Origin of the sequence: Microbacterium sp. cf332 (genome assembly GCF_900102175.1) — a bacterium.
In the GTDB taxonomy this organism is placed as follows: Bacteria; Actinomycetota; Actinomycetes; order Actinomycetales; family Microbacteriaceae; genus Microbacterium.
Window position 1 is genome coordinate 740,063 of the sequence record NZ_FNKN01000001.1, and the last position, 56,600, is coordinate 796,662.

The 56,600-nt window shown below is 69.6% G+C and carries 57 protein-coding genes (2 of these 57 running past the window's edge); 26 read left to right on the top strand and 31 right to left on the bottom strand.

What is annotated here, in order from left to right; genetic code table 11:
• Nucleotides 1–611, bottom strand: partial view of an ABC transporter ATP-binding protein gene (locus BLT21_RS03510; RefSeq protein ID WP_091499337.1) — the 5' portion only. The gene continues 175 nt to the left of window position 1, outside the view; 611 of the gene's 786 nt are visible here — the first part of the coding sequence; it begins with the start codon at nt 609–611; its stop codon lies off the left edge, out of view.
• Nucleotides 612–620: 9 nt separating this feature from the next.
• Complete coding sequence (gene glgA / locus BLT21_RS03515) at nt 621–1,814, bottom strand: glycogen synthase (protein ID WP_091499340.1); 1,194 nt, start codon at nt 1,812–1,814, stop codon at nt 621–623.
• A gap of 47 nt (nt 1,815–1,861) precedes the next feature.
• Here glgA and glgC point away from each other — a divergent pair, with 47 nt between their 5' ends.
• The 3 genes from glgC to BLT21_RS03530 all read left to right on the top strand — a co-directional run bounded on the left by glgC (nt 1,862) and on the right by BLT21_RS03530 (nt 4,537).
• On the top strand, nt 1,862–3,106 hold the full coding sequence (gene glgC / locus BLT21_RS03520) for a glucose-1-phosphate adenylyltransferase (RefSeq protein WP_091499345.1): 1,245 nt from the start codon (nt 1,862–1,864) through the stop codon (nt 3,104–3,106).
• Between the two features lie 26 nt (nt 3,107–3,132).
• Nucleotides 3,133–3,768 (top strand): phosphoserine phosphatase SerB, encoded by a 636-nt coding sequence (gene serB / locus BLT21_RS03525; protein ID WP_091499348.1) that lies wholly within the window; start codon nt 3,133–3,135, stop codon nt 3,766–3,768.
• A gap of 64 nt (nt 3,769–3,832) precedes the next feature.
• On the top strand, nt 3,833–4,537 hold the full coding sequence (locus BLT21_RS03530) for an alpha/beta fold hydrolase (protein WP_091499353.1): 705 nt from the start codon (nt 3,833–3,835) through the stop codon (nt 4,535–4,537).
• Here BLT21_RS03530 and BLT21_RS03535 read toward each other — a convergent pair.
• A complete protein-coding gene (locus BLT21_RS03535; protein WP_091499357.1) occupies nt 4,531–5,241 on the bottom strand; it encodes a beta-ketoacyl-ACP reductase in 711 nt (236 codons plus the stop codon). The two genes, BLT21_RS03530 and BLT21_RS03535, sit on opposite strands and share 7 nt — an antisense overlap.
• 103 nt (nt 5,242–5,344) lie before the next feature.
• Here BLT21_RS03535 and BLT21_RS03540 point away from each other — a divergent pair, with 103 nt between their 5' ends.
• From BLT21_RS03540 to BLT21_RS03555, 4 genes are read left to right on the top strand one after another with little or no spacing between them, the layout of a single operon-like run.
• The gene (locus tag BLT21_RS03540) at nt 5,345–5,794 is read left to right on the top strand and encodes a DUF4190 domain-containing protein (protein WP_256335897.1); all 450 of its coding nucleotides are present in this window, start codon (nt 5,345–5,347) and stop codon (nt 5,792–5,794) included.
• Between the two features lie 42 nt (nt 5,795–5,836).
• On the top strand, nt 5,837–6,187 hold the full coding sequence (locus BLT21_RS03545; protein WP_256335898.1) for a DUF3099 domain-containing protein: 351 nt from the start codon (nt 5,837–5,839) through the stop codon (nt 6,185–6,187).
• A complete protein-coding gene (locus BLT21_RS03550) occupies nt 6,184–6,399 on the top strand; it encodes a hypothetical protein (RefSeq protein WP_091499365.1) in 216 nt (71 codons plus the stop codon). The genes BLT21_RS03545 and BLT21_RS03550 overlap by 4 nt, the downstream gene beginning before the upstream one ends.
• Entirely contained in the window at nt 6,396–7,352 is a 957-nt protein-coding gene (locus tag BLT21_RS03555) for an SURF1 family cytochrome oxidase biogenesis protein (protein ID WP_091499368.1), read from the top strand. The genes BLT21_RS03550 and BLT21_RS03555 overlap by 4 nt, the downstream gene beginning before the upstream one ends.
• A 33-nt stretch (nt 7,353–7,385) precedes the next feature.
• Here BLT21_RS03555 and BLT21_RS03560 read toward each other — a convergent pair whose 3' ends face one another.
• On the bottom strand, nt 7,386–8,984 hold the full coding sequence (locus tag BLT21_RS03560) for an ABC-F family ATP-binding cassette domain-containing protein (RefSeq protein ID WP_091499372.1): 1,599 nt from the start codon (nt 8,982–8,984) through the stop codon (nt 7,386–7,388).
• Nucleotides 8,985–9,200: 216 nt separating this feature from the next.
• On the opposite strand from BLT21_RS03560, the gene BLT21_RS03565 reads away from it, so the two are divergent.
• From BLT21_RS03565 to BLT21_RS03585, 5 genes are read left to right on the top strand one after another with little or no spacing between them, the layout of a single operon-like run.
• Entirely contained in the window at nt 9,201–10,241 is a 1,041-nt protein-coding gene (locus BLT21_RS03565) for an iron-siderophore ABC transporter substrate-binding protein (protein ID WP_091499376.1), read from the top strand.
• 25 nt (nt 10,242–10,266) lie between these two features.
• On the top strand, nt 10,267–11,319 hold the full coding sequence (locus BLT21_RS03570; RefSeq protein ID WP_091499380.1) for a FecCD family ABC transporter permease: 1,053 nt from the start codon (nt 10,267–10,269) through the stop codon (nt 11,317–11,319).
• Complete coding sequence (locus tag BLT21_RS03575; protein WP_091499383.1) at nt 11,316–12,365, top strand: FecCD family ABC transporter permease; 1,050 nt, start codon at nt 11,316–11,318, stop codon at nt 12,363–12,365. Before BLT21_RS03570 ends, BLT21_RS03575 begins: the two co-directional genes overlap by 4 nt.
• Nucleotides 12,362–13,204: an ABC transporter ATP-binding protein gene (locus tag BLT21_RS03580; protein WP_091499387.1), complete on the top strand. Its 843-nt coding sequence runs from the start codon at nt 12,362–12,364 to the stop codon at nt 13,202–13,204. Before BLT21_RS03575 ends, BLT21_RS03580 begins: the two co-directional genes overlap by 4 nt.
• Nucleotides 13,205–13,214: 10 nt before the next feature.
• Nucleotides 13,215–14,120 carry a siderophore-interacting protein gene (locus BLT21_RS03585; RefSeq protein WP_091499391.1) on the top strand — a complete coding sequence of 302 codons (906 nt, stop codon included), beginning with the start codon at nt 13,215–13,217 and terminating at the stop codon, nt 14,118–14,120.
• 10 nt (nt 14,121–14,130) lie between these two features.
• On the opposite strand, the gene BLT21_RS03590 is transcribed toward BLT21_RS03585, so the two are convergent.
• The 6 genes from BLT21_RS03590 to sufB form a co-directional block, all read right to left on the bottom strand.
• Nucleotides 14,131–15,309: a MalY/PatB family protein gene (locus tag BLT21_RS03590; protein WP_091499396.1), complete on the bottom strand. Its 1,179-nt coding sequence runs from the start codon at nt 15,307–15,309 to the stop codon at nt 14,131–14,133.
• A gap of 96 nt (nt 15,310–15,405) precedes the next feature.
• Nucleotides 15,406–15,735 (bottom strand): metal-sulfur cluster assembly factor, encoded by a 330-nt coding sequence (locus BLT21_RS03595; protein ID WP_091499400.1) that lies wholly within the window; start codon nt 15,733–15,735, stop codon nt 15,406–15,408.
• 9 nt (nt 15,736–15,744) lie between these two features.
• Complete coding sequence (sufC, locus tag BLT21_RS03600; RefSeq protein WP_091499404.1) at nt 15,745–16,515, bottom strand: Fe-S cluster assembly ATPase SufC; 771 nt, start codon at nt 16,513–16,515, stop codon at nt 15,745–15,747.
• Nucleotides 16,516–16,530: 15 nt separating this feature from the next.
• The gene (locus BLT21_RS03605) at nt 16,531–16,860 is read right to left on the bottom strand and encodes a non-heme iron oxygenase ferredoxin subunit (RefSeq protein ID WP_091499407.1); all 330 of its coding nucleotides are present in this window, start codon (nt 16,858–16,860) and stop codon (nt 16,531–16,533) included.
• Nucleotides 16,857–18,041 carry a Fe-S cluster assembly protein SufD gene (gene sufD / locus BLT21_RS03610; RefSeq protein WP_091499411.1) on the bottom strand — a complete coding sequence of 395 codons (1,185 nt, stop codon included), beginning with the start codon at nt 18,039–18,041 and terminating at the stop codon, nt 16,857–16,859. The genes BLT21_RS03605 and sufD overlap by 4 nt, the downstream gene beginning before the upstream one ends.
• Nucleotides 18,041–19,459, bottom strand: a complete 1,419-nt coding sequence (gene sufB / locus BLT21_RS03615) for a Fe-S cluster assembly protein SufB (protein WP_091499415.1) — start codon at nt 19,457–19,459, stop codon at nt 18,041–18,043. The genes sufD and sufB overlap by 1 nt, the downstream gene beginning before the upstream one ends.
• Before the next feature lie 244 nt (nt 19,460–19,703).
• Here sufB and BLT21_RS03620 point away from each other — a divergent pair, with 244 nt between their 5' ends.
• Nucleotides 19,704–20,672, top strand: a complete 969-nt coding sequence (locus tag BLT21_RS03620; protein ID WP_091499418.1) for a COX15/CtaA family protein — start codon at nt 19,704–19,706, stop codon at nt 20,670–20,672.
• A gap of 79 nt (nt 20,673–20,751) precedes the next feature.
• Entirely contained in the window at nt 20,752–21,207 is a 456-nt protein-coding gene (locus BLT21_RS03625) for a hypothetical protein (RefSeq protein ID WP_091499421.1), read from the top strand.
• Between the two features lie 129 nt (nt 21,208–21,336).
• On the opposite strand, the gene BLT21_RS03630 is transcribed toward BLT21_RS03625, so the two are convergent.
• Nucleotides 21,337–22,269, bottom strand: a complete 933-nt coding sequence (locus tag BLT21_RS03630) for a heme o synthase (RefSeq protein ID WP_091499424.1) — start codon at nt 22,267–22,269, stop codon at nt 21,337–21,339.
• Between the two features lie 227 nt (nt 22,270–22,496).
• On the opposite strand from BLT21_RS03630, the gene tkt reads away from it, so the two are divergent.
• The 6 genes from tkt to pgl are packed head-to-tail and all read left to right on the top strand — an operon-like array spanning nt 22,497 to nt 30,593.
• Complete coding sequence (tkt, locus tag BLT21_RS03635; RefSeq protein ID WP_091499428.1) at nt 22,497–24,605, top strand: transketolase; 2,109 nt, start codon at nt 22,497–22,499, stop codon at nt 24,603–24,605.
• Entirely contained in the window at nt 24,602–25,708 is a 1,107-nt protein-coding gene (tal, locus tag BLT21_RS03640; protein ID WP_091499431.1) for a transaldolase, read from the top strand. Before tkt ends, tal begins: the two co-directional genes overlap by 4 nt.
• Nucleotides 25,705–27,321, top strand: a complete 1,617-nt coding sequence (locus tag BLT21_RS03645) for a glucose-6-phosphate isomerase (protein ID WP_091499434.1) — start codon at nt 25,705–25,707, stop codon at nt 27,319–27,321. The genes tal and BLT21_RS03645 overlap by 4 nt, the downstream gene beginning before the upstream one ends.
• 11 nt (nt 27,322–27,332) lie before the next feature.
• Nucleotides 27,333–28,880, top strand: a complete 1,548-nt coding sequence (zwf, locus tag BLT21_RS03650) for a glucose-6-phosphate dehydrogenase (RefSeq protein WP_091499437.1) — start codon at nt 27,333–27,335, stop codon at nt 28,878–28,880.
• Nucleotides 28,877–29,818, top strand: a complete 942-nt coding sequence (locus BLT21_RS03655; protein WP_091499440.1) for a glucose-6-phosphate dehydrogenase assembly protein OpcA — start codon at nt 28,877–28,879, stop codon at nt 29,816–29,818. The genes zwf and BLT21_RS03655 overlap by 4 nt, the downstream gene beginning before the upstream one ends.
• Nucleotide 29,819: 1 nt before the next feature.
• A complete protein-coding gene (gene pgl / locus BLT21_RS03660; protein ID WP_091499442.1) occupies nt 29,820–30,593 on the top strand; it encodes a 6-phosphogluconolactonase in 774 nt (257 codons plus the stop codon).
• A gap of 75 nt (nt 30,594–30,668) precedes the next feature.
• On the opposite strand, the gene BLT21_RS03665 is transcribed toward pgl, so the two are convergent.
• The 11 genes from BLT21_RS03665 to BLT21_RS03715 form a co-directional block, all read right to left on the bottom strand.
• Entirely contained in the window at nt 30,669–31,025 is a 357-nt protein-coding gene (locus tag BLT21_RS03665; RefSeq protein ID WP_091499445.1) for an RNA polymerase-binding protein RbpA, read from the bottom strand.
• On the bottom strand, nt 31,025–31,273 hold the full coding sequence (gene secG, locus BLT21_RS03670; RefSeq protein WP_091500670.1) for a preprotein translocase subunit SecG: 249 nt from the start codon (nt 31,271–31,273) through the stop codon (nt 31,025–31,027). Before secG ends, BLT21_RS03665 begins: the two co-directional genes overlap by 1 nt.
• A gap of 114 nt (nt 31,274–31,387) precedes the next feature.
• Nucleotides 31,388–32,176: a triose-phosphate isomerase gene (gene tpiA / locus BLT21_RS03675; RefSeq protein WP_091499447.1), complete on the bottom strand. Its 789-nt coding sequence runs from the start codon at nt 32,174–32,176 to the stop codon at nt 31,388–31,390.
• Nucleotides 32,167–33,381, bottom strand: coding sequence for a phosphoglycerate kinase (gene pgk / locus BLT21_RS03680; RefSeq protein ID WP_091499450.1), 1,215 nt, complete (start codon nt 33,379–33,381; stop codon nt 32,167–32,169). The genes tpiA and pgk overlap by 10 nt, the downstream gene beginning before the upstream one ends.
• 5 nt (nt 33,382–33,386) lie before the next feature.
• The gene (gap, locus tag BLT21_RS03685; protein ID WP_091499453.1) at nt 33,387–34,391 is read right to left on the bottom strand and encodes a type I glyceraldehyde-3-phosphate dehydrogenase; all 1,005 of its coding nucleotides are present in this window, start codon (nt 34,389–34,391) and stop codon (nt 33,387–33,389) included.
• Between the two features lie 137 nt (nt 34,392–34,528).
• Complete coding sequence (locus BLT21_RS03690) at nt 34,529–35,149, bottom strand: superoxide dismutase (RefSeq protein WP_091499456.1); 621 nt, start codon at nt 35,147–35,149, stop codon at nt 34,529–34,531.
• 147 nt (nt 35,150–35,296) lie between these two features.
• The gene (gene whiA / locus BLT21_RS03695; protein WP_091499459.1) at nt 35,297–36,274 is read right to left on the bottom strand and encodes a DNA-binding protein WhiA; all 978 of its coding nucleotides are present in this window, start codon (nt 36,272–36,274) and stop codon (nt 35,297–35,299) included.
• Nucleotides 36,275–36,315: 41 nt separating this feature from the next.
• The gene (gene rapZ, locus BLT21_RS03700; protein ID WP_371113417.1) at nt 36,316–37,191 is read right to left on the bottom strand and encodes an RNase adapter RapZ; all 876 of its coding nucleotides are present in this window, start codon (nt 37,189–37,191) and stop codon (nt 36,316–36,318) included.
• Between the two features lie 33 nt (nt 37,192–37,224).
• Complete coding sequence (uvrC, locus tag BLT21_RS03705; protein ID WP_091499465.1) at nt 37,225–39,123, bottom strand: excinuclease ABC subunit UvrC; 1,899 nt, start codon at nt 39,121–39,123, stop codon at nt 37,225–37,227.
• A 1-nt stretch (nt 39,124) separates the two neighbouring features.
• Nucleotides 39,125–42,010, bottom strand: coding sequence for an excinuclease ABC subunit UvrA (uvrA, locus tag BLT21_RS03710; protein WP_091499468.1), 2,886 nt, complete (start codon nt 42,008–42,010; stop codon nt 39,125–39,127).
• Nucleotides 42,011–42,091: 81 nt separating this feature from the next.
• Nucleotides 42,092–42,529 (bottom strand): MarR family winged helix-turn-helix transcriptional regulator, encoded by a 438-nt coding sequence (locus BLT21_RS03715; RefSeq protein WP_091499471.1) that lies wholly within the window; start codon nt 42,527–42,529, stop codon nt 42,092–42,094.
• Between the two features lie 42 nt (nt 42,530–42,571).
• Here BLT21_RS03715 and BLT21_RS03720 point away from each other — a divergent pair, with 42 nt between their 5' ends.
• Complete coding sequence (locus BLT21_RS03720; protein WP_176786801.1) at nt 42,572–42,808, top strand: hypothetical protein; 237 nt, start codon at nt 42,572–42,574, stop codon at nt 42,806–42,808.
• Between the two features lie 30 nt (nt 42,809–42,838).
• Here BLT21_RS03720 and uvrB read toward each other — a convergent pair whose 3' ends face one another.
• Nucleotides 42,839–44,920 carry an excinuclease ABC subunit UvrB gene (uvrB, locus tag BLT21_RS03725; protein WP_091499476.1) on the bottom strand — a complete coding sequence of 694 codons (2,082 nt, stop codon included), beginning with the start codon at nt 44,918–44,920 and terminating at the stop codon, nt 42,839–42,841.
• Between the two features lie 63 nt (nt 44,921–44,983).
• A complete protein-coding gene (gene coaE / locus BLT21_RS03730) occupies nt 44,984–45,589 on the bottom strand; it encodes a dephospho-CoA kinase (protein WP_091499478.1) in 606 nt (201 codons plus the stop codon).
• A gap of 92 nt (nt 45,590–45,681) precedes the next feature.
• Between coaE and BLT21_RS03735 the strand changes: the two genes are divergently transcribed.
• A complete protein-coding gene (locus tag BLT21_RS03735; RefSeq protein ID WP_143024935.1) occupies nt 45,682–46,407 on the top strand; it encodes a response regulator transcription factor in 726 nt (241 codons plus the stop codon).
• A gap of 20 nt (nt 46,408–46,427) precedes the next feature.
• Here BLT21_RS03735 and BLT21_RS03740 read toward each other — a convergent pair whose 3' ends face one another.
• The 4 genes from BLT21_RS03740 to BLT21_RS03755 form a co-directional block, all read right to left on the bottom strand.
• Nucleotides 46,428–47,591, bottom strand: a complete 1,164-nt coding sequence (locus BLT21_RS03740) for a nucleotidyl cyclase domain-containing protein (protein WP_091499483.1) — start codon at nt 47,589–47,591, stop codon at nt 46,428–46,430.
• Nucleotides 47,588–49,264, bottom strand: a complete 1,677-nt coding sequence (locus tag BLT21_RS03745; protein WP_091499486.1) for a sensor histidine kinase — start codon at nt 49,262–49,264, stop codon at nt 47,588–47,590. The genes BLT21_RS03740 and BLT21_RS03745 overlap by 4 nt, the downstream gene beginning before the upstream one ends.
• Nucleotides 49,265–49,388: 124 nt before the next feature.
• Complete coding sequence (gene rpsA / locus BLT21_RS03750; protein WP_091499489.1) at nt 49,389–50,846, bottom strand: 30S ribosomal protein S1; 1,458 nt, start codon at nt 50,844–50,846, stop codon at nt 49,389–49,391.
• Nucleotides 50,847–51,077: 231 nt separating this feature from the next.
• On the bottom strand, nt 51,078–51,497 hold the full coding sequence (locus BLT21_RS03755; RefSeq protein WP_091499491.1) for a YchJ family protein: 420 nt from the start codon (nt 51,495–51,497) through the stop codon (nt 51,078–51,080).
• Between the two features lie 89 nt (nt 51,498–51,586).
• Here BLT21_RS03755 and BLT21_RS03760 point away from each other — a divergent pair, with 89 nt between their 5' ends.
• From BLT21_RS03760 to BLT21_RS03770, 3 genes are all read left to right on the top strand, one after another.
• On the top strand, nt 51,587–52,129 hold the full coding sequence (locus tag BLT21_RS03760) for a hypothetical protein (RefSeq protein WP_091499494.1): 543 nt from the start codon (nt 51,587–51,589) through the stop codon (nt 52,127–52,129).
• 233 nt (nt 52,130–52,362) lie between these two features.
• A complete protein-coding gene (locus tag BLT21_RS03765) occupies nt 52,363–52,809 on the top strand; it encodes a hypothetical protein (protein WP_091499496.1) in 447 nt (148 codons plus the stop codon).
• 43 nt (nt 52,810–52,852) lie between these two features.
• The gene (locus BLT21_RS03770) at nt 52,853–53,770 is read left to right on the top strand and encodes a 5'-3' exonuclease (RefSeq protein WP_091499499.1); all 918 of its coding nucleotides are present in this window, start codon (nt 52,853–52,855) and stop codon (nt 53,768–53,770) included.
• Between the two features lie 17 nt (nt 53,771–53,787).
• On the opposite strand, the gene BLT21_RS03775 is transcribed toward BLT21_RS03770, so the two are convergent.
• From BLT21_RS03775 to trpD, 3 genes are all read right to left on the bottom strand, one after another.
• Nucleotides 53,788–54,786 (bottom strand): PHP domain-containing protein, encoded by a 999-nt coding sequence (locus BLT21_RS03775; protein ID WP_091499502.1) that lies wholly within the window; start codon nt 54,784–54,786, stop codon nt 53,788–53,790.
• A gap of 50 nt (nt 54,787–54,836) precedes the next feature.
• Entirely contained in the window at nt 54,837–55,328 is a 492-nt protein-coding gene (locus BLT21_RS03780; RefSeq protein WP_091499505.1) for an aromatic ring-opening dioxygenase LigA, read from the bottom strand.
• Nucleotides 55,329–55,421: 93 nt separating this feature from the next.
• Entirely contained in the window at nt 55,422–56,471 is a 1,050-nt protein-coding gene (gene trpD, locus BLT21_RS03785) for an anthranilate phosphoribosyltransferase (RefSeq protein ID WP_091499507.1), read from the bottom strand.
• Between the two features lie 121 nt (nt 56,472–56,592).
• Between trpD and BLT21_RS03790 the strand changes: the two genes are divergently transcribed.
• A protein-coding gene (locus BLT21_RS03790) for an aa3-type cytochrome oxidase subunit III (protein ID WP_091499508.1) crosses the window boundary here: on the top strand, nt 56,593–56,600 show its 5' portion. 637 nt of this gene lie beyond the right edge of the window; only the first 8 of its 645 coding nucleotides appear in the window; the start codon lies at nt 56,593–56,595; its stop codon lies off the right edge, out of view.

The window sequence follows — 56,600 nt, forward strand, 5'->3', positions numbered from 1 at the left end:
TGATGCGTGACCATGATCATCGCGGGCGTCGTGGGCGCCTGAGCGTAACCGCCGAGCAGCGCGAGCAGCTCTTCCCGGGCTCCGAGATCCAGGCTCGCTGTCGGCTCGTCCAGGAGCAGCAGCTCCGGGTCCGTCATGACGGCGCGCGCGATCTGGACCCGCTTCTGCTCACCGTCCGACAGCGTGCCGAACGTGCGCTCCGCGAGCCCCTCGAGCTTCCACTCGGCGAGCACCCGCATCGCGCGGCGCTCGTCGATGTCCTCGTAGTCCTCGCGCCAGCGGCCGACGACCGCGTAGGCGGCGGTCAGGACGACGTCGAGCACGGTCTCCTCGGCGGGGATCCGACGGGCCATCGCGGACGACGCGAACCCGATGCGCGGGCGGAGCTCGAACACGTCCGTACGCCCCAGCCGCTCCCCCAGGATGCCGACGGAGCCGGACGTGGGGTGCAGCAGGCTCGCGGCGAGCTGCAGGACCGTCGTCTTGCCCGCACCGTTGGGTCCGAGGACCACCCAGCGCTGGTCGTCGGTGACGGACCAGTCGACCCGGTCGACGATGTTCCGGGCGTTTCGGCGGACGACGACGTCGGAGAACTCCAGAACCTGCGGCATGCTGTCAGCCTAGCGGCCGTGCCCGGCGACGCTGGCGTACAGCGCCGCCGTCTCATCGGCGATGGCACGCCAGCTGAACGCGCTCGCGGCCCGTTCGCGCCCGGCTGCACCGTAGCGACGCGCGGTCTCGGGATCGGACACGACCTCGGTGAGCGTCGCCGCGAGATCGGCCACGAACTTCTCGGGGTCGAGCGGCGTTCCGGTGCCGTCGTCCGACTGCTCGATGGGGACCAGACGTCCCGTCACGCCGTCGACGACGACCTCCGGGATGCCACCGGTGGCGGTGCCCACGACCGCCGCGCCGCAGGCCATCGCCTCGAGGTTGACGATGCCGAGCGGCTCGTAGACCGAGGGGCAGACGAAGGTGGTCGCCGAGGTGAGGATCGCACACAGCTCGTCGCGCTGCAGGAACTCCTCGATCCACACGACGCCCGAACGCTCGGCCTGCAGCTCGCGGACGAGACCCTGCACCTCCGCCATGATCTCGGGGGTGTCGGGCGCGCCCGCGCAGAGGACGACCTGCACGTCGGCGGGGAGGAGCCGCGCCGCGCGGAGGAAGTACGGCAGCCCCTTCTGCCGCGTGATCCGTCCCACGAAGACGACGGACGGACGCGCGGGATCGATGCCGTGGCGCTCGAGCACGTCGGGGTCCTCGACCGGACGCCACGTCTCGACGTCGATGCCGTTGTAGATGACCGACACCTTGCCGGGGTCGAGCTTCGGGTAGCTGCGCAGGATGTCGCGGCGCATCCCGTCGCTGACGGCGACGATGGCCGCCGCGTTCTCGTAGGCGGTCTTCTCGATGTAGCTCGACACCGCGTAGCCGCCGCCGAGCTGCTCCGCCTTCCACGGCCGGAGCGGCTCGAGCGAGTGCGCGGTGATGACGTGCGGGATGCCGTGCAGGAGCGACGCGAGATGCCCCGCGAAGTTCGCGTACCAGGTGTGACTGTGCACGACGTCGGCGCCGGCGACGTCTCCCACGATCTCGAGGTCGGTCCCCAGCGTCTGCAGGGCGGCGTTGGCGTCGGCGAGGCCCGCGGGCGTGCCGTACGACGTCGTGTCGGGCTCATCGCGGTCGTCGCCGAAGGCCCTCACCTGCACCTCGATGCTCTCGCGCAAGGCCCGGACGAGCTCGGTGACGTGCACCCCCGCTCCCCCATAGATCGCGGGAGGGTACTCCTTCGAGACGATGTCTACACGCATGGCTCGAACGCTAGTACAGGAGCGTTCGGCGGGCCTAGTGTGGTGCCATGCCAGCAGCGCCCAAGGTCTTCGGAATCGTTCTCGCCGGCGGCGAGGGAAAGCGCCTGATGCCGTTGACGGCCGACCGCGCGAAGCCCGCCGTTCCCTTCGGCGGTCAGTACCGTCTCATCGATTTCGCGATCTCGAACCTCATCAACTCGGGCCTGCGCCAGGTCGTCGTCCTCACCCAGTACAAGTCGCACAGCCTCGACCGCCACGTCTCGCAGACGTGGCGGATGTCGGCGCTCCTCGACTCGTACGTGGCCTCGGTCCCGGCACAGCAGCGTCTCGGCAAGCGCTGGTTCTCGGGGTCGGCCGATGCGATCCTGCAGTCCCTGAACCTCATCAACGATGAGAAGCCCGACATAGTCGTCGTCATCGGCGCCGACCACGTCTACCGCATGGACTTCCGCCAGATGCTCGACGCGCACATCGCCTCGGGCGCCCGCGCCACCGTCGCCGGCATCCGTCAGCCCATCGGCCTCGCCAACCAGTTCGGCGTGATCGACGTCGACCCGGCGGACGAGACCCGCATCCGCGCCTTCCTCGAGAAGCCGCAGGACCCGACCGGGCTGCCCGACTCGCCGCACGAGGTCCTCGCCTCGATGGGGAACTACATCTTCGACACCGACGCGCTGATCGAAGCCGTCGAGGCCGACGGCGAGCTCCCCACGTCGAACCACGACATGGGCGGCGACATCGTCCCCTACTTCGTCGATCGCGGCGAGGCGGCGGTGTACGACTTCAAGCGCAACGACGTGCCGGGGTCGACGCCGCGCGACCGCAACTACTGGCGCGACGTCGGCACGATCGAGTCGTTCTTCGACGCCCACATGGACCTCATCTCGACCCTGCCCATCTTCAACCTCTACAACACCGACTGGCAGATCCACTCGCAGGCCGTCAACTCTCCGCCGGCCAAGTTCGTGCGCGACAGCGTCGGGCGCATGGGGAACGCGATCGACTCGATCGTGTCGCTGGGCTCCGTCCTGTCGGGCACGCATCTCGAACGCAGCGTCGTGGGTCCCTGGACCCTCTCGGGCGGAGGGGCGACGATCACCGACTCGGTGCTCTTCGACTACGTCAGCGTCGGGGCCGGCGCACGTGTGCACCGCGCGATCCTCGACAAGAACGTCGTGCTCGAGGACGGCGCGACGGTCGGCGTCGACCGCGAACGAGACCTGGCACGCGGCTTCACCGTCACCGACACCGGCATCACCGTCGTGGGCAAGAACGCCCGCGTCGAGCGCTGACCGGCGCGCCCGCTAGCGTGGGTGTCATGCCCGACGCGCGTTTCCTGGTCGTCTTCGACGCCGACTCGACCCTCCTCCGCAACGAGGTGATCGAGCTCATCGCCGACGAGGCCGGCCGCGGCGCCGAGGTGGCGGCGGCGACCGAGGCGGCGATGCGCGGCGAAGTCGACTTCGCGGCGAGTCTGCGATCGCGCGTCGCCGAGCTCTCCGGCGTCGCGCTCGACGCCTTCGCCCGCGTGCGCGCCCGCGTGGAACCGACGCCGGGGGCGCGCGAGCTCATCGCGACGATCCACGAGCGCGGCGGTGTCGCCGCAGTCGTGTCGGGCGGCTTCCACGAGATCCTCGACGAGATCGCGCCGGCGCTCGGCGTCGACGTCTGGCGCGCGAATCGGCTCGGCCATGACGGACGTGTCCTCGACGGCACGGTCGACGGCGACATCGTCGACGCCGAGGCCAAGGCCGCCTCGCTGCGCGGGTGGGCCGCCGAGCGCGGCATCCCGCTCGCGCGGACGATCGCGGTCGGCGACGGTGCGAACGATCTGCGCATGATGGCCGCCGCCGGCCTCGGCGTCGCCTTCAACGCCAAGCCGGCCGTGAGGCGGCAGGCCGACCTCGTCGTCGGGCCGATCGATCTCCGCGAACTCGTCCCCCTCCTGCCCTGACGCCCGCGCGGCGCATCTCGGACGCCCCCTGCCGGGTGTCGGCGACCGGGACTACCGTCGAGCCATGGACGTCATCCTCATCCCGGGCCTCTGGCTCGATGCGTCGTCGTGGGACGACGTGGTCCCCGCTCTGCGCGCGGCCGGTCACCGCCCGCACCCGTTGACCCTGCCCGGCGTCGGCGACCCGCTCAGCGCCCGAGACGTGACTCTTCCGGACTGGGTCGCCGCGGTCGTCGAGGCGGTCGACGCCGCGCCCGGACCGGTGGCGATCGTCGGCCACAGCGGTGGCGGCAACGTCGCGTGGGGCGCCACCGACAGGCGTCCCGACCGCGTCACGCGGGTGGTGTTCGTCGACACCCTCCCCCCGCCGCCCGGAGCCGACATCTCGGAGTTCCCGGTGATCGACGGCCTCGTCCCCTTCCCCGGGTGGGACTTCTTCGACGAGCCGGACGTGGCCGACCTCGTCGACGACGTCCGGTCGCGGTGGGCCGCGCGCACTCATGCCGTCCCGGGCTCCGTGCCGACCGCGGCGATCGAGCTCACCGACGAGCGTCGGTATCGCGTGCCCGTCACCGTGCTGTCCGGCTCGGCCGACGAGGCCGCGCTGCGCGGGATGCTCGCCGACTGGCCGGCGTTCGAGCGCGAATTCGCCTCGCTCGACGACGTGGAGGTCGTCACGCTCGGCAGCGGCCATTGGCCGCAGCTCTCACAACCCGACCGGCTCGCTCGCGAACTCTGCTCGGCGCTGGAACGGTCTGCGCGTCAGTGACCCATGCCGAGGCCGCCGTCGACGGGGATGACGGCGCCGGAGATGTACGCGGCGTCGTCCGAGGCGAGCCACGCGACGGCGCCTGCGACCTCGGCCGACGAACCGTAGCGGCCCGCGGGGATGCTCCGCTTGTACTCCGCCTGGGTGTCCTCCGGCAGCGCTGCGGTCATGTCGGTCTCGATGAAGCCCGGCGCCACGACGTTCGCGGTGATGCCGCGAGCGCCCAGCTCGCGCGTGAGCGAGCGCGCGAAGCCGACGAGGGCGGCCTTCGACGACGAGTAGTTGATCTGACCCGCCGAACCGAAGAGCCCGACGACGCTCGAGATCAGGATGACGCGACCGAATCGGGCGCGCAGCATCCCCTTCGATGCCCGCTTGACGACGCGGAACGCGCCGCCGAGATTCGTCGCCACCACCGAGTCGAAATCGTCCTCGCTCATCCGCAGCAGGAGCGTGTCCTTCGTGATGCCGGCGTTCGCGACGACCACCTCGACCGGGCCGAGCTCGTTCTCGACCTGGCTGAACGCCGCGTCGAGCGAAGCCGCATCGGTCACGTCCGCCCGCACGGTGAGGGCGCCCTCCGGTCCCTCCCCCGAACGCGCCGTCACGGCGACACGGTGGCCGTCGGCGACGAAACGCTCCGCGATGGCGCGGCCGATGCCGCGGTTTCCTCCGGTGACGAGGACGACTCGGGACGTGGACATACGGAACTCCTGTGTCTGCGGCGGGAACCCCGCAAGCCTAGCGTCAGCGTCCGCCGCGCCGACGACCGATAAGCTGGCGGCCCGACGTCGACGAGGAGCAGATGTGAGCGACCAGCCCCAGCCGCAGCAGCCGTACCCCGCACCCGCGCAGCCGGGTGCAGGCGCCCCGGTCCCCCCGCCGGCGCCGCCCTACGCGACACCGCCGCAGCAGGGCTACCAGCCCGCCGCTTACCCCCCGCCCGCCTACGGATACGGCGGCGGGTTCCCGCAGCAGAAGACCAACACCCTGTCGATCGTCTCGATGATCGCCTCGATCGTGGGCTTCATCTGGATTCTCCCCGTCATCGGCTCGATCGCCGGTGTCGTGATGGGGCACATCTCGCTGTCGCAGATCAAGCGCACGGGCGAGAAGGGTCGGGGCATGGCGCTGGCGGGCCTCATCGTCGGCTATGCCGGCCTGGCGCTCGCGATCATCGGCATCATCGCCTTCGCCTCTTTCGTCGGCTGGGCGATCGAGCAGGAGAGCTACAACAGCTACTCGTCGTCGTTCTGATCCCGGCCATGCCGCATCCGGCGGGCGTATCCTGTATGCACCGTGAAGCACCACTCCGCCACCCCGTCGGCGACCTCGCTCCCGCGAGCCCCGCGCGACGACTCGACCCGCCGCATGACGAAGTACTTCATCATGATGGCGGTGCGTGTGCTGTGCTTCGTGCTCATGGCAGTCATCACGCCCTATGGTTGGCACACCGCGCTGTTCGCGGTCGGTGCGGTGGTGCTGCCGTACATCGCCGTCGTGATCGCGAACGTGGGCGACGACGTGCGGGAACCCGCGGCGGTCTCGCCGCTCGCCGCCCTCCCCGAGAAGCCGGACATGCCGGCACGTCCGGCCGAGGCGCCGGCGCAGCCGACCGTCATCGAGATCCGAGAATCCCGTCCCGAGTGAACGACACCGAGTGCTCCCGCGCCGGGTGTCGCGCGTCGGCACGCTGGCGGGTGGTCTGGCGCAATCCGCGGATCCACACCGCCGATCGCCGCAAGGTCTGGCTGGCGTGCGACGATCACGTCGCGTACCTGCGCGAGTTTGTGGCCACGCGCGACTTCCCCGTGACCGTCGAGCCCTTCGTCGCCGCGACGAGCGGAGCCGGTGAGTCATGAGAGGCAGAACCGCCCTCCGCTGGTCGGGTTACGTCGCCGTCGCGATCGCTTTCGCGATCGCGTGCGCCTACCTCTCGAACTGGCAGTTCACCCGCAATGAGGAGCGCAGCTCGCAGCTCGCGCTCGTCGAGCGCAACTATGACGCCGCACCGGTCCCCCTCGATCAGCTCGTGCCGACCGGATCCGACCTCGATCCGTCGGACGAGTGGCATCCGGTGACGCTGACCGGCGAGTACCTCGCCGACGATCAGGTGCTCGTCCGCAATCGCCCGCACGGCGGCACCTCGGCCTTCGAGGTCCTCGTTCCGTTCCGCACGGACGACGGGCGCATCTTCGTGGTCGACCGCGGGTGGGTCCCGCCCGCGGCGGATGGACCGGAGCCGGAGTCCATCGCCGAACCGCCCGCCGGAGAGGTGAGCGTCGTCGCGCGTCTGAAGCCCGGCGAGGCGGCGCCGACGTCGGGCAGGTCAGCCCCCGAGGGCCAGGTCCCGACTATCAACCTCGATCTCGTCGCGGCCGAGGCCGGCCTCACCGGCGACGTCGTGACGTCGGCCTACGGGCTCCTCGTGTCGGAGGACCCGTCTCCCCGTGCGACCTTGGGGACGATGCCGACTCCCTCGGAGGACCCGGGGCCGCATCTGTCCTACGCGATCCAGTGGATCCTCTTCGCCATCATGGGATTCATCTTCATCTGGTACATGATCCGCACCGAGCGCCGTCATCGCCGCGAAGACGAGGAGGACGCGCGCGCAGAGGCAGCGGGTGCAGCCGGATCCGCCGGTGTCCCGACAGCGACGGCATCGGCGCCCGAGTCGGCCCTCGCACCGCTCCCGCCGACGAGGACCACGACTCCGGTGTCGGTCGTGCCGGCCAGTCTGCGTCGCCGCCGCGACACCAAGCGCGACCGCGACATGCAGGACGAGGACGCCATCCTCGACTCGTCGCGCCCCTGAGCGGACATGGCGCCGGGTCGCGGCGGCGCGGGATCAGGCGAGCGTGATGAGCTCGAGGTAGTCCCGACCCCAGATGTCCTCGACGCCGTCGGGGAGGATCAGCACCCGCTCCGGGTTGAGCGCCTCGACGGCCCCTTCGTCGTGGGACACGAGCACGACAGCGCCCTCGTAGTGCGCGAGCGCGCCGAGGATCTCGTCGCGCGACGCCGGGTCGAGGTTGTTCGTCGGCTCGTCGAGGAGGAGCATGTTGGCCGATGACACGACGAGCGTCGCGAGCGAGAGACGGGTCTTCTCGCCGCCCGACAGCACGCCGGCGGGCTTGAGCACGTCGTCGCCGGTGAACAGGAATGAGCCGAGCACCTTCCGCGCCTCGGTCTCGGTGATGTCGGGCGCGGCCGACATCATGTTCTGCAGCACCGAACGCGAGACGTCGAGGTTCTCGTGCTCCTGCGCGTAGTAGCCGATGCGCAGCCCGTGCCCGGGCTCGAGCATTCCGGTATCGGGTCGATCGACACCCGCGAGAATGCGCAGCAGCGTCGTCTTTCCCGCGCCGTTCAGGCCGAGCACGACGACCTTCGACCCGCGATCGATCGCCAGGTCGACATCGGTGAAGATCTCGAGCGAACCGTAGGACTTCGACAGCCCCGACGCCATGAGGGGGGTTTTTCCGCAGGGGGCGGGCTTCGGGAACCGGAGCTTGGCCACGCGGTCCTCCTGGCGCACCTCGTCGAGGCCCGACAGCAGCTTCTCGGCGCGCGCGACCATCTGGTGCGCCGCGGCGGCCTTGCTCGCCTTCGCGCCGAAGCGCGCGGCCTGCTGCTGCAGGGCCGTGGCCTTCTTCTCGGCGTTCGCGCGCTCCTTCTTGCGGCGCTCCTCGTCTGCTACCCGCTGACGCAGGTAGTTCTTCCAGTTCATGTTGTAGATATCGATGACCTGGCGCATCGCGTCGAGGTAGAAGACCCGGTTGACGGTCTCCCCGACGAGCTCGACATCGTGGCTGATGACGATGAGCCCGCCTTTGTAGCCCTTCAGGAACTCACGCAGCCAGACGACGCTGTCCGCGTCGAGGTGGTTGGTGGGCTCGTCGAGGATCATCGTCTGCGCGTCCGAGAACAGGATGCGGGCGAGCTCGATGCGTCGACGCTGCCCGCCTGAGAGGGTCTTCAGCGGCTGGTCGAGGATCCGGTCGGGCAGAGACAGGTTGTGGGCGATGGATGCCGCCTCGGCCTCAGCCGCGTAGCCGCCGAGCGCCTCGAAGCGCTCCATGAGGTTGCCGTAGCGGCGCATCGCCTTCGCAGCCGCGGCCTCGTCGTCGGATCCCATCTCGAGCGAGGCCGTCTGCATGTCGACCGCGATCGTGCCGAGCCCGCGGGCGTCGAGGATGCGCGTCCGCGCCAGCATCTCGGGATCGCCCGACCGCGGATCCTGCGGCAGGTAGCCCAGTTCACCCGATCGCTCGACCTTGCCGTCGCTCGGCAGAAGGTCGCCGGCGAGCACCTTCGTGAGAGTCGTCTTGCCCGCGCCGTTGCGACCCACGAGGCCGATCTTGTCGCCGCCCGAGACGCGGAACGACACGTCCGACATCAGCGTGCGCGCACCCACGCGGATTTCGAGGTCGTGCACGGCGAGCACAGCGGTCGTCCAATCGTCGGGAACAGGAGGGGGGCGGCCGAACGGCCAGCCTCTCATCCTACGCGCTTCCCGAGGCGACGCCTCGCGCCCGCCGGCCCGCCGCCTCGAGGCCCGTCGTCGGCCGTCACCTTCAGCGCGCCTGCAGCGGATTAGCGGGAACCTCGTCCACGACGTAAAGTAAGCCTGCCCTTACTCGCATCTCCTCTGGAGGACCCGGTGCCCCGCATCCGCACAGCCGCCGTAGCCGTCATCGCAGCAACGCTGCTCCTCGCCGGCTGCGGCTCGACCGCCGCTCCCGACTCCGCGCCGGCGGCATCCGGCGGCGCGTCGTCCGACGCCTTCCCCGTCACCATCGACCACGCCTTCGGCGAGACGGTCATCGAGAGCAAGCCCGAGCGTGTCGCCACGGTCTCGTGGGGCAATCAGGAAGCGGCGCTCGCGCTGGGCGTCGTGCCCGTCGGCATGCCCGCGGTGACGTGGGGCGACGACGACGGCAACGGCATACTCCCGTGGGTCGAGGACAAGCTCGCTGAGCTCGGGGGCGAGACGCCGGTGCTGTTCGACGAGGCCGAGGGCATCGACTTCGAGGCCGTCGCCGACACCCGGCCCGACGTCATCCTCGCCGCCTACTCCGGCATGACGCAGGAAGACTACGACACCCTGTCGAAGATCGCGCCCGTCGTCGCCTACCCCGACATCGCGTGGGGCACGAGCTGGCAGGACCTCACCATCATCAACGGCACGGCGCTGGGGCTGAAGGACGAGGCGGAGGCGCTCGTCGGCGACCTCACCGACCACCTCGACGAGCTCACGGCGGCCTACCCCGACATCGCAGGCAAGACCACGCTCTTCAGCTCGTTCGACGCCACCGACCTGAGCCAGATCGGCTTCTACTCGACGGCCGACCCGCGTCCGCTCTTCCTCGAGGACCTCGGGCTCTCCCCGGCAGCGACCGTGGCCGAGCAGTCGCAGGGCACCGACCAGTTCTGGATCGTCAACAGCACCGAGGAGATCGAGCGCTTCTCCGACCTCCAGGTGCTCGTGACCTACGGCGACGACACAACGCTCGCCGCCATGCAGGCCGATCCGCTGCTGTCGCGCATCCCCGCCGTCGCATCGGGCTCGGTCGTCGTGCTGCCCTCGTCGAACGCGCCCCTCGCGGCCGCCGCGAACCCCAGCCCGCTCTCGATCGCCGATCCCCTGACGTCGGAGTACGTCGATCTGATCGGCGCGGCCGCGGCCACCGCCACCCCGTGATGCACGGTCTCCCCCGTCGGATGTCGTGAGCGTTCCCACCACCACGACGGCCCCCGCCGCCGAGAGCGCGCCCGTGCGGCGCAGCTCCCGGCGGCGGCGGATCGTCTGGATCTTCGTCCTCGCCGCACTCGTCCTGGTGGCGAGCGCGGTCTCGGTCACGTTCGGGACGCGGACGGTGTCCTTCGACGACATCGTGGCCGGGCTCAGCGGCAGTATCGAGACGACCTCGGCCGCCGCCGTCTCGAAGCGCGTCCCGCGCACCCTGCTCGCGCTGATCGTGGGCGCGGCCCTCGCCATCTCCGGCGCTGTCATGCAGGGCGTCACCCGAAACCCGCTCGCGGATCCGCAGATCCTGGGCATCAACGGCGGGGCGTCCCTCGCGGTGGTGATCGGCCTCGCTTTCTTCGGAGTCACGAGCGCCTTCGGCTACATCTGGCTCGCCATGTCGGGCGCCGCCGTCGCTGCGGTGTTCGTCTACACGATCGGCTCGCTCGGACGGGGCGGCGCGAGCCCGCTCAAACTCGCTCTCGCGGGCGCGGCCACGGCGGTGGCTTTCAGCTCACTGATCAGCGCGATCCTCCTCCCCCGCATCGACGTCATGAGCGTGTTCCGGTTCTGGCAGATCGGCGGGGTCGGCGGCGCGACGCCCGACAAGATCCTGCTCGTCCTGCCCTTCCTGGGCATCGGAGCCCTCATCTGCTTCGCCGCGGCCGACGCGCTGAACTCCCTCGCGCTCGGCGACGAGCTCGCGGCGGGCCTCGGCGAGCGCGTCCGCACCGCTCGTCTGTTCGCCGCCGTCGGCGCCGTCATCCTCTGCGGCGCCGCGACCGCCGTCGCCGGCCCCATCGGCTTCGTCGGCCTCATCGTGCCGCACATCTGCCGTCTGCTCGTCGGCCCCGACCACCGCTGGCTCCTCCCGGTCTCCGCGCTCGTGGGAGGCGGCTTGCTCGTGATCGCCGACGTCGTCGGCCGCGTGATCGCCCGCCCGCAAGAGGTCGAGGTCGGCATCGTGACCGCGCTGATCGGCGCTCCCTTCTTCATCGCCATCGTCCGCCGCCAGAAGATGCGCGCCCTATGATCGCGACAGCCGCTCCCGTGTCCACCGTCGACCTCGTCGCCGCCGGCAGACGACGCCGCGCGTGGCGGCGCCGAATCGTGACCGGCGGCCTGCTGACGGCGGTCGCCCTCATGTACGCCGTCTCGCTGATGGTCGGGCAGACCTTCTACAGCCCCGCCGAGGTGTGGGGCGTCATCACCGGGCAGATCGTGCCCGGTGCCTCGTTCACCGTGGGAGAGCTGCGTCTCCCCCGAGCCACGGTCGCCCTGCTCACCGGGCTCTGCTTCGGGATGGGCGGCGCCGTGTTCCAGACCATGCTGCGCAACCCGCTCGCCAGTCCCGACATCATCGGCGTCAACGCCGGAGCGAGCGCGGCCGCGGTCGTCGGAATCGTCTTCCTCTCGCTCAGCGAGGCCGGCGTCTCCCTCCTCGCGACCGTCGCCGCGCTCGCGACCGCCCTGATGATCTATCTACTGGCGTACAAGGACGGCGGGGCGGGCGCGCGATTCATCCTCATCGGCATCGGAGTCGCGGCGATCTTCAACAGCGTCGTGTCGTACGTCCTCTCACGTGCGGCCGAATGGGACCTGCAGGCCGCGATGCGATGGATCACCGGCAACCTCAACGGGGCCTCCTGGGATCAGGCAGCACCCCTCGCCCTCGCGATGGTCGTCGTCGTCCCCGTGCTGCTCTGGCTCACCCGCGATCTCGAGCTCATGCGGCTCGGCGACGAGGCGGCGTCGGCACTGGGCGTGCCGGTCGAGCGCCGACGCATCCTGCTGATCGTGGCCGCCGTGGCGCTGCTCGCCTTCGCGACCGCGGCGGCGGGCCCCATCTCGTTCGTCGCGTTCCTCTCGGGACCGATCGCCGCGCGACTGCTCGGCCCGGTCGGGTCCCCCGTGCTGGCGGCCGGTCTCTTCGGTTCGCTGCTGGTGCTCGTCGCGGATCTGACCGCGCAGTACCTGCTCGGCCTGCGGCTGCCCGTCGGCGTCGTGACCGGCGTCCTCGGCGCGCCCTACCTCATCTTCCTGCTCATCCGCAGCAGCCGCTCAGGAGGCTCCCTATGACCGCGGACCGAACACTCCACGCCAGCGGCGTCCGGCTCGGCTACGGCGATCGGACGATCGTCGAGGAGCTCGACCTCACCGTTCCCGGGGGCCGCATCACGACGATCGTGGGCGCGAACGCCTGCGGCAAGTCGACCCTCCTGAAGGCGATGGCCCGCCTGCTCGCACCCCGCGCCGGGCAGGTCCTGCTCGACGGCAAGGACATCCACCGGCTCCCCACTCGGCAGGTGGCGCGCGACCTGGGACTGTTGCCCCAGTCGCCCATCGCGCCGGAGGGCATCGCGGTGTCGGATCTGGTCAGCCGTGGCCGGACACCGCACCACGGACCCCTCGCTCGCTGGACCCGCGCCGACGACGAGGCCGTCGCACAGGCCCTCGAAGCCACGGACACGGCCGCGATCGCCGACCGCTCCGTCGACGAGCTGTCGGGCGGGCAACGTCAGCGCGTGTGGATCGCGATGGCATTGGCTCAGCAGACCGACGTGCTGCTGCTCGATGAGCCGACGACGTTCCTCGACGTCAGCCACCAGATCGACGTGCTCGACCTGCTGACCGACCTGAACCGCACACGTGGCACCACGATCGTCATGGTCCTCCACGACCTCAACCTCGCCGCGCGGTACGCCGATCACCTCGTCGCCATGGCGGGCGGTCGTCTCTACGGCGCCGGCGACCCGAACGACGTGCTCACGGCCGAGACGGTGCGCGCGGTCTTCGGACTCGAGAGCCACGTCATCCCCGACCCGCTCACAGGACGCCCGCTCGTGCTCCCGATCGGGCGCCACCACGTCCCGCAGGCGACGACACCGACCGACCTCGACGGCTCCCTCGCCGGCTGATTGGAACACCATGCCCCGCCCCGATCTCGACTTCTTCCGCGTCTCCGTCGCGGCCGTGAGCGACCTCACCCCGAGCTTCCGTCGCTTCACCTTCCGGGGTGACGACCTGGGCGATTACGGCGACCCCGGATTCGATCAGCGTGTGAAGATCCTCTTCCCCACGGCCACCGCCGCGGTCGACGCGATGCCGACCGGCCCGGACTGGTACGACCGATGGCGCGAGCTCCCGGCGGATGCCCGCCCCGTCATGCGCACCTACACGACCCGTGCCGTGCGCCCGCACGCGCGCGAGGTCGACATCGACATGGTGGCGCACGATGTCCTCGGACCTGCTTCGGCGTGGATCGCGAACGCGCGCGTCGGCGACGAGGTGCTCATCCTCGGCCCCACCACCTCGCACACGGGCGTCAGCTACGGCATCGATTTCGTCCCCCCCGCCGACACCGACGCCATTCTGCTCGCCGGCGACGAGACCGCGGCCCCGGCCATTGCGGTGATCCTCGAACAGCTGCCGCCGGAGGCCCGCGGCACGATCGTGCTCGAACTGCCGACCGCCGCCGACCTGGACTACATCCCCCACCACCCGGGATTCGAGCGCCGCATCGCCGCCCGCGAGAACGAAGCCGACCGCCATCGCCACCTGGTCGCCGCCGTCGAGGAGACCGCGTCGCGCCTCGCGCCGGCGGGCATCGGAGCAGAAGTGGAGGAGATCGACGTCGACGCCGACATCCTCTGGGAAGTGCCGCGGACCGCCAAGGGCGGCGCCGCGCTGAAGCGCGCACCGCTGTACGCGTGGCTCGCCGGCGAGGCGTCGGCGATCAAGACGCTCCGTCGTCACCTGGTGGGCACCGTGGGTGTCGACCGTCGCGCCGTGGCCTTCATGGGTTACTGGCGGCTCGGCCGGTCCGAGAACTGACCGAGGGGCGTCATCCCCGGCTGAGCGCCGCCGTCCGCGCGAACTGCCCGACGCGGGCCACGGCTTCGCGCAGGACGTCCGGACCGCAGCCGAAGTTCAACCGCACGTGGCCGTTTCCCTCAGTGCCGAAGAACGGTCCGTGGTGCAGGGCGACGCGTGAGCCCTCGCGAATCGGATCCGCCGGATCGTCGCCCCAGCCATACGCGGAGACGTCGATCCAGGCGAGGAACCCGGCCTGCGGCAGCCGATAGCGCGCCAGCGGCAGGTGCTCGGCGAGCAGGTCGGCGAGGAGTCGGCGGTTCAGGTCCAAGCGCACGAGCAGGGCGTCGAGCCATGCGTCCGATTCCGCGGAGAAGGCGGCGATGGTGGTGATGGCGCCGAACAGCCCGGTGCGCCACTCGACCTCCCACGGCAGAGACCGCACGACCTCCGCGTTGGCCTCGACGGCCGTCACGATCACCGCGCACTTGAGGCCCGCGAGGTTGTAGGCCTTCGACGCGCTCGTCACCGTATAGCCGACGGCGGCGGCCTCGGGAGAGACCGTCAGGAACGGCGAGAAGGCGACGTCGTCGCTCGCGAGGGGGCCGTGGATCTCATCGCTGATGACGACGGCGCCGTATCGGTGAGCGAGGGCGGCGAGGGCACGGAGCGAGTCCGCGGTGTGGACGGTGCCCGTGGGGTTGTGCGGATTGCACAGCAGGACGGCCCGCGCGCCGCCGACCAGGGCGCGTTCGATGCCTGCCAGATCGAGCTCCCAGCCCGAGCCGGTGTCATGCAGCGGCACTTCCTCGACGATCGCGCCGGCCTCGCCCACCGTGTCGAAGAAGGGCGGGTACACCGGCGGGTTCACCACCACGCGGTCGCCGGGCTGCACGGTCGCACGCAAGAGCTCCACGACGCCCATCATCACGTCGCCGGTCCACCGGATGCCTGCCGGGTCGACGTCCCATCCCCACCGTCGTCGTGCGAATCCGACGAACGCGTCGTCGATGCCGGGCTGCGGCGGGGTATAGCCGGTGTCGCCGATCTCGACCGCCTCGCGCAGCGACCTCGAGATGGGCTCGGCGAGGGCGAAGTCGGTCTCCGCCACGAACATCGGGATGACGTCGTGCGGGAACGATCGCCATTTCGTGCTGGATCGTCGCCGCAGCGTCTCGAGCGGTAGGGCTTCGAGGGGCTGGATACTCACCCGGCGAGCCTAATCGCGGGTGCACGGCGGGCGCCCGAAGGTGTCGTCACATGACGATGCCCGGGCCCGCGAGGGCCCGGGCATCACCGGTCGTGGTCAGATCGCGAAGCCGAGGGCGCGCATCATGTCGCGACCGTCATCGGTGATCCGCTCGGGACCCCACGGCGGCATCCACACCCAGTTGATGCGGAAGCGGTCGACGACGGCGTCCAGAGCTTGCGCGGTCTGCTCCTCGAGCACATCGGTCAACGGGCACCCCGCCGACGTCAGAGTCATGTGGATGATGAGGGCGTCGTTCTCGTCATCCCACGCGAGGTCGTAGATAAGACCCAGGTCGACGACGTTGATCCCCAGTTCGGGGTCCATGACGTCTTTGAGAGCTTCGGTGACCTCGTCGTACTTCTCGGGCGCGAGTGTTGCGGTCATGTAACGATCCTACGCGTCGACGGGGCTGTCGGCGTCGAGGAAGCGGTCGTAGCCCTCTTCCTCGAGACGGTCGGCGAGCTCCGGGCCGCCCTCTTCGACGATGCGGCCCTTGACCATCACGTGCACGAACTGCGGCTGGATGTAGCGGAGGATGCGCGTGTAGTGGGTGATGAGCAGCACGCCGAGGTCGGTGCCGGACTTCGCGCGGTTCACGCCCTCCGAGACGATCTTGAGCGCGTCGACGTCGAGGCCGGAGTCGGTTTCGTCGAGGACGGCGATCTTCGGCTGGAGCAACTCGAGCTGGAGGATCTCGTGGCGCTTCTTCTCGCCACCCGAGAAGCCCTCGTTGACGTTGCGCTGCGCGAACTTCGGATCCATCCGCAGGTTCGACATCGCCTGCTTGACGTCCTTCGTCCACGACCGGATCACCGGGGCCTCGCCCGCGACGGCGGTCTTCGCGGTGCGGAGGAAGTTCGTCACCGTGATTCCCGGCACCTCGACGGGGTACTGCATCGCCAGGAAGAGACCCGCGCGGGCCCGCTCGTCGACGGACATCTCCAGGACGTCGTCGCCGTCGAGCGTGATGGAGCCGCCCGTGACGGTGTACTTGGGGTGGCCGGCGATCGCGTAGGCGAGCGTGGATTTTCCGGAGCCGTTGGGGCCCATGATCGCGTGGGTCTCACCGGTGCTCACCGTGAGGGTGACGCCGTTGAGGATCGGGGTGGGCCCCGCCTCGGTCTCGACCGTCACGTGCAGGTCGCGGATCTCGAGAACAGACATGTCGGGTTCCTTACTTCACTTCACATCGCGGGTCACGGCGGGATCGATGAGGATGTCGTCCCCGTCGATGGTGACCTCGTAGACAGGGACCGGCTCGTAGGCCGGCAGGTTGAGGGGCTGCCCGGTGCGCAGCGAGAAGGCGGAGCCGTGGGCCCAGCACTCGAGCGTGTCGCCCTCGACGAACCCCTCGGCGAGCGAGATGTCGCCGTGCGTGCACGTGTCGCCGATCGCGTGCACCTCGCCGTCGGCGTCGAGCACGACGGCCATGGGGACCTTGTCGATCACGACGCGAACAGCGGCGTCCTGCTCCAGCTCGCTGAGCTTCAGGACCTTCTGCGCGGTCACGCCTCTGCTCCCGCGGCGAGCTCGGCCTCGATGGCCGCCAGCAGCTCGTCGGCGAGCTCGTCGACGGCCATCTTCTGGACGATCTCGGAGAGGAAGCCCAGGACGACGAGGCGACGGGCCTCGGCCTCGGGGATGCCGCGCGCCTGCAGGTAGAAGAGCTGCTGGTCGTCGAAACGACCGGTCGCGCTGGCGTGTCCGGCGCCCTGGATGTCGCCGGTCTCGATCTCGAGGTTCGGGATGGAGTCGGCACGGGCGCCGTCCGTGAGCACGAGATTGCGGTTCGCCTCGTACGAGTCGGTGCCGACGGCGTCGGGCCCGATGAGCACGTCGCCGATCCAGACGCTGTGAGCGCTCTCGCCCTGGAGCGCGCCCTTGTAGAGGACGTCGCCGACCGTGTGGGGACCCTTGTGGTGCAGGTACACCTGACTCTCGAGGTGCTGCCCGGAATCGGCGAACGACAGACCGTACATACGGCCCTGCGCGCCGGACCCCGCGAGCTCGAGCGACGGGTTGACGCGCACGACCGCGCCTCCCAGGCTCACGACGACGTGCGTGAGCGACGCGTCGCGGTCGACGCGCGCCTGATGCGCCGCCGCGTGCACGGCGTCGTCGTCCCAGCGCTGCAGCGAGACGACGGTGAGCGCCGAGCCGTCGCGAGCGATGATCTCGACGTTCTGCGCGTGGGCCGCCGTGCCCTCGTGGCGCAGGATGACGGTGCCCCGCGCGTTGGGCATGGCCTCGATGACGACGTGGGCGTGGGCCACTCCGCCGTTTCCGCGCAGGCGCACGACGACAGGCTCCTCGAGCTCGACTCCGGCGGGGATGCGGAGCAGAGGGGCCTCGGCCTCCTGCGACCAGGCCACGGCGCTCGGCAGGTCCTCGGGACGGAACACCTCGCCGCGCGGCGCATCGCCGACACGGAGCCGCGCCTGCTCGACCTCGGCCGGAGCGCTCACCTCGACCGAGACGACCCCGGACGGGCCGGGCTCGTCGACGAGCAGCGGTCGCAGCCGGTCGAGCGGGGTGTGCTTCCAGTTGACCTCGCGGCCCGTCGGCGTGCCGAAGTCGGCGGGGTCGAAGGACGACGGACGCTCGGAACGCGTCTGGACCGGGACGAACGCGGCCGCAGGGTCGATGTGGCCCTTCGCGTCGGTCGCGGGGGCCTGGGTAACGCTCGTCATCAACCGACGCTGCCTTCCATGCCCATCTCGATGAGCTTGTTGAGTTCGAGGGCGTACTCCATCGGCAGCTCGCGGGCGATCGGCTCGATGAAGCCGCGCACGATCATCGCCATCGCCTCGTCCTCGGGCATGCCCCGGCTCATGAGGTAGAACAGCTGCTCCTCCGAGACCTTCGAGACGGTCGCCTCGTGGCCCAGCTGGACGTCATCGACCCGGATGTCGATCGCCGGGTACGTGTCGGAGCGCGAGATCGTGTCGACCAGGAGCGCGTCGCAGCGGACGGTGTTGGCCGAGTGGTGGGCGTTGGCGTCGACGCGGACCTCGCCGCGGTACCCGGCGCGACCGCCGCCGCGGGCGATCGACTTCGAGACGATCGACGACTGCGTGTAGGGCGCCATGTGGATCATCTTCGCGCCGGCGTCCTGGTGCTGTCCGGGACCGGCGAAGGCGACCGAGAGGGTCTCGCCCTTGGCGTGCTCGCCCATCAGGTAGATCGACGGGTACTTCATCGTCACCTTGGAGCCGATGTTGCCGTCGACCCACTCCATCGTGGCACCCTCGTGCGCGACCGCACGCTTGGTGACGAGGTTGTAGACGTTGTTCGACCAGTTCTGGATCGTCGTGTAGCGGACGCGCGCGTTCTTCTTCACGATGATCTCGACGACGGCCGAGTGCAGCGAGTCGCTCTTGTAGATCGGGGCGGTGCAGCCCTCGATGTAGTGGACGTAGCTGTCCTCGTCGGCGATGATGAGCGTCCGCTCGAACTGCCCCATGTTCTCGGTGTTGATGCGGAAGTACGCCTGCAGGGGGATCTCGACGTGCACGCCCTTCGGGACGTAGACGAACGAGCCGCCCGACCAGACCGCGGTGTTCAGCGCGGCGAACTTGTTGTCCCCCGCCGGGATGACGGTGCCGAAGTACTCTTCGAAGAACTCAGGGTGCTCACGGAGGGCCGTGTCGGTGTCCATGAAGATGACACCCTGCTGCTCGAGGTCCTCGCGGATCTGGTGGTAGACGACCTCGGACTCGTACTGCGCGGCCACGCCGGCGACGAGCCGCTGACGCTCGGCCTCGGGGATGCCGAGCTTCTCGTACGTCTCCCGGATCTCCGCGGGGAGGTCCTCCCACGACTGCGCCTGCTTCTCGGTCGAGCGCACGAAGTACTTGATGTTGTCGAAGTCGATGTCGCTGAGGTCTGCGCCCCACGTCGGCATCGGTTTGCGGCCGAACAGCTGATAGCCCTTCAATCGGGTCTTCAGCATCCACTCCGGCTCGCTCTTGAGAGCCGAGATCCCGCGGACGACGTCCTCGTTGATGCCGCGCTGCGCGACAGCGCCTGCGGCATCCGTGTCGTGCCAGCCGAACTCGTACACCCCCAGGCCTTCGAGTTCCGGTCGGTCGATCAGCACATCCGACATGACTTCCTCCTCTTCGCACCGCAACGGTGTCATCCGTCCCGGCATTCCCGACTCCGAGGGGAGTCACGTGGACGGGAGCGCCGATTCGCGGGCCTGATGGACGCGGGTGCCGCGCCTAGACTGTGAGGGACAACGTGCACACGCGCCGTCATCCCGAACACACCCGATTCTACAGGCAACGCCCCCATCCGCGGGCCTGCCCGGAACGTACGAGGCGCACACCGCGCGCCGCCGGAGGAGTCCGATGTCCCAGGTCCGCACCCGTCCCGGACTCGTCGCGACGATCATGCCGTCGGTCATCACGCGGTGGACCCGCGTCGTGGGCTGGCTGCTGGTCATCACGAACATCGGGATCGTCGGGACGGGCGGGCTCGTCCGACTCACCGGCTCGGGCATGGGCTGCGAGACCTGGCCGTACTGCACCGCCGGCTCGCTGACGCCGACGCCCGAGATGGGTGTCCACGGCCTGATCGAGTTCGGCAACCGCACCCTCACCGGCGTGCTCGTGATCGTCGCGCTCCTGGCCTTCCTCTCCGTCATCCGGCTGCGCGCCACCCGTCGCGAGCTGCCCGTGCTCAGCTTCCTCGTCGGTCTCGGCATCATCGTGCAGGCGGTCGTCGGTGGGGTGACCGTGTGGCTGCACCTGCACCCGAGCATCGTCGGTCTGCACTACCTGATCTCTGCTGCCCTCGTCGCCATCGCGACGGTGTTCCTCGTGCGCGTCTACGCGACGCCGGGTCCGCGCGTGCGCGCGGTGCCGCGCTCGTACGCGATCCTCACCCACCTGACCTCCGCCGCCGTGACGCTCACCGTCGTGGTCGGCATCCTCCTCACGGGCGCCGGCCCGCACGCCGGCGACGAGGCCGCAGCACGGAATGGGCTCGACCCGGTGTTCTGGCAGCACGTCCACAGCTGGCCCGCCTACGTCACCCTCGTCCTGACACTCGTGCTCGTCTCCGGAGCCGTCCGCCTGCCGCGCGAGACCGCCCTGCGGCGATGGACCGGCCTGCTTCTCGGTGTCGAGCTCGTCCAGATCACCGTTGGCCTCTGGCAGGCTCGGACCGGTCTGCCGATCGTCCTGGTCAACATCCACATGGTGCTCGCCGTCGCCCTCGTGGCCGCGATGGTGGCAGTCGTGATGGCGTTGAAGACGCCGCTGGCGAGCGTCGCCCCCGCCGCGGACCGCGAACCGGCTCGCACAGAAGCCTCATAGGCTCCGCATCGGGCTCGCCGAGGTCGGCCCCGCAGAGTGTTCGAGGCCGCCGACGGTGGCCGCGAAACGAAGGAGCACCATGACCGTTCACCCCCGCCTCGTCCGCAGCGTACCGTTCTGGATCCTCGTCATCGGATCGGTCGCCGCGATCGGCGGTGGCGCGTACATCCTGATCGAGAAGCTCGGCCACATGGAGACGACGATCCTCGACAACACCGCCACCGGTGTCGACGTCTACGTCGGCCAGATCTGGGCCGTCTTCGGTGGGATCCTCGTCGGGGCCGGCGTCGTGGGTCTCGCGCTCGCCCTGGCCGTTGGCGCGCTGCGTTCGCTCGTGCCGGCCGCGCGCGTCGCCGAGACGACCACGTTGGACGAGCTCGACACCCCGGAGGCCGCTGCCGGTCCCGCTGTGTCGCACGAGAGCCCCGCGCTCGACACCGAAGCGGTCGACACGAACGCCACCCCGACCCGGTCGACGCCGTCAACCCGGGACTCGCCGGCGGCCGAGACGACGGCTGACGTCCCGCAGCGCTGACAGCGCCGCGCCCGCGACGGCCGTCCGCAGCATCCCGCCACGGGATGCAGCGGGCGGCCGTTCTGCTGCGCCGCTGGGCGACGAAGCCACCGACGGGTGGAGAGGCCCCGCCCTTCCGGGACGTCGGGGTCAGAAGGGCAGCAGCGGGTCGACCGCGATGGCGACGAAGACGAGCGTCAGGTATGTGATCGAGGCGTGGAAGACCCGCATGGGACGGGCCTGCTCACCGCGCACTGCTCGGTTGTAGAGCCGGTGCGATTCGTACAGGAACCATCCGCCGAACACGATCGACGAGACGCTGTAGACGAGGCCCATGGGTGCGACGGGGATCAACAGCAGCGAGCAGACGACCGTCGCCCAGGCATAGAGGATCACCTGCAGGCCGACCTGCGACCCGTCGCGGGTCGCACCGAGCATGGGCACGTCGACCTCGTCGTAGTCGTTCTTGTACTTCATCGACAGCGGCCAGTAGTGCGGCGGCGTCCAGAGGAAGACGAGGACGAAGAGGATGAGAGCCGCCCACGAGAGCGAGCCGGTCACGGCGGACCAGCCGATCACGACGGGGAAGCATCCCGCGATGCCGCCCCAGACGATGTTCTGCTCGGTCCGGCGCTTGAGGAGCATCGTGTAGATCACGACGTAGAAGAAGATCGCGAAGACGCTGAGGGATGCGGCGACCCAGTTGGTCGTCGCCGCGAGCCAGACGGTGGATGCCACCGCGAGGGCCCAGGCGAACACGAGCGCGCCGCGCGGCGAGACCTCGCCCGTGACGATCGGCCGGTTCTCGGTGCGCTTCATGTGCGCGTCGATGTCGCGGTCGAGGTACATGTTGAAGGCAGCGGCCGAGCCTGCGCTCATCGCACCGCCGACCACCGTTGCGAGGACGAGCCACAGGTTCGGGAGGCCGCCGGCCGCGAGGATCATCACCGGGACGGTCGTGACCAGCAGCAGCTCGAGCACGCGGGGCTTCGTGAGGGCGACATACGCGCGCACCGTGGCGCCGAACGACGTGCCGCGAGAGGTGTCGACGGAGGCCGAACCCGCAGTCGTCGTGATGTCCATCGCTCCCCGCATCTCACCGCTGTGAACCTGTCCAGTCTAGGGCATCCGCCGAGCGCGGCTTCCGTCGCGCAGGCTCTCTACCACGACCGTCACACGGTGACGCGTGCGGCCCCGGCCGCGAGGCGTCCTCGCTATGCTGAGGTCATAAGCGCGCCAGCGCCGACAACCCTCCCTTCCTATCTGCGGAGCGGCATGCGCAGGCGCTGCCTCTCGAGAAAGGCGACCGAGTGTCGGAACTTCGTTGGGACGAGATCGATCGGCGCGCGGTGGACACCGCCCGCGTCCTGGCCGCGGATGCGGTGGAGAAGGTGGGCAACGGCCACCCGGGAACGGCGATGAGCCTCGCCCCCGCCGCGTACCTGCTCTATCAGCGGGTGCTGCGCCACGATCCGACGGACACCGACTGGCTCGGACGCGACCGCTTCATCCTCTCGGCGGGCCACTCCTCGCTGACGCAGTACGTGCAGCTCTACCTCGGCGGCTTCGGTCTCGAGCTCGATGACCTCAAAGCGCTGCGCACGTGGGGGTCGCTGACCCCCGGCCACCCTGAGTACGGCCACACGAAGGGCGTCGAGATCACCACGGGCCCGCTGGGCCAGGGTCTCGCGACCTCGGTCGGCTTCGCCTACGCGGCGCGGTACGAGCGCGGTCTCTTCGACCCCGAGGCGCCGGCCGGCACCTCCCCGTTCGACCACTTCGTCTACGTCATCGCGAGCGACGGCGACATCCAGGAGGGCATCACGGCCGAGGCCGGCTCGCTCGCCGGTCACCAGCAGCTCGGCAACCTCATCGCCATCTACGACGCGAACCAGATCTCGATCGAGGACGACACGAACGTCGCCTTCACCGAAGACGTCGCGGCGCGCTACGAGGCGTACGGATGGCACGTGCAGACCGTCGACTGGAAGAGCACGGGCGAGTACGTCGAGGACGTCGCCGCACTCCACACGGCGATCGAGGCGGCGAAGGGCGAGACCGGCAAGCCCTCGCTGATCGTGCTCAAGACGATCATCGGGTGGCCCGCCCCGGGCAAGCAGAACACCGGAAAGATCCACGGCTCCGCGCTCGGCGCCGACGAGCTCGCCGCCACCAAGGAGGTGCTCGGCTTCGACCCCGAGAAGACCTTCGAGGTCGCCGACGAGGTCATCGAGCACACCCGCGCCCTCGCGGACCGCGCCGCGGCCGATCGCGCCGAGTGGCAGAAGGCGTTCGACGCGTGGGCCGAGGCCAACCCCGAGCGCAAGGCGCTGCTCGATCGTCTCGAGTCCGGCGAGCTGCCGGCCGACGTGTCGGTCCCGTCGTTCGAGGCAGGCAAGGCCGTCTCGACCCGTGCCGCGAGCGGCCAGGTCATCAACGCCCTCGCCGATCAGCTCCCCGAGCTGTGGGGCGGATCGGCCGACCTCGCGGAATCGAACCTGACCACGATCAAGTCCGGCACGAGCTTCATCCCCACCGAGTGGTCCACGCACGAGTGGTCGGGCGACCCCTACGGGCGCGTCCTCCACTTCGGCATCCGCGAGCACGCCATGGGTGCGATCATCAACGGCATCGTCCTGCACGGGAAAACCCGCGCCTTCGGCGGCACCTTCCTGATCTTCAGCGACTACATGCGCCCCGCGGTGCGTCTGGCCGCCCTCATGAACATCCCGTCGATCTACGTGTGGACGCACGACTCCATCGCGCTCGGCGAGGACGGACCGACGCACCAGCCGATCGAGCAGATCTCGTCGCTGCGCCTCATCCCGAACTTCACGGTCGTCCGGCCGGCCGATGCGAACGAGACCGCCGCCGCGTGGCACGAGCTGCTCCGCCGCCAGGCCGGTCCTGCCGGCATCGCGCTCACCCGCCAGAACATCCCGGTGTTCCCTCGCGGGGAGGACGGGTACGCGACGACCGACGGTGTTGCGAAGGGCGCCTACGTCCTCATCGACGCCGAGGGTGGACAGCCCGACGTCATCATCGTCGCCACCGGATCCGAGGTGCAGCTCGCCGTCGAGGCGCGTGAGGCGCTCGCCGCCGACGGCATCCGGGCCCGCGTCGTCTCGGCGCCCGCCCTCGAGTGGTTCGCCGAGCAGGACGACGCCTACCGCGAGTCGGTGCTCCCGGGTTCCGTCCGCGCCCGCGTCTCGGTCGAGGCCGGCGCAACCCCGCTGTGGCGCTCGATCGTCGGCGACCTCGGTCGCTCGGTCGGTATCGACCACTTCGGCGCGTCGGCCGACTACCAGACCCTGTTCGAGAAGTTCGGCATCACCACCGAGGCGGTCGTCGAGGCCGCCCGCGCCACCGTCGCCGACGCGGAAGCGTCTGCCAGCACCGCCAAGGAGAACAACGCATGAGCACCCCCACCCAGGACCTCTCCGACGCCGGCGTCAGCATCTGGCTCGACGATCTGTCACGCCAGCGCATCACGACCGGCAACCTGCAGGAGCTGATCGACACCCGCAACGTCGTCGGCGTCACGACGAATCCCTCGATCTTCCAGGCCGCCATCAGCGCGGGCGTCGGATACGAGGAGGCCATCGAGGCGCAGGCGAAGGCCGGCGCGTCGACCGATGACACGATCTTCGAGCTCACGACGACAGACGTGCGTGACGCGTCCGACATCTTCCGCCCGATCTTCGACCAGACCGGCGGGGTCGACGGACGCGTGTCGATCGAGGTCTCCCCCGACCTCGCCCACGACACCGACGCGACCATCGCCGAGGCGAAGAAGCTCGCCGCGGCGGTCGATCGTCCGAACGTCCTCATCAAGATCCCTGCGACGAAGGCCGGCCTCCCGGCCATCACCGAGGTCATCGCGGCCGGCATCAGCGTCAACGTCACGCTGATCTTCTCGCTCGAGCGATACAGCGAGGTCATCGACGCCTACCTCGCCGGTCTCGAGCGGGCCCGCGACGCCGACATCGACCTCGGCGGCATCCACTCGGTCGCGTCGTTCTTCGTCTCCCGTGTCGACACCGAGGTCGACAAGCGTCTCTCGGCCATCGGGTCCGACGCCGCGAACGATCTGAAGTCGCTCGCGGGCGTGGCGAATGCGCGACTCGCCTATGAGCTGTTCGAGAAGAAGTTCGCCGAGCAGCGCGCTCAGGACCTCGTCGCCGCGGGTGCGAACCTGCAGCGTCCGCTCTGGGCATCGACCGGCGTCAAGGACCCCGCTCTTCCCGACACCCTGTACGTGACCGACCTGGTCGCACCCGGCACCGTCAACACGATGCCCGAGAAGACCCTCGAGGCGACCTTCGACCACGGCGTCGTCGCGGGAGACACCGTCACCGGCGCCTACGCGGCAGCCCACAAGGTCTTCGACGACCTGGCTGCGATCGGCGTGGATCTCGACGACGTCACCCAGCTGCTCGAAGACGAGGGTGTCGACAAGTTCATCGCGTCGTGGCACGACCTCCAGGGAACGGTGACGGCGGCGCTGGAGAGCGCCCGTTGAGCTTCGAGATCCACGTATCGGGGCACGTCGGCGACGTCGTCGAGCGGACCGTGCCGCAGCTCGTGGCCGATCTGGTCGCGAGCGGGATCACCGCGGGTGATGCCGACCTCTGGGGACCCGACGCCGCGCCCGAGGCCGCTCGGCGCCTCGGGTGGGTGCAGGCCGTCACGATCTCACGTCCGCTCGTGGCCCAGATCGAGGCGCTGCGCGCCGAGCTCACTGCTCGCGGCATCACCCGGGTGGTCCTCGCCGGCATGGGCGGCTCGTCGCTCGCGCCCGAGGTCATCGCCCGCACGCACGGCGTGCCTCTGACGATCCTCGACTCGACGGCGCCGAGCCAGGTGCTGGCCGCGATCGACGGCGACTCCGAGTCGGGCGGTCTCGCGGAGACCGTGCTCGTGGTGTCGTCGAAGTCGGGTTCCACCGTCGAGACCGATGCCGCGAGACGCGCGTTCGCGGCCGCCTGGGGCGACCTCGGCATCGACCCGGCCGACCGCATCGTCGTCGTCACCGACCCGGGCTCGCCGCTCGAGTCGGAGGCCCATGAAGCGGGCCACCGCGTCTTCACCGCCGACCCGAACGTCGGGGGCCGCTACTCGGCGCTCACCGCGTTCGGCCTGGTTCCTGCCGGCCTGGCGGGCGCGGACATCGGCCAGCTGCTCGACGAGGCCGATGCGACCCTGCTCGAGGTCGCCGTCGACGATCCGCGCAACCCGGCGCTCGTGCTGGCCGCCGCGATCGCGGGCGACCCGCGACGCGACAAGCTCGCGCTCGTGAGCGACGGCACGCACATCGTGGGACTGCCCGATTGGATCGAGCAGCTCATCGCGGAGTCGACCGGCAAGGCGGGCACCGGGATCCTCCCCGTCGTCGCGACGCCGCTCTCACCCGAGCTCGACCTCGCCCCCGTCGATCTGCAGGTCGTGCGGCTCGTGGGCGACGCCGTGCACTTCCAGATCCTGGAACAGCATCCCGGCGAGGTCCTCGTCAGCGGTTCGCTGGGTGCGCAGTTCCTCGTGTGGGAATACGCGACCGCCATTGCGGGACGCCTGCTCGGCATCGATCCGTTCGACCAGCCGGACGTCGAGGCGGCCAAGGCCGCCGCGCGGGGACTGCTCGATGCGCAGCCTGCGTCCACCGCTCCGGCGTTCGTCGAGAACGGTGTCGAGGTGCGGGTCTCGAGCCCCGAGCTCGCGGCCGATGGAACGCTCGCGGGCGTCCTCACCCACCTGTGGCAGACGGTATCCGACGACGGCTACATCGCCGTCCAGGCCTATGTCGACCGTACGGCCGTACCCCAGCTCGCGGGCGTGCGCGAGCTGATCGCCGCGGATTCCGGCCGCCCCACCACCTTCGGCTGGGGGCCGCGGTTCCTGCACTCCACGGGCCAGTACCACAAGGGAGGCCCCGCGAACGGGGTGTTCCTCCAGATCACCGAGCGCACCGACGTCGATCTCGAGATCCCGGGTCGCCCCTTCACGTTCGGCCGTCTCATCGAGGCTCAGGCCTCCGGCGACGCGGCGGTGCTCGCCGAGCGCGGTCGCCCGGTCGTGACGCTCACCCTGACGGACCCCGCCACCGAGGTCCTCACCCTCTTCGAAGCAGCCCAGTAGGAAGCCGTCCCATGACCGTGGAGATCTCGCGCGCCCATAACCCCCTGCGCGATCCCGACGACCGTCGCCTCAACCGCATCGCGGGCCCCAGCGCCCTCGTGATCTTCGGTGTGACCGGCGACCTGTCGCGGAAGAAGCTCATGCCCGCCGTCTACGACCTCGCGAACCGCGGTCTGCTGCCCCCGGGGTTCGCCCTCGTCGGGTTCGCCCGGCGCGACTGGGAGGACCAGGACTTCGCAGAGGTCGTGCACGCCGCCGTCAAACAGCACGCTCGCACACCGTTCCGCGAGGAGACCTGGAAGCAACTGCTGCAGGGCATCCGGTTCGTGTCGGGCGAGTTCGGCGACGCGGATGCGTTCACGCGCCTGCGCGAGACCGTGGAGAAGCTCGACGTCGACCGTGGCACCATGGGCAACCACGCGTTCTACCTGTCGATCCCGCCCAAGGACTTCCCGATCGTCGCGAAGCAGCTGAAAGATTCGGGCCTGGTCGACGAGGACGCTGATGGCGACACCTGGCGCCGCGTCGTGATCGAGAAGCCTTTCGGCAGCGACCTCAAGACGGCACGCGAGCTGAACAAGGCACTCGAGGTCGCCTTCCCCGCCGACTCGATCTTCCGCATCGACCACTACCTCGGCAAGGAGACGGTGCAGAACATCCTCGCGCTGCGCTTCGCGAACGAGCTGTTCGAGCCCCTGTGGAACGCGAACTACGTCGACCACGTCCAGATCACGATGGCCGAGGACATCGGCGTCGGCGGTCGTGCCGGGTACTACGACGGCATCGGGGCGGCGCGGGACGTCATCCAGAATCACCTCCTCCAGCTGCTCGCGCTCACCGCGATGGAGGAGCCGATCTCGATGGAGGCCAACCACCTGCGCGCCGAGAAGGAGAAGGTACTCGCAGCCGTCCAGCTGCCCGAGGACCTCTCGACGGCCACCGCGCGCGGGCAGTACGCCGGCGGATGGCAGGGCGGTGAAGAGGTCACCGGATTCCTCGCCGAGGACGGAATGGACCCGGAGTCGACGACGGAGACCTTCGCCGCCATCAAGGTCGACATCGCGACACGGCGCTGGGCCGGTGTTCCCTTCTACCTCCGCACCGGCAAGCGGCTGGGCCGCCGGGTCACCGAGATCGCGGTCGTGTTCAAGCGTGCCCCGCAGCATCTCTTCCTGCGCAATCAGACCACCGAGCTCGGCCAGAACGCCCTCGTGATCCGTGTCCAGCCAGACGAGGGCGTCACGATCCGCTTCGGCTCGAAGGTCCCGGGCGCCGCGACCGAGGTGCGCGACGTCACCATGGATTTCGGATACGGCCACGCTTTCACCGAGTCGAGCCCCGAGGCATACGAACGACTCATCCTCGACGTCCTCCTCGGCGATCCGCCCCTGTTCCCACGACACGAAGAGGTGGAGCTCTCGTGGCGGATCCTCGATCCCGTGGAGGAGTACTGGGCGAAGCAGGGCGGACCGCTCGAGCAGTACGCCCCCGGCTCCTGGGGTCCCACTTCCGCAGATGAACTGCTGGCCCGCGACGGCCGCGTCTGGAGGCGTCCATGATCGTCGATCTGCCCGACACCACGGTGTCGAAGATCGCCCGCGAGCTCGTCAACGTTCGCGAGGAGGGCGGCGCGGTCGCTCTCGGCCGTGTGCTGACGCTCATCATCGCGACGTCGCACGGGCTCGAGGAGGACGCCATCGAGGCGGCCAACGACGCATCCCGCGAGCACCCCATGCGCGTCATCGTGCTCCTCACGCGTCCCGAGGGGGAATCCAAGCTCGACGCGCAGATCCGCGTGGGCGGCGACGCGGGTGCGAGCGAGGTCGTCATCCTCCGCGCCAGCGGCGGCGCCGCGAGCAACGACGAGGCGCTCATCACGGGTCTGCTCCTGCCCGACGCCCCGGTGGTCGCCTGGTGGCCCGACCATCCCCCGACGGACCCGTCGCAGTCGCCGATCGGCCGTATCGCGCAGCGCCGCATCACGGACGCGTCGACGCTGCCCTACGACAGCGGTCGCCTGGCCGCTCTCGGCTCCGGGTACGCGCCCGGCGATACCGACCTCGCATGGACCCGCCTGACGCACTGGCGCGAACAGCTGGCCGCCGTGCTCGACCAGCCGCCCTACGACCCGGTCACCGAGGTCGAGGTCGTCGGCAGCGGCAGCTCGCCGTCGACCGGCCTGCTCGCAGCCTGGCTCTGCCTGATGCTGGACGTGCCGGTGGACTGGCGGTATGCGCCGAAGGACGAGTGGGAGCACGGTATCCGCAGCGTCCGACTCAAGCGGCCGAGCGGCGACGTCTTCCTCGAGCGCACGACGTCCGTCGATGCGACGCTGACGCAGCCGGGACAGCCCTCGCACGACCTGGTGCTGCCCCGACGCACGCTCCGCGAGTGCTTGGCGGAGGAACTCCGTCGCCTCGGGCCCGACGTGCTCTACGGGCGCGTCATCACCGATGGGTGGGCGCACCTGCACCGCTCCCCCGCCGGGGACGCCTGACATGCCCACCGCTGAGAAGCGCGTCGTGATCAGCCCGGATGCCGACAGCCTGACGGGGTCGGTCGCGGCGCGCTTCCTCGACCGGGTGGCCAAGTGGGGCGCCGACGGTCGAACGGTCCACGTCGGCCTCGCCGGCGGCGTCATCATCGGCGACGTGCTCGACCGCGTCGGCGCCCACCCGGGACGCGACGACGTCGACTGGTCGCGCGTGCACTTCTGGTGGGTCGACGAACGATTCGTGCCGCGCGACAGCGACGAGCGCAACGAGGCCGTCGCCCGTCGTGCCTTCCTCGACACGATCGACGTGCCCGCTGAGAACATCCATCCGATCGCCGCATCCGATGAAGCCGCCGACGCCGAAGCGGCCGCCAGCGCCTACGCGTCGGATCTCGCCGCGGTGGGTGTCGATGGCGCAGCGTGGCCGGTATTCGACATCTGCTTCCTGGGAGTCGGACCCGACGGGCACATCGCCTCGTTGTTCCCCGACCGCGGCGAGATCCGCATCACCGACAGCGCGGTCTCGGCCGTGCACGACTCGCCGAAGCCACCCGCGGACCGCGTGACGCTCACGCGGCCGGTGATCAACGCCTCGAAGCGGGTCTGGATGGTGCTCGCCGGTCCCGACAAGTCCGCCGCGCTGGGCCTCGCGCTCGCCGGGGCGAGCTACCACAGCGTGCCCGCCGCCGGAGCGAAGGGGACCCGTCGAACGATCCTGTTCACCGACGAGGCGACCGCAGCACAGGTGCCGCCGGAGCTGATCGACGACCAGTACTGACGCGCGGACGCTGATAGGAACGAAGAGAGCGGATGCCACGGCATCCGCTCTCTTCGTGTCTGGCGATGTATCGCGTCAGTTCAGGCCGCGACGCTCGCGGAGCTGCTGCAGGGCCTCGTCGAGAAGCTGCTCCGCTTCCTCGTCGGTGCGACGTTCTTTCACGTAGGCCAGGTGCGTCTTGTACGGCTCGGTCTTGGACACGGCGGGCGGGTTCGCCTTGTCGCGACCGGCGGGCAGTCCGGAGTGCGGAGAGTCGATGGTCTCGGGGATCTCCTCCTCGGCGACGCCGGCGGCGAAGTAGCGGACGGTCTCGTTGCCGAGCGCGTCCCAATACGAGACGGCGACACGGTCGGCGTGGTGACCGTGATCCTGCTCCCCCATCGGGCCGGCGCCCACACGGGTGCCGCGGATCGCGTTTCCTCCGGTCGCCATCAGATCACCGTGAACTTCGTGATGAGCCCGAGGGCGACGATCGACAGGAACCATGCGAGCGCGAGCACGATGGTGAAACGATTGAGGTTGCGCTCTGCGAGGCCGGATGAGCCCATCGCGGAGCTCATGCCGCCGCCGAACATGTCGGACAGGCCGCCGCCGCGCCCCTTGTGGAGCAGGATCAGCAACGTCAGGAGCAGGCTGGTGATGCCCAGAAGCACCTGCAGCACGAACTCGAGGATCTGCACGGTGGTCGTCACCTTTCCGGCGATCGTTCCGATCGCACGAGGATCAAGTATATCCAGCACCCGCGCGGGTACGCTTCCGGCCCGGCGACCATGAGATCACCGGGCCGGAAGACGTCACACGCCGACGTGCTTCTGGTAGCGGATGATCGCGGCGAACTCGTCCGCCACGAGGCTCGCCCCGCCGACGAGGGCCCCGTCGACGTCGGGCTCGCGCATGAAGCCCGCGATGTTCGAGGACTTCACGGAGCCGCCGTAGAGGACACGGGTACGCGCAGCCGCGTCGGCGCCGAGCGCCGAGCCGACGACCTCGCGCAGCTTGGCACATACGTCCTGCGCCTGCTGCGGCGTCGCCGCCTGGCCGGAGCCGATGGCCCAGACCGGCTCGTAGGCCACGACGATGTCGGCATCCGAAGGCACGCCCGCCAGGGCGGCCTCGAGCTGCGCGACCGGAACCGCCGACGCCCCGTGCTTCTCGAGGTCCTCCGCGGTCTCGCCGACGCAGATGACGGGGGCGAGTCCGTGACGGAGGGCCGCCTGCACCTTGGCCGCGACGACGTCGTCGGTCTCCGCGTGGTACTCGCGACGCTCGGAGTGCCCGATGATCACGTAGCGGCAGTCGAGCTGCTTCAGGAAGGCACCCGAGATCTCGCCCGTGTAGGCGCCGGAGTCCTTCGTCGACAGGTCCTGCGCCCCGAGGGCGAAGGCGATCTTGTCGGCGTCGAGCAGCGTCTGCACGGTGCGGAGGTCGGTGAAGGGCGGGAAGACCGCCACCTCGACCGAGTCGTCCTCGTGCTTCGCGTCCTTCAGCGTCCAGTGCAGCTTCTGGACGAAGGCGACCGCCTGCAGGTGGTCGAGGTTCATCTTCCAGTTGCCCGCGATGAGGGGCAGACGATTCACGCCCATCCGAGTACCTCCAGACCGGGCAGCTTCTTGCCCTCCAGGAACTCCAGCGACGCCCCGCCGCCGGTCGAGATGTGTCCGAACGCGTCGTCGGCGAAACCGAGCTGACGCACTGCCGCGGCCGAGTCACCGCCGCCGACGACCGACAGGCCGTCGACCTCGGTGAGGGCCTGAGCGACGGTGCGCGTTCCCGCGGCGAACGCCGGCATCTCGAACACGCCCATCGGGCCGTTCCAGAACACCGTGCGGGAGCTGCGGATGGCGTCCGCGAAGAGCTCCGCCGTCTGCGGCCCGATGTCGAGCCCCATGCCGTCGGCACCGAAGGCGGTGTCCTCCAGCGCGTCGGCTGCGGCCACCACATGGTCGGCGTCCGCGGCGAACCCGGAGGCCATCACCGCGTCGACGGGGAGCACGAGCTCGACGCCGCGCTCCTTCGCCGTGGCGATGTAGCCCTTCACCGTCTCGAGCTGATCGCTCTCGAGCAGGCTCTTGCCCACCTTGTGCCCGAGGGCGGCGAGGAAGGTGAACAGCATGCCGCCGCCGACGAGGATTTTGTCGGCACGGGGCAGCAGATGCTCGATCACACCGAGCTTGTCGCTCACCTTCGATCCGCCGAGCACGACCGCGTAGGGTCGCTCCGGGTTCTCGGTCAGGCGATCGAGCACGTCGACCTCCTTCTCGATGAGGAAGCCGGCGGCGGAGGGCAGCAGCTCGGCGAGGTCGTAGACCGACGCCTGCTTCCGGTGCACGACGCCGAAGCCGTCCGAGACGAGCACGTCGCCCAGGGCGGCGAGCTGCTCCGCGAAGGCACGGCGCTCAGCCTCGTCCTTCGCGGTCTCGCCGGCGTTGAAGCGGAGGTTCTCGATCACCGCGACGTCGCCGTCGCCGAGCGACGAGACGACCTGCTGAGCCGACTCGCCGACGGTGTCGCCGGCGAAGGCGACGGGCTTGCCGAGCAGCTCGGAGAGCCGCTGCGCGACGGGCTCGAGCGAGTACTTCGGATCGGGGGAACCGTCGGGGCGGCCCAGGTGCGAGCACGCGATGACGCGCGCGCCCTGCCCGATGAGATGGTCGATGGTGGGCAGCGCCGCACGCACACGGCCATCGTCCGTGATGACTCCGTCCTTCAGGGGGACGTTGAAGTCAACACGGACGATGACGCGCTTGCCTGCGAGCGGGCCCAGCGAATCGAGGGTTCGCAGAGCCATGGACGTCAGAGCTTGCTGGCGACGAGCTCGGTGAGGTCGACGAGGCGGTTGGAGTAACCCCACTCGTTGTCGTACCAGCCGACGACCTTGACCTGGTTGCCGATCACGCGGGTCAGGCCGGCGTCGAAGATGCAGGAGTGGTCGTCGGTGACGATGTCGCTCGAGACGATCTCGTCCTCGGTGTACTTCAGGATGCCCTTGAGCGGACCCTCGGCAGCAGCCTTGTACGCCGCCTTGATCTCGTCGACGGTGACCTCGCGCTCGAGCTCGACCGTGAGGTCGGTGGCCGAACCGGTGGGAACGGGCACACGGAGGGCGAAGCCGTCGAGCTTGCCCTTCAGCTCGGGGAGCACCAGGCCGATGGCCTTGGCGGCACCGGTCGACGTGGGGACGATGTTGAGGGCGGCGGCACGGGCGCGACGGAGATCGCTGTGCGGGCCGTCCTGGAGGTTCTGGTCCGCCGTGTACGCGTGGACCGTGGTCATGAGGCCCTTGACGATGCCGAACTCGTCGTTCAGGACCTTGGCCAGGGGCGCAAGGCAGTTCGTGGTGCACGACGCGTTCGAGATGATGTTGTGGTTCTCGGGGTCGTACTGGTCCTCGTTGGCGCCGATGACGAAGGTGCCGTCCTCGCCCGAGGCGGGTGCCGAGATGAGGACCTTCTTCGCACCGCCGGCGATGTGCTTGCCGGCGTCGGCGGCCTTGGTGAAGCGGCCGGTCGACTCGATGACGATGTCGACGCCCAGCTCGCCCCAGGGCAGGTTGGCGGGGTCGCGCTCTTCGAAGACCTTGATGGTCTTGCCGCCGACCGTGATCGAGTCCTCCGAGTACGTGACCTCGGCGTCCAGGCGACCCAGGATCGAGTCGTACTTGAGCAGGTGGGCGAGGGTCTTGTTGTCGGTGAGGTCGTTCACCGCCACGATCTCGAGGTCCGCGCCCTGAGCGAGGGCGGCGCGGAGGTAGTTGCGTCCGATGCGGCCGAAGCCGTTGATGCCGATCTTGACAGACACGATGTCTCCCGTTTCTCGTCGCGCCGGAAAACCCCGTGATGGCTGACCGAGACGCGATCTGGTGAAAAAGAAGAGGATGCCGGGTTCGGCTCCCGTTGCCGGGAGGAGCCCGGCATCCTCACCTGTTTATGACCCTACTACGCGAGCAGGCCGGCCGTCTTCTCGCGCGCCGTCACAAAGCGCTCGGCGACGTTCTGCCAGTTGGCGATGTTCCAGGCCGCCTTGACGTAGTCGGCCTTGACGTTCAGGTAGTCGAGGTAGAAGGCGTGCTCCCACATGTCGAGCTGGAAGATGGGGACGGTGCCCTGAGCGGTGTTCGACTGCTGGTCGAACAGCTGCTGGATGATGAGCTGCGCACCGATCGGGTCCCAGCTGAGGACGGCCCAGCCCGAGCCCTGGATGCCGGTCGCGGCCGCCGTGAAGTGCGCCTGGAACTTGTCGAAACCGCCGAAGAACTCGTCGATCGCCGAGCGGAGCTCGCCCTCGGGCTCGCCACCGCCCTCGGGCGAGAGGTTCGTCCAGAAGATCGAGTGGTTGACGTGGCCGCCGAGGTTGAACGCGAGGTCCTTCTCCAGCTTGTTCACGTTCGCCAGGTTGCCGGTCTCGCGCGCCTCGGCCAGCTGCTCGAGGGCGGTGTTGGCTCCGGTGACGTAGGCCTGGTGATGCTTGGAGTGGTGCAGCTCCATGATCTTGCCGCTGATGTGCGGCTCGAGGGCCGCATAGTCGTAAGGAAGCTCGGGAAGGGTGTACTTCGGCATTCTCTATCTCCTGTCAGCACCGCGCGGTGCGCGGCTCGTGCTGTCGACGGCGCGCGACCGCGCGCCTCGTGGACGATCTCATCCTATTGAGAGGCAACGCCGCGCACACCCCGTTGCTTCCCGTTCGGAACGCGGTGTAACAGTGCCTCAGTCGGCCAGGCCGGCGGGGACCGCGGACTCGGTGTCGGGCAGCCCTTCGGCAGCGGCCTTCTTGTCGGCCATCGCGAGGAGACGACGGATGCGGCCGGCGACGGCGTCCTTCGTCAGGGGCGGGTCGGCGTGGTGGCCGAGCTCGTCGAGACTCGCGTCGCGGTGCGCCAGACGCAGGTCGCCGGCCTGCTTGAGGTGTCCCGGCACCTCGTCTCCGAGGATCTCGAGGGCTCGCTCGACGCGGGCGCAGGCGGCGACGGCGGCCTGCGCCGAGCGGCGGAGGTTCGCGTCGTCGAAGTTGACCAGGCGGTTGACGCCGGCGCGGACCTCGCGCCGCTGGCGCATCTGGTCCCACGTGTCGGCCGTGCGGGTCGCCCCCATCTCGGCGAGGGTCTGACGGATGGCCTCGCCGTCGCGCACGACGACGCGCGGGATGCCCCGGACCTCGCGGGCCTTCGCCGCGATGCCGAGGCGGTGCGCGGCGCCGACGAGCGCCATCGCCGCTTCGGGCGACGGGCAGGAGATCTCGAGGGCTGCGGAGCGGCCGGGGTCGGAGAGCGAGCCGGCGGCCAGGAACGCGCCACGCCAGAGAGCGGCCAGGTCGGGACGGGAGCCGGTCGTCAGGCGGTTGGGCAGCCCGCGAACCGGCCGACGGCGCTGGTCGAGCAGCCCCGTCTGGCGGGCGAGGGTCTCGCCGCCTTCGCGGACGCGGACGGCGAACGTGGCGCCGTCACGGCCTCCGGAGGCCTGGATGCGGGCGAGCTCCGGCCGGACACCGTAGATCTCGACGAGCTCGCGCGCGACGCGGCGAGCGAGGATCTCGGAGTCGACCTCCGCCTCGACGGCGACGCGGCCAGCGATCGAGTGCAGACCGCCGGCGAACCGCAGGATCGCGGTCACTTCGGCGACGCGGGCAGCGGGGCGGGGGTCGCGCATTGCAGCCAACTCGGTCTTGACGTCAGCGGTCAGCGGCACGGCGCTCCTTCGGGAGAGGTTCGGGGGGACGAAGGAACAGCCTACTCGCGACCGAGGTCGCGATGCTTGAGTCGCACCGCCACACCCGGGAGGGCCGACAGCCGTCGGGCGAGCTCCCGGGCGGTCACGACCGACCGGTGCTTGCCGCCCGTGCACCCCACCGCGACGACCGAGTGGCGCTTGTTCTCCTCCTGGTACCCCCGCAGCACGGGGGCCAGCGCCGCCGCGTAGGCGTCGATGAACTCGCGCGCGTTCTCGTGCGAGAGCACCTCTTCGCGCACGGCCTCGTCCTCGCCCGTGAGCGGCTTGAGCTCGGGATTCCAGAACGGGTTCGGCAGGAAGCGCATGTCGGCGACGAGGTCGGCGTCGGGTGGCAGACCGTACTTGAAACCGAAGCTCATGACGGTCACGGTGTGCCGAGCGGCGCCGTCGTCGGTGAACAGGTCGGCGATGTAGGTCGCCAGCTGGTGGATGTTGTCGCGCGAGGTGTCGACGATGACATCGGCGCTCTCACGGATGGGCGCCAGGCGTTCGCGCTCGCGGCGGATGCCGTCGACGAGCGTTCCGTCGCCCTGGAGCGGGTGCGGGCGCCGCACCGCTTCGAAGCGGCGTACGAGCACCTCGTCGGCCGCGTCGAGGAAGAGCACCCGGAGGGCGCGTCCGTGGCGCAGCGCGCGCGTGATGTCGGGAAGCGCGGCGAACAGGTCGCCGCCGCGGACGTCGACCACGGCCGCGACTCGCGGCAGTGCGTTGCCCGCCAGCTCGCTGAGTTCGAGCAGTGGCCGCAGCATCTGCGGCGGCAGGTTGTCGACGACGTACCAGCCGAGGTCCTCGAGCGCGTTGGCCGCCGTCGTGCGGCCGGCGCCGGACATGCCGGTCACGATGAGAATCTCGCCCGCCGGTACCTCGTCGGTCACCGTCATCACCCCTGTCGTCCGCTGGGATCCACCCTATCCGTCCGCGAGGTGGCGATGGATCGCTTGGGCCAGCCGCGGCCCGATGCCGGGCAGCTCCTGGATCTCGTCGGGAGTCGCCTGCTTCAGCTTCGACACCGAGCCGAAGTGACGCAGCAGCGCCTTGATGCGGGAGGCTCCCAGCCCGGGGACCTCCGAGAGCACCGACGTGATGTCGCGCTTGCGGCGCTTGCGCTGATGGACGATCGCGAACCGGTGAGCCTCGTCGCGCAGCCGCTGCAGCAGGTAGAGCGACTCGGAGGTGCGGGGAAGGATGACCGGGTACTCCTCCCCCGGCAACCAGATCTCCTCGAGCCGTTTGGCGATGCCGCAGAGCGCGATCTCGCTGTGGCCCGCGTCGGCCAGCGCGCGCGCCGCCGCCTCGACCTGCGGCTTGCCGCCGTCGACGACGAGCAGCTGCGGTCTGTAGGCGAACCGCGGACGCTTGCGGGCGGTGACCACCTCGCCGTCCGCCGTCGCGTCGGGCAGGGGCTCATCGTCGTCGTCGGGGCGATCGAGGTAGGCGAGGCGTCTCGTGAGCACCTGGTACATCGAGTCGGTGTCGTCGGTCGTCTCGCCGACGCCGAAGATGCGGTACTGGTCCTTTCGCGGCAGCCCGTCCTCGAAGACGACGAGCGACGCGACGACGTTCGTGCCGGAGAGGTGCGAGACGTCGTAGCACTCGATGCGCAGCGGCGCCTCCTCGAGACCCAGCGCCTCTTGTAGGTCGGTCAACGCCTGGCTCCGCGCGACGTAGTCGCTCGTGCGACGGGTCTTGTGGAGCATCAGCGCCTGCTGCGCGTTGATGCTGGCGGTCCTCATCAGGTCGGCCTTGCGTCCGCGCTGCGCCACCTGGACCGTGACCCGCTTGCCGCGCCTGTCCTGCAGCCACTGCTCGAGCTGGCCGGTATCGCCCGGCAGCGTGGGGACGAAGACGTGACGCGGGATGTCACCGGCGGCGGCATCCCCGTATGTGCGCTGCAGCACCTGATCGACCAGGTCGGCGCCGGAGATGTCGATCTCCTTCTCGATCGTCGTCGCACGGACACCGCGGATGCGCCCGCCGCGCACGACGAAATGCTGCACGGCGGCGGCGAGCTCGTCCTCGGCGATCCCGAAGAGATCGGCGTCCATGTCGTCCTCGAGCACCAGTGCGCTCTTGTTCAGCACGGCGTCGATCGCCTGCAACCGGTCGCGGTAGACCGCGGCGGATTCGTAGTCCATCGCCGCAGCGGCCTCGCGCATGCGCGCGGTGAGGTCGCGGGCGAACCGCTGATCGCCGCCCGACATGAACGCGACGAAGTCGTCGACCATCGCGCGGTGCTCGTCGATCGTGACCTTCATCGAGCAGGGCCCGCCGCATCGGCCGATCTGACCGGGGAAGCACGGGCGTCCCGAGGCCATCGCCTTCTTGTACGACGAGTCGCTGCAGGTGCGGATCGGGAAGACCTTGATCATCAGGTCGATCGTCTCGTGGACCGCCCAGACCTTCGGATACGGGCCGAAGTACTTCGCGCCGGGGATCCGCCGGTTGCGGGTGACGATGACGCGCGGCGCCTCGTCACCGAGGGTGATGGCCATGAACGGGTAGGACTTGTCGTCGCGGTACCGCACGTTGAACGGCGGATCGAACTCCTTGATCCACATGTACTCCAACTGGAGCGAGTCGACGTCTGTGGCGACGACCGTCCACTCGACGGAGGCTGCGGTCGTGACCATCCGACGCGTTCGCTCGTGGAGGGTGTGGAGGGGCGCGAAGTAGTTCGACAGGCGCGCCCGCAGGTTCTTGGCTTTGCCGACGTAGAGGACCCGGCCCTCGGCGTCGCGGAAACGGTACACACCGGGATCGGTGGGGATCTCCCCCGCCTTCGGCCGGTAGGGCAGGACGTTGGCCACGTCAGCCCGCCTTGCGCGCCGCCGGGGCCCCCAGGATCTCGGCGAGGAACTGACCCGTGTGGCTCTCAGCGACGCCCGCGACCTGTTCGGGGGTGCCCGTCGCGACGATCGTGCCACCGCCGGCACCGCCCTCGGGACCGAGGTCGATGACCCAGTCCGAGGCCTTGATGACGTCGAGGTTGTGCTCGATCGTGATGACGGTGTTGCCCTTGTCGACGAGGCCGTTGAGCACCTCGAGGAGCTTGCGGACGTCTTCGAAGTGCAGACCCGTCGTCGGCTCGTCGAGGACGTAGACGCTGCGACCGTTCGAGCGGCGCTGCAGCTCGGTCGCGAGCTTCACCCGCTGCGCCTCGCCGCCGGAGAGCGTCGTGGCCGACTGTCCGAGACGCACGTAGCCGAGTCCGACGTCGACGAGGGTGCGGAGGTACCGGTGGATCGCCTGGATCGGCTCGAAGAAGTCGGCGGCCTCCGAGATGGGCATCTCGAGGACCTCTGCGATGTTCTTGCCCTTGTAGTGCACGGCGAGCGTGTCGCGGTTGTACCGCTTGCCGTGGCACACCTCGCAGTCGACGTAGACGTCGGGAAGGAAGTTCATCTCGATCTTCAGCGTTCCGTCACCGGAGCACGCCTCGCACCGGCCTCCCTTGACGTTGAACGAGAACCGGCCGGGAAGGTAGCCGCGGACCTTGGCCTCGGGCGTCTCGCTGAACAGGGTGCGGATGCGGTCGAAGACGCCGGTGTACGTCGCGGGGTTCGATCGCGGCGTGCGCCCGATCGGGGCCTGATCGACGTGCACGACCTTGTCGAGGTTGTCGAGGCCGGTGACGCGGGTGTGCTTGCCCGCGACGCGTCGGGCGCCGTTGAGCCGGGTCGCGAGGACCTCGTAGAGGATGCCGTTGACGAGGGTCGACTTGCCGGATCCGCTCACTCCGGTGACGGAGGTCAGCACGCCGAGGGGGAACTCGGCCGTGACGTTCTGCAGATTGTTGGCACGGGCGCCCACGACCGTCAGCATCCGCTTCTTGTCGATCTTGCGACGCTTGGCCGGGGTCTCGAGCGATCGGCGCCCCGAGAGGTAGTCACCGGTCATCGATTCCTCGTCGGCGAGGAGCGCGTCGTACGGTCCGGAGTGGACGACGTTCCCGCCCTCGACGCCGGCGCGGGGTCCGATGTCGACGACCCAGTCGGCCGCGGCGATGGTCTCCTCGTCGTGCTCCACGACGATGAGGGTGTTGCCGAGGTTCTTGAGCTTCACGAGCGTGTCGATGAGCCTGCGGTTGTCGCGCTGGTGCAGACCGATGGACGGCTCGTCGAGCACGTAGAGCACGCCGGTGAGGCCCGATCCGATCTGCGTCGCCAAGCGGATGCGCTGTGCCTCGCCGCCCGACAGCGAACCCGCCGCGCGACCGAGACTGAGGTAGTTGAGGCCGACCTCGATGAGGAAGTCGAGCCGGGCGCGGATCTCGCGCAGCACGGCAGCGGCGATCTTGGCCTCGCGCTCGGTGAGCTCGAGCTGGTTGAAGTACGCCTGGGCGTCGGCGAGGCTCAGGCGCGCGACGTCGGCGATGGAGTGCTCGTGCACGAGTACCGCGAGCACCTCGGGCTTGAGGCGGTCGCCGTCACAGGCGGGACACGGCACCTCGCGCAGATACTCCGACCACCGCTGACGCTGCGTGTCGGTCTCGGCCTGGAGGTATTGGCGCTCGATGTACGGGATCACGCCCTCGAACCCGGAGGCGTAGCGCATCTCGCGCCCGTAGCGGTTCTTCCACTTCACCGTCACCTTGTAGTTCTCGCCGCGCAGCACCGCGTCCTGAACGTCGGCGGGAAGCTTGCGCCACGGGGTCTTCAACGAGAACTTGAGGTCGGACGCGAGACCCTCGAGCAGCCGCTCGTAGTACTGGAAGAGACCCTTGCCCTGCGTGGTCCAGGGCAGCAGCACGCCCTCGGCGATCGACAGGTCTTCGTCTCCGAGCATCAGCTCGGCGTCGACCGACATCCGCGTGCCGAGACCGGAGCAGGTCGGGCAGGCGCCGAAGGGCGCGTTGAACGAGAACGTGCGCGGCTCGATCTCGGTGAGCTGGATCGCATGCCCGTTCGGGCAGGCGAGCTTCTCACTGAAGCTCTGCCACGCGTCGTCACCCTCTTCATCGACGAAGTTGACCTGGATGACGCCGCCCGCGAGCGTCAGCGCGGTCTCGACCGAGTCGGTGACGCGTCCGAGGAGGTCGGGACCCGCCACGAGGCGGTCGACGACGACGGCGATGTCGTGCTTGTAGCTCTTCTTCAGCGTCGGCGGCTCGGCCAGGGAGATGACGTCGCCGTCGACGACGGCGCGCGCGTAACCCTTGGCGCTGAGCTCCTTGAAGAGGTCGACGAACTCGCCCTTCTTCTGCGTGATGACGGGGGCGACGACCTGATACCGGGTGCGCTCGGGGAGCTCCATCAGCTGATCGGCGATCTGCTGCACCGTCTGCCGCTGGATGCGTTCGCCGCACTCCGGGCAGTGGGGCACGCCGATGCGCGCCCAGAGCAGGCGCATGTAGTCATGGATCTCGGTGATCGTGCCGACCGTCGATCGCGGGTTGCGGTTGGTCGACTTCTGGTCGATCGACACGGCGGGGCTGAGCCCCTCGATGAAGTCGACGTCGGGACGGTCGACCTGCCCGAGGAACTGACGCGCGTACGCGCTCAGCGATTCGACGTAACGGCGCTGCCCTTCGGCGAAGATCGTGTCGAAGGCGAGACTCGACTTGCCGGAGCCGGAGAGGCCGGTGAAGACGACGAGACTGTCGCGCGGGATGTCGAGGTCCACGCCCTTGAGGTTGTGGACGCGGGCACCGCGGACGCTGAGTTTCGAAGAGGAAGCGACGGGGACGATGGGCACCGCACAAGTCTAGGTGGGGCCTCCGACACGGGCTCCGGGGTTCGCCCTCGGCTCACCCATGCGCTAGGGCGCGCCCGGGGATCACCGCGAGCGCCGGCCCGCGAAGGGCGCGAGGCCGTCGCGCAGAGTCGTGACCTCGTCGACGGTCATGCCGACCGCCGCCATGACCTGCTCCGGGACACGCAGCGCACGCGAACGCAGCACTCTCCCCTCGTCCGTCAGCCCGATCTCGAGCACCCGCTCGTCGCCCGCACGCCGCCCGCGCGTCACGAGCCCCTGGGTCTCGAGTCGCTTGACCAGCGGCGACAGGGTCGCCGGCTCCATGGCCAGGTCGGCAGCGAGCTCGCCGAGCGCCAGCGGCGACGTCTCCCAGAGCGCGAGCATCACGAGGTACTGCGGATGCGTGAGGCCGAGCGGCTCCAGAATGGGCCGGTAGACGGCCACCACGTTCCGCGCGGCGGTGACCAGGGCGAAGCAGAGCTGGTTGTCGAGCTTGAGCAGGTCATCGGCGGATTGCACGCTCGAATCCTACATGCACTAATCGTTAGTACACTCATGATCATGACCGAGCATGACCGCCGCCCCTCCCTCAGCACGCGCGTCCGCGAGGCGGGCGGGTGGTACGCCTACCTCAACGCGCGGCTCATCCGCGCCGCTGGTCCCGCGTCGGTCGGCCCCTACGAGTCCGAGCCGGAGCCGGAACGCACGGGGCGCGCATGCCCGCTGTGCGGGCACCCCATGACGGAACACGAAGTCGACCGCTCCGGCCCCAAACCTCTGCTGCACTGCCCGCGCTGACCGCGAGCGGAGATGACCGGCGGTGCCGGGTCAGGCGTGCCCGGCCCGTTCCATCGCCCGCAGCTCCTTCTTCAGGTCCTGCACCTCGTCGCGCAGTCGCCCGGCGAGCTCGAACTTCAGCTCGGCCGCAGCGGCGAGCATCTGCTGCGAGAGATCCTCGATCGTCGACTCCAGCTGCTGCGCGCCTTCGGCCGCGATCCCTTCACGACGCAGCTGGGGCGTCGGGCTCTTGCCCTTCCCCGACTTGTTCCGCGCGGTGGCCTTGCCGTTCAACAGGTCGCGCGTATCCGACGCCTCGCGGGCGAGTGCGTCGGTGATGTCGGCGATCTTCTTACGCAGCGGCTGCGGGTCGATCCCGTTCTCGAGGTTGTAGGCGATCTGCTTCTCGCGACGTCGCTCCGTCTCGTCGATCGCCGCGGCCATCGAGTCGGTGATCTTGTCGGCGTACATGTGCACCTGCCCTGACACGTTTCGCGCAGCGCGCCCGATCGTCTGGATCAGCGAGGTGCCCGAGCGCAGGAACCCTTCCTTGTCGGCATCGAGGATCGCCACCAGCGACACCTCGGGAAGGTCGAGTCCCTCGCGCAGCAGGTTGATGCCGACGAGGACGTCGTAAGCGCCCTGCCGCAGCTCGGTGAGCAGCTCGACACGGCGCAGGGTGTCGACGTCGGAGTGCAGGTATCGCACCCGGACGCCGTGCTCGCCGAGGAAGTCGGTGAGCTCCTCGGCCATCTTCTTCGTCAGGGTCGTGACGAGGACGCGCTCGTCGCGCTCGACGCGCAGCCGGATCTCCTCGAGGAGGTCGTCGATCTGCCCCTTCGACGGCTTGATGATGATCTCGGGATCGATCAGACCGGTCGGGCGGATGATCTGCTCGACCACGCCGTCGGCGATCCCCATCTCGTAGCGGCCCGGCGTCGCCGAGAGGTAGACGGTCTGCCCGACGCGCTCCTTGAACTCGTCGAACCGCAGCGGACGGTTGTCCATCGCGCTCGGCAGACGGAACCCGTGGTCGACGAGGGTGCGCTTGCGCGACGCATCGCCTTCGTACATGGCCCCGATCTGCGGCACCGTCACGTGCGACTCGTCGATCACGAGCAGGAAGTCGTCGGGGAAGAAGTCGAGCAGCGTGTGCGGCGGGTCGCCGGGCGAACGGCCATCGAGATGGCGGGAGTAGTTCTCGATGCCCGAGCAGAATCCGAGCTGCTGCAGCATCTCGAGATCGAAGGTCGTACGCATGCGCAGGCGCTGCGCCTCGAGCAGCTTGCCCTGGCTTTCGAACTCCTTCAGCCGCTCGCCCAGCTCGTGCTCGATCGTGCCGATGGCTCGCTGGACCGTCTCGGTGCCGGCGACGTAGTGCGAGGCCGGGAACACCGGCACGCTGTCCATCTTCTGCACGATGTCGCCCGTGAGCGGGTGCAGCATGTACAGCGCTTCGATCTCGTCGCCGAAGAGCTCGATGCGGATCGCATACTCCTCATAGACGGGGATGATCTCGATCGTGTCGCCGCGCACGCGGAAGTTGCCGCGTGAGAAATCGACGTCGTTGCGGTTGTACTGCATCGCGATGAACTTGCGGATGAGGGCGTCGCGGTCGTACCGCTCCCCCACCTGCAGGGCGACCATCGCGCGCAGGTACTCCTCGGGCGCACCGAGGCCGTAGATGCACGAGACGGTGCTGACCACCACCACGTCGCGTCGGCTCAGCAGCGAGTTGGTCGTCGAATGCCGCAACCGCTCGACCTCGGCGTTGATCGACGAGTCCTTCTCGATGAACGTATCGGTCTGGGGCACGTAGGCCTCGGGCTGGTAGTAGTCGTAGTAGCTGACGAAGTACTCGACGGCGTTGTTGGGCATGAGGTCGCGGAACTCGTTCGCCAGCTGCGCCGCGAGCGTCTTGTTGTGCGCCATCACGAGCGTGGGGCGCTGCACCTGTTCGATGAGCCAGGCCGTCGTCGCCGACTTGCCGGTACCGGTGGCGCCGAGGAGGACGACATCCGTCTCACCGGCGTTGATCCTGCCCGCGAGATCGGCGATCGCCTGGGGCTGGTCACCGCTCGGAACGTATTCGCTGACGACCTCGAAGGGTCGCACGGAGCGCGTCGTCTGCATGCTCCCAGCGTAGGCCGGGGCTCCGACACGCGGCCGGGTCTTCGCTCAGAGCGTGCGTGCGTGCTACGTATTCGCCTGCGGCGTGATCCGGGCCCACAGTCGGTCGACCTGCTCCCGTGTGCTCGCGAGGTCGCCGGCCGTGTCGATCACGACATCGGCGATCGCGAGGCGCTGCTCGTCGTCGACCTGCGATGAGATGCGCCGATCGGCCTCCTCGAGCGACATCCCGCGCAGCCGGTGCAGCCGTTCGCGTCTCAGCGCCGCCGGGGCGTGGGCGACGACGATGAGGTCCCAGGGATCGTCGACGCGGGCCTCGACGAGGAGAGGAACGTCGTAGACCACGACGGCTCCGGGTGCCGCTAGCGCGTCGTCGAAGCGACGTTGCGACTCGGCGCGCACGGCCGGGTGCACGATCGCGTTCAGCCGCTCCCGCGCCGCCGGGTCGACGAAGACGACGGCTGCGAGCGCGGGCCGGTCGAGCTCGCCGTCGGCGGAGACGACCGTCGGGCCGAACTCCGCGGCGATGGCGTCGAGCACGGGCGACCCCGCACCCTGCACGTCGCGGACGATCGCGTCGGCGTCGACGACGATCGCTCCGAGCTCGGCGAGCCGGCGCGCGATCGTGGACTTGCCGGATGCGATCCCGCCGGTCAATGCGATGAGAGGCATACACCCGAGGATGCCACGCGCGCCAGCCCGGGCGCGACGGGAGGCGATGGATACGATGGTGTCCTGACAGACCCGCGGAAGGTGGGATCGCCGTGGAACGCACCGCCGTCATCGTCGAGGACCAGGCCGACATCCGCAGCCTGCTCACCGCGATCCTCGAGTCGAGCGGTTTCGCCGTTCACTCGACCGAGAACGGGCTCGATGCCGTCGAACTGATCCGCGACGTCTCCCCCGACGTCACGACCCTCGACGTCAACATCCCGGGAATCGACGGCTTCGAAGTGGCGCGCCGCGTCCGCGGTTTCAGCGACACATACATCATCTTCATCTCCGCGTTCGTCGAGCCCGGCGATGCCGAGCGCGGCCGCGCCGCGGGCGGCGACGAGTACCTCGGCAAGCCGTTCCGGCCGCGTGACCTGAAGGCTCGCCTCGCCGCCATCCCGTCGCGGCGACGGCGGGGCGACTCCCCCGTCCTCGACGCGATCACCGTGCCCGCCGAGCCGGGCGGGGCCGACGTGACCTTCGCCGACGTCTCGTGGAACGGCGCGGGCTTCCGGATCGCCGACGCACCGCTCGTCACCACGCCCGCCGACGGCGCCGTCCTCCGGGCCCTGCTCGACGCACAGGGACGTTCACGGACCAAGGGCGAGATCGCGACGGCGATCCGATCGCGGTCGCGCTCCGAGGAGCCCGATGCCGACGAGGTGCGCGCTGTCGAGCGCAGTGTCGAAAGCCTCCGCGACGCGCTCGCGTCGGCGCGATCGTCGGTGCGCATCGTCTCCGATCAGGGGACGGGCTACCGCCTCGACCAGGCCTGACCCGGCACGCCGCTCCGGGCTCAGGCGGGCTCGGCGAGCAGCACGGCGGAGGCGACCCCGGACGATGCCCGCGTCGCCGTGGTCGCGGCGACCTCGATCAGGGCGTCGGGGTCGTACCCGACGACGTCGCTCAGCGCGACGCCGACCCCGATCGCCGGAAGCACGCCGCCCTCGATCGATCCCAGCGACTCGAACAGCGATCGGTAGAGCGCCATCGCCTGCCGGCGCGCGTCCGCGGCCGACCCGACGACCGTGACCACACCGATGCGCTCCGAGCCGACCTCTCCGAGGATCGCGAGGGTGGGCGCGTTCGCGGTCATCGTCCCGCGCCACGTCCGCACCACCTCGTCGGCGACGTCCAGACCGAATGCGGTCGCGATGTACTCGAGGCCGTCGAGCTCGATGACCCACACCGCGATGAGCTCACGCCGGGCCCTCGCGCGCTCCGCGCTGATGGCGACCGCGCGCTGGAAACCTGCCACCGTGGCGATCTCGCCCGGACCCGCACCGCGCCCGTCCGTGCCTTCCGAACCTCGGACGCCGGCTCGACCGGCGCGGAGCACCGAGGCGGCGACGACTGCGGTGATCGACAGGACGACCGTCAGGATGCTCGTCGCGATCGTTCCGACCCACAGGTGGAAGGTCTCCCCATAGCCCTGGGTCGCGACGACGACCACCCGGACCAGGTAGAAGAGCCCCTGGATGCCGAAGACGAGGCCGAGCGGCAGTGCATTGCGAGAGGATCGCAGCGCACCGCGGAAGCACTCCGCCGAGGCGGCCGCGGCGAGCACGCTGAGAGCGGCGAACATGACGAACGCCCCCGACCAGTCGTCACCGCCGAGCGCGAACTCGACGGCGGCGGCGACCGCGGTGGCCGCACCGGCGACGGCCACGGCGACTCCCGGGAGGAGCACCGGACGGCGGTTGTAGGCGCGGCATCCCAGCCACATGAGCCCCGTGCCGACGACGGAGGCGGTGTTGCCGCAGACCACGGCCCAGGTGGTGTCGGGAGCGCTCGCCCAGACGAGGTAGAACATCGTGGTCAGCACGGCCGACAGGAATCCGACCGCCCAGAAACGACCGCTCTGCTCGGGTCGGCGCAGCAGTGTGTCGAAGACGAACAGCACGGCGCACACGAGGACGACGACGGCGGTGACGAGCGAGACCGAGAACTGATCGATCATGATGCGGGACTCCCCGGTCGTCGTGCGGGAAGCGTCACCGAGAACGTCGAACCGACCCCGAGCACGCTGCTGACGGTGATGTCGCCGCCGTGCCTGCGGACGATGTCGCGGCTGATCGCCAGGCCGAGTCCGCTGCCCGAGACCGACGAGTCGCGTACCGCCGCGCCGCGGTAATAGCGCTGGAACACCGACCCGAGGTCCTCCTCGTTCAGGCCCACGCCGGAGTCCTGCACCGCGATGAGCGCCCACTGGTCGCCGACGGAGGTCGCGACCGATACGCGCCCGCGCGGCCGGTTGTACTTCACCGCGTTGGAGAGCAGGTTGTCGAGGACCTGACGGATCCGCACCGGATCGGCGTACGCGCGGGCCGGCTCGACCCGCGACACATCGATCGCGATGCCCCGCTCACCCGCGCTGACCAGGATCGACTCCACCGCAGCGTTGACGATCTCGACGAGATCGATGTCTGCGGGAGCCACGGTCAGCTGGGCGGCCGACTTGCTCTGGCTCGATGCCGCGAGGACGTCGCCCACGAGGCGCAGGAGCTGGTCGGCGTTCCGATCGGCGACCCGCAGGTTCTCGAGGGCGGCCTCGGGTACGCCCGGGGTGTCGATGGCGAGCTCGAGGTAGCCGAGGATGGAGGTCAGCGGGGTGCGGAGCTCGTGCGACACCGACGAGACGAGCGCGTCGCGTTCGCGCGAGGCGTCGGTCTCGGCGGTCACGTCGCGCGTGACCACGACGGCACCGGAGTCTCGTCCGTCGGGTTCGATGATGCGGCGGGCCGAGACGCTCAGCACGCGCCGGCTGTCGTCGGACCCGACCTGCATGCGCGCGTCGGTGAACGCCTCGCCCCGCCGGACCCGGGCGAGGGGGTGCTCCTCGGCCATCAGGAGAGTCGAGCCGTCGGCGGAGTAGATGTCGGGCATCCCGCTCGTCCGGGAGCCGCGGAGGAGCCGGGCGTGCGCGTCGTTGATGATGGATGCCGATCCGTCCGTCTCGATGCGGGCCACTCCGAAGTCCACGCGGTCGAGCGCCTCGGTCAGCACCTGCTCGTGGCGGCGCGCGCGTTCGAGCGACTGGGTGAGCACCGTGGCCTGACGGTCGAGGAGCAGACGCTGCGCGTTCGCGCGCCGGCTGCTGAGGTACGTCGAGGTGCTCACCGCGATGAGGAGGAGCGGGAGCAGGAGGAATCCGAACGACGAGGGTGCGGCTCGGATGATCGCCTCGGTCGTGCCGTACGCGGCGAGGGCGACCGCCACGCCCCCGATCCATCCGAGGGTTCCGAACCCGGCGGCCAGCCAGATGACCGGGAAGACCCAGAGGAGTCCGAATCCCCCGGTGGGCTCGGCGACCCGCATGACGGCGACGGCGACGACGTCGCCGACCGGGATGAGGATGAGCCAGAGCTGAGGGAGATGACCCCAGGGGACGATGATCGCGGCGCCGGAGAGGACGAAGACGCCGGTGACGGCGAGGAAGAACATTCCCGTGTCGCCCCGGAAACCCACGAGGAGTCCGGTCAGGGCGACGATCAGGACCACGGAGGTCACGACGATCTGGTTGAGCATCGCCGATCGCGCCCGGTCGCCGTCTCCGAGGACGGCGTCGACCCAGCGCGGCGGCGCGGGGAGAACGTAGGTCGCTCGCGTGCGGTGCGGCGGCTCGGTCTCCATGCTCCGAAACTATCGCGTCCGGGACGGCTCGGCGCGCGCTTGGCGCGATGTGCCGGGTTCCGTCCGGAAACGGCGGAAGGGCCGGAGCACGAGGCCCCGACCCTTCCGGTGTATCAGTGTGAGCTCAGCGACCCGAGAGCTTCTCGCGCAGAGCGGCGAGAGCCTCGTCATCGGCCAGCGTGCCGCCGCCGGTCGTCGCGGACTGGACGTCCGACGAGAACGACGAGCCGTTGTCGGCCGGAGCCGCAGCCTCGGCCTCGAGTGCCTTGACGACGGCGGCCTTGTGAGCCTCCCAGCGACCCTGGGCAGCCGCGTACTCGGCCTCCCAGGCCAGACGCTGCTCGTCGAAGCCTTCCTTCCACTGGTTGGTCTCCGGGTCGAAGCCGTCGGGGTACTTGTACTCCCCGTTCTCGTCGTACTCGGTGACCATGCCGTAGAGGGCCGGGTCGAACTCGGTGCCGTAGGGGTCGACCGACTCGTTCGCCTGCTTGAGCGACAGCGAGATGCGGCGACGCTCGAGGTCGATGTCGATGATCTTCACGAAGACCTCTTCACCGACCGAGACGACCTGCTCGGCGAGCTCGACGTGCTTGCCCGAGAGCTCCGAGATGTGGACGAGGCCCTCGATGCCGTCCGCGACGCGCACGAATGCACCGAACGGAACGAGCTTGGTGACCTTGCCCGGCGCGACCTGACCGATCGCGTGGGTGCGGGCGAAGACCTGCCACGGGTCCTCCTGCGTCGCCTTCAGCGACAGGGAGACGCGCTCGCGGTCGAGGTCGACCTCGAGGATCTCGACGGTGACCTCCTGGCCCACCTCGACGACCTCGGAGGCGTGCTCGATGTGCTTCCACGAGAGCTCGGAGACGTGCACGAGGCCGTCCACGCCGCCCAGGTCGACGAACGCACCGAAGTTGACGATCGACGAGACGACGCCCTTGCGGACCTGGCCCTTGTGCAGGTTGTTGAGGAACGTGGTGCGCGACTCGGACTGCGTCTGCTCGAGCAGGGCGCGGCGCGAGAGCACGACGTTGTTGCGGTTCTTGTCGAGCTCGAGGATCTTGGCCTCGATCTCCTGACCGAGGTACGGCGTGAGGTCGCGGACGCGGCGCAGCTCGATGAGCGACGCCGGCAGGAAGCCGCGGAGGCCGATGTCGACGATCAGACCGCCCTTGACGACCTCGATCACGGAGCCGGTGACGACACCGTCGTTCTCCTTGATCTTCTCCACATCGCCCCAGGCGCGCTCGTACTGCGCGCGCTTCTTGGAGAGGATGAGGCGGCCTTCCTTGTCCTCCTTCTGGAGAACGAGGGCTTCGACCTCGTCGCCGACCTTGACGACCTCGTTGGGGTCGACGTCGTGCTTGATGGAGAGCTCGCGCGAGGGGATGACGCCCTCGGTCTTGTATCCGACGTCGAGGAGGACCTCGTCGCGGTCGATCTTCACCACGGTGCCTTCGATGAGGTCGCCGTCGTTGAAGAACTTCAGAGTCTTCTCGACCGCGGCCAGGAAGTCCTCAGCAGATCCGATGTCGTTGATAGCGACCTGCTTGGTGGCCGGGGCGGTCGTTGCGTTAGTCATGTAGTGGGTTGTCCTTGTTGGGTCAGGGGTGTCGGGCCGCGAGTCCGGGACGTCGTCGGAAAGACGACGGCCTCTGCCGCGGCGGGTGATTGTGGATGAAGCGTCTCGGACGCACGGCGACGAAGCCATGCGAGTGACGATCCAGGGTACCAGAGCAGACCCGCGTCGTTCCAGTCCTGCGAGGCGCGATCCGCGGTCTCGGCGGGAGCCGTGCGGACGGACCTCCGACCATCACGACGACGGGTCGACGATGCCCCCGACGTAGACCCATCGGCCGCGGATGCGGGTGAAGCTGCTCACCTCGTGGAGCTCGCCCTCCTCGCCGCCCGAGCGCCATCCCGCGCGGAACTCGACCGCGCCCGATCCGTCCGCGTCACCGCCGACGGATCGGACGATCGTGAGACCCGTCCACCGGTCCGCCCCCGCGGCGTCGAGGTCGTCGGGACGGGTCGCCGGATGCCACGTGCGCGCGAGATGCGCGGTGTCGCCGACGGCGAACGCCGTGTATCGCGAGCGCATCAGCTGCTCGGCCGTCCGCGCCTCCCGACCCGCGAGGATCGGGCCACAGCACGAACCGAAGGCTCCCCCTCCGCAGGGGCAGGGCGACGACGCGTCGGGACGGCGCCGACGTGCGGCCTCACCGAACGACATGGGGGTCCCGCATCCTCATGCCACCAGCCTAGGAGACGCCCCTGTGGACAACCGCGGTGCCGGCGCGCCGATCTCGATACCGTCGCCCCATGTTCGTCCGACGTGACCATGCCGTCGCCGCCCTCATCACCGCCGCCGTGCTGCTGACCGGATGCGGGAGTCCCGCCGCGCCGCCCGTCTCGAGTCCCGTGCTCTCGTCGCCCTCCCCCTCCGACGACGATGCCGCGGCCTTCGAGGCGGCCGAGGCGACGTACCGCGCCTATGTCGACGCTCTCAACGCCGTCGACCTGTCCGACCCGAGCACTTTCGAGCCCGTCTTCGCCCTCACCACCGGCGAGGTGAATGAGGCGGATCGCAACGGGTTGAGCAGCTTTCACTGGCAAGGCGCTCGTGTCTACGGCGCGTCTCGCATCTCGTTAGTGGAGCCCATAGCTGTGGTCGAGCAGACACAGGTCGAACTCGCGGTCTGCCTCGACGTATCGGCAGTGGACGTTCGGGCCTCAAACGGAGAGTCGCTCGTCTCGCCCGAGCGAGTGCCGGTCCAGAGTCTCCTAGTGATCATCGACAGGGCGTTCGATGCCCACCCAGTCGTCACGAGGATCATCGGCCGGGAGGGGGCACCGGGTTGCTGACCGAAGTCGCCCTTCTTCTTCTAATTGTGACCGGTACCTCGTCGTCATCCGGTGGCGGTTGCGCGGGGGTTGGATCATGGACCGCGACGTGCGACCTTGAGAACCGGGGAAGCAGCTTGGAGGTCAGCGCGCAGCTGACGCGCCCACCTTCAGCGGAGCACGACGAGGCACGCGCCGATCGCACTAGACCAGAGCAGGACTGCGGGGCGCTCAACCGGTGCGAGAACTTCACCGTGTCGCTGCTGCCCCAGGCCACGATCGCCGACATCGCGTCGTTCGCGCCGCGGCCGACCGCGCTGACGAGCGACCCCGTGGGCTACGCAGTCGTGGGACTTCCGGTGGACTTCGCCGTGTCGGCGTCCGCCCACAGCGCGACCGGCACGCTGTTCGACCTGCCGGTCACCGTGCGGTTCACCCCGATCGAGACCATCGTCGCGCCGGGCGACGGAGCCGAGCTGAGCCCGGGCGCCTCGACGGGTCACGTCTACCGCCAGCGGGGCACGTATGTCGCGTCCGCGACCGTGCGATACCGCGCCGAGGTCGACTTCGGCCGTGGCTGGCGCGCCGTGCCCGGAACCCTCGACATACCGACCGCCGGCTACGCCGTCGACGTGCTGGAGGCTCGCAGCACCCTCGTCGAGCGGACGTGCGCCGAACCGCCCGCCGGTCCCGGCTGCTGAGACGGGCTGCTGCGCACGTCGCGCGGCGTGCCAGGATGATGCGATGAGCGACCGCCTCATGCTGCTCGACAGCGCGTCCCTGTACTTCCGCGCGTTCTACGGCGTGCCCGACTCGGTGAAGGATCCGGAGGGGCGGCCGGTGAACGCGGTCCGCGGCTTCCTCGACATGATCGCCAAGCTCGTCACGATCTACGAGCCCACGCACCTCGTCGCCTGCTGGGATGATGACTGGCGACCGCAGTGGCGGGTCGATCTCATCCCCACCTACAAGACGCACCGGGTGGCCGAGGTGGTCGCCTCCGGCCCCGACGTCGAAGTCGTGCCCGATCCGCTCGAGCAGCAGATCCCGGCCATCCGCGAGAGCCTCCGCGTGCTCGGCATCCCGATCGTCGGCGCCGCGGAGCACGAGGCGGACGACGTCATCGGCACGCTCGCGACCCGTGCCGCGATGCCCGTCGACGTCGTGACCGGCGACCGCGACCTGATCCAGCTCGTCGACGATTCGCGGGGCGTCCGCGTCATCTACACGGGCCGCGGGATGAGCAACCTCGAGGTCCTCACCGACGAGGCGGTCACGGCGAAGTACGCCGTGCGTCCAGACCAGTACGCCGACTTCGCCACCATGCGCGGCGATGCGTCCGACGGGCTGCCCGGTGTCGCGGGCGTCGGCGACAAGACCGCGGCGACCCTGCTCGCCGCTCACGGAGACCTGGACGGCATCCTCGCCGCCGCCGATCGCGGCGAGGGAATGACGGCGGGAGTCCGCACGAAGCTGGCCGCCGCCGCCGACTACCTCGCCGTCGCCCCACGGGTCGTACGGGTGGTCCGCGACCTCGACATCCCCGACATCGACGCCCGCATCCGTGCGGCAGACGCAGACGAGGTCGAGCGACTCACCAGCGAGAGAGGACTCGGCAGCTCACCCTCGCGTGCCGCCGCGGCGCTCGGCGCCCGCGCCTGACGCCGACCGCTCGGACGTCAGCCTCGCTCGCGACCCGTCCATTCCCGCAGCCGATCGAGAGGCCACGTGGTCACGATCCGCTCCGCCGGGACGCCGAGCCGTTCAGCGCGCTCGGCGCCGTAGTCCAGGAGCGACAGCTGGCCCGGCGCGTGCGCATCCGAGTCGATGGCGAAGAGGCAGCCGGCGTGCAGCGCCATCGCGATCAGCTCGTCCGGGGGATCCTGCCGCTCGGGCCGTGAGTTGATCTCGACCGCGACGCCGTGGGCCGCACAGGCAGCGAACACCGGCTCCGGATCGAAGTCCGAGGGCGGGCGCGTGCCGCGCTCCCCCTCGACCAGCCGGCCCGTCACGTGACCGAGGACGTCCACGCGCGGGTCGGATGCTGCGCCCACGAGTCGGCGCGTCATCGCCGCCCGCGGCATCCGCAGCTTCGAGTGGGCCGAGGCGACCACGATGTCGAGCCGGCGCAGCAACTCGTCCTCCTGGTCGAGCGCGCCGTCGTCGAGGATGTCCACCTCGATCCCGCTGAGCAGGGTGAACCCGCCGCCGCCCATCTCCGCGACGACCTTCAGCTGCTCGCGCAGGCGTTCGGGGGAGAGCCCCCGCGCGACGCGCAGCCGCGGCGAATGGTCGGTGAGGGCGAGGTACTCGTGCTCGAGCGCTCGGGCCGCGGCGACCATCTCGGCGATCGGCGTCGTGCCGTCCGACCACTCGGAGTGGCAGTGCAGGTCACCGCGCAGCCGGCGGCGCAGCTCGCCCCCGGGTACCACCCCGCGCCGTTCCCGCAGGTCCGCCAGGTACGCGGGGATCCGCCCCTCCCGCGCCTCGAGGATCACCGACAGGGTGCGCTCGCCGATCCCCGCACGGCGGCGCAACCCCGCGGTGTCGCTCAGCTGCGATTCCGGCAGGTCGCGGATCGCGTCGGCCGCCGCGCGGAACGCCTTCGACTTGTACGTGGACGAGCGCTCGCGTTCGAGGAGCTCGGCGATCTCGGTGAGGGCGTCGACGGGGTCCATAGGCGTATGCGGAAGCCCGTGCCGCGGCACGGGCCTCCGTTCCTCCCTGCTCAGCCGGAGGTCACCGCCGTGCGACGGACGACGACCGGCGCCGAGGCCAAGCGGTGAACCGCGAGGCCGAAGATGATCGACAGGATACCCACGCCCATCGCGAAGGCGGCGACACCGAACGACACGACCGACGTGAACAGCGATGCCCGCAGGAACGACGCGTTCATCATCGTCGCGCGGACCGGATCGTCCTTCTCGAGCTCGGCGTAGGTCTGGCCACCCGAAGCGTCGAGCGCGTGGTGCTGGATGATGTCGGCCTGCACGTAGGCCGTGAACGGTCCCGCGACGGTCTGGCCCTGGAACGCGGCCGCATCGTCGGGCACGACGATGTTCTCGGCCCGCAGCTGACCCGATACGACCGACCAGACGACGATGCCGCCCACGATCAGGACGATTCCGCCGAGCATCCCCAGGATGCCCAGGATCTTGACCAGACCGGTGGAGCGGACAGGGGCCTCGACCGTATCGGCGGTGGGCGTGGTGTGGGACATCGGTTCCTCCTCGGGTGCGTTGTCCCTCACGCTATGGAGCGTCGCGCCCAGCACCGCTCTCGCGTCGCCGTGTAAAACCGATGTGGTCTGACCTCAGCGGGACGCCGCGGCGATCCACCGTTCGAGCGTGCCCGATGCCGCCCCCGAGTCGATCGCGTCGGCCGCGGACGTCGACGCCTCGGCGAGCCGCTCCAGGATGGGGCGCTGCACCTGAGCGGCATCCCGCCACAGGCGGTAGGCGACGATGCCGGCCGCGGCGTTCAGCAGCACGATGTCGCGGACCGGGCCCCTCTCCCCCGCGAGCACGCGGCGGACGACCTCGGCGTTGTGCTGCGGTTCACCGCCGATGAGGTCATCGATGCGGGCGAGCGGGATGCCCAGGTCGCGCGGATCGAGGTCGTGCTCGTGGATGTCGCCCCGGCTGACCTCCCAGATGCGGCTGTGCCCGGTCGTCGTCAGCTCGTCGAGTCCGTCGTCTCCTCGGAAGACGAGCGCGGTGGCACCGCGGGTCCGGAACACGCCCGTGATGAGCGGCACCCGGTCGAGGTGGGCGACGCCGACCGCGTTCGCCTCGGCGCGCGCGGGATTCGAGAGGGGCCCGAGGAAGTTGAAGACCGTGGGGATGCCGAGCTCCGCGCGCGCGGCGCCCGCGTGCCGGAACCCGGGATGGAAGGCCGAGGCGAACGCGAAGGTGATGCCCGCCTCCTCGAGCACGCGCGCGACGTCGACGGGATCGATGGAGAGGTCGATGCCGAGCGCCGCGAGCACGTCCGAGGACCCCGATTTCGAGCTCGCCGCCTTGTTCCCGTGCTTGACGACCGGCACACCCGTCGCCGCCGCGACGATCGACGCCATCGTCGACACGTTGACGGTGCCGAAACGATCGCCTCCCGTGCCGACGATGTCGAGCGCATCGGTCGGCACGTCCAGCGGAAGAGCCGCCTCGAGGATCGCGTCGCGGAAGCCCACGATCTCGTCCACCGTCTCGCCCTTGGCCCGGAGCGCCACCAGGAAGCCCCCGAGCTGCGCGTCCGTCGTCCGACCCGCCATGACCTCGCGCATCGCCCAGGTCGCCGCCGACACGCTGAGGTCGCGCCCCTCGAGAAGATCGGTCAGGATGTCGCGCCACGCGTACTGAGCCATGACACACGATCCTATCGGCCGGTTGTCGGGCTTCTTTCGGCCCGTTCTTAGGTTGCCCTAACCACGACCCGGCGGGATCCGACCTTCAGCGATGCAGAAACCACCCTCCGAATCGGCCATAATGGATGC

Coding starts and splice junctions, on each gene's coding strand:
- glgA (WP_091499340.1), bottom strand. CDS start 1,814: ATGCGTGTAGACATCGTCTCGAAGGAGTACCCTCCCGCGATCTATGGG.
- glgC (WP_091499345.1), top strand. CDS start 1,862: ATGCCAGCAGCGCCCAAGGTCTTCGGAATCGTTCTCGCCGGCGGCGAG.
- serB (WP_091499348.1), top strand. CDS start 3,133: ATGCCCGACGCGCGTTTCCTGGTCGTCTTCGACGCCGACTCGACCCTC.
- BLT21_RS03530 (WP_091499353.1), top strand. CDS start 3,833: ATGGACGTCATCCTCATCCCGGGCCTCTGGCTCGATGCGTCGTCGTGG.
- BLT21_RS03535 (WP_091499357.1), bottom strand. CDS start 5,241: ATGTCCACGTCCCGAGTCGTCCTCGTCACCGGAGGAAACCGCGGCATC.
- BLT21_RS03555 (WP_091499368.1), top strand. CDS start 6,396: ATGAGAGGCAGAACCGCCCTCCGCTGGTCGGGTTACGTCGCCGTCGCG.
- BLT21_RS03575 (WP_091499383.1), top strand. CDS start 11,316: ATGATCGCGACAGCCGCTCCCGTGTCCACCGTCGACCTCGTCGCCGCC.
- BLT21_RS03580 (WP_091499387.1), top strand. CDS start 12,362: ATGACCGCGGACCGAACACTCCACGCCAGCGGCGTCCGGCTCGGCTAC.
- BLT21_RS03585 (WP_091499391.1), top strand. CDS start 13,215: ATGCCCCGCCCCGATCTCGACTTCTTCCGCGTCTCCGTCGCGGCCGTG.
- BLT21_RS03595 (WP_091499400.1), bottom strand. CDS start 15,735: ATGACCGCAACACTCGCGCCCGAGAAGTACGACGAGGTCACCGAAGCT.
- sufC (WP_091499404.1), bottom strand. CDS start 16,515: ATGTCTGTTCTCGAGATCCGCGACCTGCACGTGACGGTCGAGACCGAG.
- sufD (WP_091499411.1), bottom strand. CDS start 18,041: ATGACGAGCGTTACCCAGGCCCCCGCGACCGACGCGAAGGGCCACATC.
- sufB (WP_091499415.1), bottom strand. CDS start 19,459: ATGTCGGATGTGCTGATCGACCGACCGGAACTCGAAGGCCTGGGGGTG.
- BLT21_RS03620 (WP_091499418.1), top strand. CDS start 19,704: ATGTCCCAGGTCCGCACCCGTCCCGGACTCGTCGCGACGATCATGCCG.
- BLT21_RS03625 (WP_091499421.1), top strand. CDS start 20,752: ATGACCGTTCACCCCCGCCTCGTCCGCAGCGTACCGTTCTGGATCCTC.
- BLT21_RS03630 (WP_091499424.1), bottom strand. CDS start 22,269: ATGGACATCACGACGACTGCGGGTTCGGCCTCCGTCGACACCTCTCGC.
- tal (WP_091499431.1), top strand. CDS start 24,602: ATGAGCACCCCCACCCAGGACCTCTCCGACGCCGGCGTCAGCATCTGG.
- zwf (WP_091499437.1), top strand. CDS start 27,333: ATGACCGTGGAGATCTCGCGCGCCCATAACCCCCTGCGCGATCCCGAC.
- BLT21_RS03655 (WP_091499440.1), top strand. CDS start 28,877: ATGATCGTCGATCTGCCCGACACCACGGTGTCGAAGATCGCCCGCGAG.
- pgl (WP_091499442.1), top strand. CDS start 29,820: ATGCCCACCGCTGAGAAGCGCGTCGTGATCAGCCCGGATGCCGACAGC.
- BLT21_RS03665 (WP_091499445.1), bottom strand. CDS start 31,025: ATGGCGACCGGAGGAAACGCGATCCGCGGCACCCGTGTGGGCGCCGGC.
- tpiA (WP_091499447.1), bottom strand. CDS start 32,176: ATGGGCGTGAATCGTCTGCCCCTCATCGCGGGCAACTGGAAGATGAAC.
- pgk (WP_091499450.1), bottom strand. CDS start 33,381: ATGGCTCTGCGAACCCTCGATTCGCTGGGCCCGCTCGCAGGCAAGCGC.
- BLT21_RS03690 (WP_091499456.1), bottom strand. CDS start 35,149: ATGCCGAAGTACACCCTTCCCGAGCTTCCTTACGACTATGCGGCCCTC.
- BLT21_RS03720 (WP_176786801.1), top strand. CDS start 42,572: ATGACCGAGCATGACCGCCGCCCCTCCCTCAGCACGCGCGTCCGCGAG.
- uvrB (WP_091499476.1), bottom strand. CDS start 44,920: ATGCAGACGACGCGCTCCGTGCGACCCTTCGAGGTCGTCAGCGAATAC.
- coaE (WP_091499478.1), bottom strand. CDS start 45,589: ATGCCTCTCATCGCATTGACCGGCGGGATCGCATCCGGCAAGTCCACG.
- BLT21_RS03740 (WP_091499483.1), bottom strand. CDS start 47,591: ATGATCGATCAGTTCTCGGTCTCGCTCGTCACCGCCGTCGTCGTCCTC.
- BLT21_RS03745 (WP_091499486.1), bottom strand. CDS start 49,264: ATGGAGACCGAGCCGCCGCACCGCACGCGAGCGACCTACGTTCTCCCC.
- rpsA (WP_091499489.1), bottom strand. CDS start 50,846: ATGACTAACGCAACGACCGCCCCGGCCACCAAGCAGGTCGCTATCAAC.
- BLT21_RS03755 (WP_091499491.1), bottom strand. CDS start 51,497: ATGTCGTTCGGTGAGGCCGCACGTCGGCGCCGTCCCGACGCGTCGTCG.
- BLT21_RS03760 (WP_091499494.1), top strand. CDS start 51,587: ATGTTCGTCCGACGTGACCATGCCGTCGCCGCCCTCATCACCGCCGCC.
- BLT21_RS03770 (WP_091499499.1), top strand. CDS start 52,853: ATGAGCGACCGCCTCATGCTGCTCGACAGCGCGTCCCTGTACTTCCGC.
- BLT21_RS03775 (WP_091499502.1), bottom strand. CDS start 54,786: ATGGACCCCGTCGACGCCCTCACCGAGATCGCCGAGCTCCTCGAACGC.
- BLT21_RS03780 (WP_091499505.1), bottom strand. CDS start 55,328: ATGTCCCACACCACGCCCACCGCCGATACGGTCGAGGCCCCTGTCCGC.
- trpD (WP_091499507.1), bottom strand. CDS start 56,471: ATGGCTCAGTACGCGTGGCGCGACATCCTGACCGATCTTCTCGAGGGG.